This is a genomic window from Pseudoduganella sp. OTU4001 (assembly GCF_038440195.1).
GTDB lineage: Bacteria > Pseudomonadota > Gammaproteobacteria > Burkholderiales > Burkholderiaceae_D > Rugamonas.
Map to the genome: position 1 here is coordinate 1 of NZ_JASATG010000006.1, position 56,900 is coordinate 56,900.

Here is a 56,900-nt window from a genome sequence, read left to right on the forward strand (position 1 = left end):
GGGTTGGCGGCCGGGGACGGCAGCAGGCAGACGTCAGCGGCGGCGCCGACGGCGTTGGGGACAGGGACGGCAGGCGCCGCGGGCAGGTTCATCATGCTCAAGTTCCGGTTACAGCGTCGCCGCTGTCGAGGGCATAGGCCAGCCAGCCCTCTCTGTTATGGGTTAAATCGACAATGTGCTGGCCCATCTCGGCGGCGGCGCCATCGACTTTCGCCACTGCCGCGAGGTGCAGCTCCTGCAGCGCCGCCAGCGCTGCGCGCTCGGCCGGCGTCCACGTTCCCTGCGCTGCCAGCTGGGGCAGGGAGGAGGCCATCAAAGTGTTAATCGCCGCCAGCGCCGTCCAGTCACTGGCAGCGGTGGCGGCGCTCAGCTGCTGCGCCAGTTGCAGCAGCGTGCGATGCCTATCCATGTTTTTCGTGTACTCCCTGCCAGCCGGCGCGGATGGTGGTCAGCAAGCCCACCACTTCGTCGATCACGGCAGGGTCCATATCCACGCCGGCCCGGTACAGGCGGGCCGCACAGTAATCGTACAGTTTGCCCAGGTTGGCCACCACCTCGCCGCCCTGCTCGAAATCGAGCGAGCTGGCGAGGCCGTTGATGATCTGGGTGCACTTGTCCAGGCTGACAGCTTTCTGTTCGTAGCGCTTGCCCACGATATGGCCGCGGGCGCGCGCCAGTTCTTCCAGCAGGCCATCGGTCAGCACCAGCACCAGTTCGACTGGCGTGGCGCGGGCCGTCTGGGATTCCAGGTTGGTGGCGTGGTAACTGCCGTAGGCGTCGTGATTCATTGCTTAATGCTTTCAGGTAGACGATTTGCTGAACAGCGCGTCGAACATGCTCGTCGTGCCGCTCATTTGCGATTGCAGGCTTTGCAGCTGCGTGAACTGCGCCAGGTAACGCTTGTAGGCGGTGTCGTACTGGGTTTCCAGCAGGGCCTGGCGGGTGGCCAGGGTCGCTTGCAGGCGCGCGTTGCTGTCCTTGCGGCTGGCCAGCTGGCCGGTGCCGGCCTTGGTCCAGCTGTTGACCAGTTTGTCCAGGTCGCCCAGCACGCCGCCCGGCGCCACGCCGGTGGTCTTGCCGAAGATATCGTTCAGCGCTTCCGGGTTGGCGCTAATCGCCTTGTTGAGGCGCTTGGTGTCGAGCGACAGGGTGCCGTCGCGCTGCGCCGATACGCCGAAGGTGACCAGGCTCTGGCCGCCGGTTTCGGTGCGCAGCACCTGCTGCATGCGCGCTTTCAGCGCGGCCAGGCCGGCGTCGTTGGCGTAGATGCCGGCGGCTTTGCCGCTGGCCGGGTCGCCGGCGGCCGACACTTCCTTGAAGGTGGCGATCAGCTTGTTCCAGGAATCGACAAAACTCTGCACATTGGCGGCGGTGCCGGCATCGTCGCGGCCCACGGTCAGGGTCACCGGATTTTCCAGCGCCGCCTGGGCCTTGGTGAAGGTCATGCTGACGCCATCGATCAGCTTGAAGGTATTGGTGGCTTGCTCGATGCGGTTGGTCGGGTCGCCGCCCTGGGCGCCGATCCACACCACGGCGTTCTTGGCCGTCTGCAGCACCACCTGGTTGGCATTGTCGAGCGAGGCGGCCAGGCCGGCATCGGTCAGCTGGCTGGTGTCGATCCCGGTCACGGCATTGTCGGCGCCGCTCTGGGTGGAGGTCAGCACCAGGCGGGTCTGGCCGTTCACCGACATGGTGGAGGCGGTGACGCGCGAATTATTGGCCGCGTCGATATTGATGGCGGCAGCGATTTCCTTGGCGGTCAGCACATTGTCGTGGTTGCTGTCCGCATTGGCCAGGGTCACGGTGAAGTTGCTGCCGTCGGCCAGGGTCACCACCAGGCTGCCCGGATTGGCGGCCGAGGTGTCGGCGATGCCGTTGTACGAGATCTGGCCCGCAGTGGCCAGTTGTTCAACATAGAACTGGTAAGTGCCCGGCGCCGCCGACGCATCGGCCGTGGCCGTGCCGATATCGGCACTGAAGGTTGCCTTGTTCGCAATAACCGAGCTCTGGCTGCTGAGCGAAGACAGCGCGCTGCGGAAGCTCGTCATCGCACTGCTCAGCTTGGTCAGCGCCGCGGCCACAGCCGTCGCGCTGGTAGTTTGGGCGGTCAGGATATTCTGACGGCCTTCCACGGAGAGCTGGGCCAGGTTGGTGGCGGTGCTCTTGGGGTCGAAAGTAGGTGCGGTAGTTGCCATTTTCTCGTGCTCCGAGGAAATTTAAATGAAGTGTACCAAGGTATCAGGCGACCAAAGTAGTGACTTCATGAAATATTCCGTTGCAGCGCTCATTTATGCCCGCGGTACCACAATTGCGTTGCCAATTCGTCATGCTGCTTGCGTTCCTGCGAGCGTTGCGCCGTGACGGCCGCATGCTGGTGCTTTTCCAGCACCTGGCCCAGCACTTCGCGCTTGACATAGGCGGCCGTCAGCGCGCGCTGCGACACGGCCATGTCGGCCTCATGCATGGACAGGTTCAGTTTCTGGTGCGCCGCCATCTCCATCACCCCCTGCTTGTAATCGCCGCAGTTGAGCGCCAGGGCCATCGGCAGCTTGCCCGAAGCGCCGCTGCTCTCGTACAGGCTGGTGAGCTTGTCGAGCGTCTTCTGGTGGCGCTCGCGCAGCTGTTCCTTGGCGGCCAGGTCGGACTGCAGCTTTTCCACTTCGGTGTTGCGCAACTCGACCAGGGTCGACAGGCTGCGGATGGTGTGCTTGGAGTTCATGCCATCAGTCTTTCAAGTTGAGCGACGCATGCGCTGTAAGGGGCCGGTTCCTTGGTCCCCTGGCAGAGGAATTCTTCGATATGCGGGTGCAGGTTGACTGCCTTGTCGGTCACCGGGTCGGCGCCGGGCACGTAGGCGCCGAGCGGGATCAGGTCGCGCACCCGCTCGTGGCGCGCCATCGAGGCCTTCAGCGCGCGCGCCGCCAGCATGTGCTCGCGCGTGATGACGTGGTTCATGCAGCGGCTGATGGACGCCGCGATATTGATGGCCGGGTAGTGGCCGCGCTCGGCCAGTTCGCGCGTCAGCACGATGTGGCCGTCCAGGATCGCCCGCGCGGTATCGACCACCGGGTCCTGCTGGTCGTCGCCTTCGGCCAGCACGGTGTAGATGGCGCTCATGCTGCCGTGCTGGTTTTCGCCGTTGCCGGCCGATTCGACCAGCTGCGGCAGGGCGGAGAACACGGACGGCGGATAGCCCTTGGTGGCAGGCGGCTCGCCGAGCGCCAGCGCCACTTCGCGCAGCGCCATGGCGTAGCGGGTCAGCGAGTCGACCAGCAGCAGCACGTTCTTGCCCTGGTCGCGGTAATGGGCGGCGATCGAATGGCACAGTTCGGTGGCCATGATGCGCATCAGCGGCGATTCGTCGGCCGGCGCGATCACCAGCACGGCCTTGCGCAAGCCTTCCGGGCCCAGTGACATTTCGACGAATTCGCGCACCTCGCGCGAGCGTTCGCCGATCAGGCCGACCACCACCACGTCGGCCACGGTCTGGCGCGTGATCAGGCCCAGCAGCACGGACTTGCCGACGCCGGAGCCGGCCATCAGGCCGACCCGCTGGCCCTGGCCCAGGGTCAGCATGGAATTGATGGCGCGCACGCCCACGTCGAGTGCTTCGGTGACCGGTTTTTTCTTCAGCGGGTTGATGCGCGGCGGCTGCGCTTCGAGCGGGTGTTCGCCTTCCAGCTTGCCCAGGCCGTCGATCGGTTCGCCCAGGCCGTTGACCATGCGCCCCAGCCAGCCTTTGCCGATCTGCAGGCTGACCTTGTCGGGCGACGGCAGCACGCGCGCGCCGGTGGTCAGGCCGATGGCTTTTTTGAACGGCATCAGGAACGACAGTTTTTCGCGGAATCCCACCACCTGCGCATCGAGCCATTCGCCATCCACGGTCTCGATCTGGCAACGTTGGCCGGTATGCAATTTACAGCCCGCCGCCTCCAGCAGCAGGCCGGACGCGCCCACCAGCCGCCCGGTCGGGGTGGCCAGCGGAACGTCGTCGAGTTCCAGCTTGCGCAGTGCGTCTGCAATCATTCTTCGCTCTCAGCATCGTCGCCGCCATCGGCAGCCTGTAACTGATTATCGACCTGTTCCATGACAGCAGCAAGACGCTGGTGGCAGCCGGCATCGACTTCGTTGTCGCCGGCACGAATCCGGCATTCGCCGACGTCGAGGCGGGCGTCGCCGATCAGGTTCCAGCGCTTGGCGCGCTTGGGATCGACTTCCATGATGCGTTTGACTTCTTCCGGATTAAGGAAGACATCGATTTCTTCGCGGGTCGGCGGCATCGAGGCCAGGGTCTCGTCGACCAGGGCCATGATCTGTACCGGCTGCAGGGCCAGCTCGGCGCGGATCACATTGCGCGCCACTTTCGCCACCAGGTCCACCACTTCCTTGCGCTGCGCCGCGCGGTAGTCGGCGCGCAGCTTCTTCAGCGACTTCAGCATGCCGTCCACCGGACGCGCCAGGTGGTCGAAGCCGACCAGGGTCTCCTGGCGGCCTTCCTCGCGGCCCAGCTCGATGCCTTGCTGGCGGCCGGCTTCGAAGCCGTCTTCCTGGCCGCGCTGCAGGCCGATTTCGTAGCCGTCGCGCTGGCCTTGCTCGAAGCCTTCGCTGACCGAGGCCTGCCATTGGGCGGCATCGGCCATCTGGCCCTGCGGCTTACCGTTGTGGCCGTGCTGATGCACGTACTGCTGCAGGGGCGGGAAGCGGTAGGGACGGAATTGCTTCATCACTCGACCACCGTTTCGGCGAACAGCTGCACCTCGACTTCGCCGGCGTCGGCCAGCGCCTTGACGGTGGCCATGATTTCCTGGCGAGTCGCTTCGATACGCGACATCGGCACCGGACCGGCGCGCCGCATCATGTCTTCGAACGCCTGCGCCTGGCGCTTCGGCATGGTCTTCAGCACCGCATCGCGGATGGCCGGCTCGGCGCCCTTGAGCGCGATCGCCCACTGCTCCAGTGGCACTTCCTCGATGATGCGGGTGAGGGTGACTTCGGTCTGGGTCGACAGGATCAGGAAGTCATACATCGACATTTCGATCTGCGCCACCACGTCCGGATCATGGGCCCGCAGCAGCTCGACGATCTGGGCGCGGTTGCCCGGCAGGCGGTTCAGGATCTCGGCCACCTGGCGCACGCCTTCCACGCTGGTCGATTGCGAATCGAAGGAGGACAGGCAGCGGTTCACCAGCTCTTCCAGTTCCAGCAGCAGGTCGCGGTCGATCTCGTCCAGGCGCGCCATGTTCAGCAGCACCAGGTCGCGCCCTTCCAGCGGCAGCGCATCGAGGATCTGGCCGGCCAGCGCCGGCGGCAGGAAGGCCAGGAACACCGCCTGCATCTGCACGTGCTCGTTGGAGATGAAGTCGGCCAGCCACTTCGGCGAAGCCCACTGCAGGCGCGCCATCTTCGGCCGCAGCTCGTCGCCGTAAATGCTGTTCAGCACGGTGTTCGCGATATCGCCGCCCAGCGCCAGGTCCAGCGAGCGCTTGAGGAAGGAACGCGACGCGCCGTGCACGCCGGACTGCTGGCGGTAGTCGTCGAAGAAGGTCTGCATGGCGGTCTTGACCGCCTCGACCTTGATGCCGCTCATGCGCGACATGACCTGGGTCACTTCCAGCAACTCTTCGCGCGACAGGCAGCGCAGCACCGCCGCCGCCGGCTCTTCGCCGATCGACAGCAGCACGATGGCGGCTTGCTCGACCGGGCTCAGGCTGTGCTCGGCATCCTGCTCGAGATTATTGTTGGTGTCGGCCATTTTTCTGCATCCATTGTTTGACGACTTCGGCTACGCGTTCCGGCTCTTTCTCGGCCAGGACCTTCAGGTGATCGACCATCACGTCCACTGGCGAACCCGGTGGCGGCAAATCGTAGTTTTCCAGCAGCGGCACCATCGGCATCTGGCTGCCTTCCAGCGCACCGGCGGCGCCGGTCTTGCTGCTGCCGACGGCCGGGGTTTCCGGCGACGCCAGCGCGGCGGCTGATGCGCCTGGCGCGCCCGGCACCGGCGTGGCGGTACCCGGGATCGGGGTCGCTTCGGCCTGGGCGGAGCGCGCCGCGCCGGCCAGGGCAGGCTTGGCGGCCACCGGGGCCGGCGGCGCAAAGCGGCCGGTAATCAGGCGCAGCAGTGGACGCGCCAGCAGCAGGTAGCCCAGGATCAGCGCTACCGCATAGCCCAGCCAGTTGACCGAGTCGACCACCGTGTCGCGTTCCTGCCACCATGGGGTCTCGGCCGCCTTGGCCGGGAAGTTCATGGCGCTCACCACCAGCTTGTCGCCGCGTTCCTCGTTGATGCCGAGGCCGTTGCGCAGCACCTTGTCGATATTGGCGATCTCGGCGTTGGTCCAGCCGGTCTTGGGGAAGGGCGCGGCGGCATGCGCCAGCACCACCGCCACGTTCTGGCGCACCAGGCGGCCGCGCGCCTTGCGGGTCTGGGTGATGCTGCGGTCGTAAGCGTACTGGCGGGTGGTCGCGTTCTTGCGCGCCGTGCCTTCGCCGGGCGCACCGCCTTGCGCACCGGCCGCGGCATCGGCCGCTTGCTGCTGCGGCGGACGGTTGGACAGGGTGCCCGGCACGCCCATGGCGATGCGGTTGCGGTCCTGCTCTTCGCGCATGGCCTCGCTGGTGACTTTCGGATCGGCGCCGTACTTCTCGACCGTCTCTTCGACCTTGTCGTTGTCGACATCGGCCGTCACGCTGACGCGGAAATTATTGTCGCCGACGATAGGGCCCAGCAGGCCCTTGATGTTGGCGCGGATTTCATCCTGGCTGCGCTTGGCGTTCTCGTTGCCGGCGGTGGAAGCGTCGAACGGTTCGCTCAGGTCGACGTGCGACGACAGCAGGTTGCCCGACTGGTCGACCAGGCTGACGCGCGCCGGGCTCAGCGAAGCAACGCTGCCCGACACCATGTTGACGATGGCGGCGATATGTTCCGGCGCCAGGGTGCGGCCCGGCTTGGTGGCCACGACCACCGATGCGGAGGATTTTTCGCCATCGCTGGCGACGAAGGAGGTGGACTTGGCGATCGACAGGTGCACGCGCGCATGCGAGATCGCATCCAGCGTCATGATCGACTGCGCCAGCTCGCCTTCCAGGCCGCGGCGGAAGCGTACGTCCTGCACGAATTGCGACACCCCCAGCGGGTCGTTCTTGTCCATCAGTTCCAGGCCGGCCGGCAGCTGGGCGGTCACGCCTTTCGCCGCCAGCATCATGCGCACCTGGCCCAGTTTGCCTTCCGGTACCAGCACCTGGCCGGTCTCCGGATGGATGCGGTAGGAAATTTTCTCCGCATCGAGCACGTTCATCATGTCGGCGGTGGCGACTTTTTCGCGCTGGCCGAACACCGGCTTGTAGCCGCTCTGGTCCTTCCACAGGACCATCAGCACCAGCGCCGTCAGGCCGATCGCCAGCAGCAGCAAGGGATACAGGTTTTTCAGTACGGCGGGCGGTACGGCTGGCGCCGCGGCGCCGCGCCAGCGTCCCATGGCGGACTTGATATTTGCAATCACGTCTGGTCTTTCGAAAGAGGCGAAGATAGGTGCAGCTTATCGGCTTACAGCGGAAGCTTGATCAATTCGTCGACGGCGCCCATCACTTTGTTGCGTACCTGCATCAACATCTGGAAGGAAAGGGAGGCTTCCTGGCTGGCCAGCATGGCGCCGACCAGGTCGTCGCTGCGGCCGGCATCGACGTCGGCCATTTTCTGGCCGGCCTCGACGTCCTGCGCGTTGACGCCGGCGATGGCGTCCTGCATGGTCTGGGCGAAGGAGAAGGTGTTGTTGTTGTGCGGCTGGCCGGCAAAGTTGGCGGCGGGCGCGATGGCGTGGGCCTGCTGCACCAGCCCGGATGCTGCGTTGTTGAGTGCCGCCAGATCGGCCTTGATCAGGCCCGCGAATTCATTTGCCATAGAACACCTCAGTTTGGTTGCGCCACCGCTTGCACATCGTTACCATTGGTACATCAGGCTTAGCTCCAGGCTAAGCCCTGAAATGTTAAATCGTGCTGCAAGGCAAGAAGGATAGTAACCCGATTTCGCTCTCGTAACAACCGCTTACAAATTGCAAAACTTCTTATAAATCATGCATTAAGCTTCGTTTATTCAAAGCTTCCTTGTGATTCTTGCATCAACTTAGCTTACCTGCTGGCAACTTTTCTGTAAAGTCTTTTGCGCCAGCGTGTAACTTGATTCATGGCAATACCGAGGGATTTCGGTTATTCTACGCTTCCGAGATCATCCTGAGCGGATTACTTTGCGATACGATGTGATGCAGATGGATGGCCAACCATGAATACCACACAAAGCACTGTGCATTACGAAGTTCTTGACCCTTGCTTGCTGGGACGGCCGGTACACCGGCTGCCCGTGTTCGCCGCGCAGCTGCGCGAAGACCTGGCCCAGGCCATGCGCCTGAATGTGCACCGCCGTTACTGGGGTACTTTCCAGGTGGACGATGTCGCATTCAGCCGTCTCGACGGCAACGAAGCGCGCCAGCGCTGGCTCGGGTTTGCCGCGCCCGCAGGCCAGATTGCCTTCGCCATGGAGCGCAAGGTTTTGCTGAGCGTATTGAATTTCCGCTATGGCCGGGCTGCCAAGCCCAGCAGCTCTACTGCCGTGCTTGATCCGGCCGTGGACGAGCAGGCGGTACGCGTGACCGCCACCGAAGAACGTCTGGCCGTGGTGCTGGGACAACAGTTGGCCGGCACTTTGGCCGCGCGCATTGAAAGCAACCTGCCAGCGGGCAGCCGCGATGCAGGTGAAGATGAAAGCGTCAAGCCGGGCGCTGCGGCACAGCCCGGCAAGGGCAGCTGGGTCATTACCGTCAGCCTGAGCGACGGCGATTTGCAGGGCAAGGTCTGGTTCGCGCTCGATAAGCAAGTGATGGGCAATGTGCTGCATGGCTTGCTGCCCGAGCGCGACACCGGTACCAAGAGCAACAAGAATCCAGGGCCGCTGGCGGCGCGGCTCCAGGTTGGCCTGAACGGCCGGCTGGTTTCCAAGGAAACCACGCTGGGCGCCATGTTCGACCTGCGTGTGGGCGATGTGATTCCCATCAGCCTGCACAGGGCAGACGTCATGCTCGAAGACTCCCGCCTGTTTACAGCTGCGGTAACTGAGCACAAGGGCAAACTCTGCTTAACCAATTTCGAAGATATCGAATGAATATGATGAATGTGAACCCGAACGGGACCACCGACGCTCTGCTGGACGACATGTCGGAGGAAATGATCATCGACCAGGTGTCGCAGGAGCTGGGTGAGGTACCCGCCCCGCGCGGCGCTGGCCGCCGCGACCTGCCGGCCATGATGCGCAAGATCCCGGTGACGCTGACGCTGGAAGTGGGCTCGGCGCGCCTGTCGCTGCAGGACCTGATGCAAATCGGTCCGGACAGCGTGGTGGAGCTGGACATGCTGGCCGGTGAACCGCTGACCATCAAGGTCAACGGCACGGCCATCGGCCGCGCGGAAGTGGTGGTCGCCGGTGAAAACTACGGCCTGAAGGTCATCGATCTGGACGGGTTGAATCTCGACATGATGGCGCCATGACCTTGCGCCGCCTGATGCCCGGCCTTGCGGCCGGGGCAGTGCTGCTATGCGCCTGCGCGCCTGCGTGGGCCCAGGATTTGCTGGCCGGGGTAGTGCCCGGCGCCAAGACCGAGCTCTCGGTCAAGATGCAGATCCTGATCATCATGACCCTGCTGGGCCTGCTGCCCATCATGGTCATGATGATGACCAGCTTTACCCGCTTCGTGATCGTGCTGACCCTGCTGCGTTCGGCGCTTGGCCTGCAGCAAGGCCTGCCCAACCGCATCATCACCGGTGTGGCCCTGATCCTGACCTTGCTGGTGATGCGTCCGATTGGCGACACCATCTGGCGCGACGCCTTCGTGCCGTATGACCAGGACAAGATTGGCTTGCAGGATGCGCTGAAGATCGCGGAAAAGCCGATCTCGCGCTTCATGCTGGCCCAGACCAGCAAGGCTTCCCTGAAACAGATCGCCGGCCTGGCGGGCGAAGCCAATGTGGCGCTGCCGGCCGACCACAGTTTTACCGTCAAGCTGGCGGCCTTCGTGCTGTCGGAACTGAAGACCGCGTTCCAGATCGGCTGCCTGCTGTTCATTCCCTTCCTGATCATCGACCTGGTGGTATCGTCGGTGCTGATGGCGATGGGTATGATGATGCTGTCGCCGCTGGTGATTTCGCTGCCGTTCAAGCTGCTGCTGTTCGTGCTGGTGGACGGCTGGACCCTGACCGTCAATACGCTCGTGACGAGCATACAGGCCTATTAGATGCTGACCCCTGACGTGGCCGTCGACCTGGTGGTCGAAGCCCTGCACATCGTAATGATCCTGGTCATGGTGCTGGTGGTGCCAGGCCTGGTCGCGGGCTTGCTGGTGGCGCTGGTGCAGGCGGCAACCCAGATCAACGAGCAGACGCTGAGCTTCCTGCCGCGCCTGCTGGTCACCCTGCTGGCGATTATCCTGACGGGACGCTGGATGTCCGGCTACCTGATGGATTATTGCGTCTCCATTTTCCAACGCGCCGCCACCCTGGTCGGCTAGCGAGCCATGGAACAGGTCCTGGCAAACCTCCTGGTCTGGCTGACCGCCATCTGGTGGCCCTTTGTGCGCTGCATGGCCATGCTGAGCGCGGCGCCGGTGCTGGGCGAGATGCTGGTACCGGTCACCATCCGCATCCTGATTTCGCTGGTGCTGGCGATCGTCATGCTGCCGCTGACCGACGGCCAGGTGGCGCAAGGCATCGACCCGATTTCGGTGCAGGGCGTGGCCGTCACCATCGAACAGGCGGTAATCGGCTTCGTGATCGGCCTGGCCTTCCATTTCGCGATGTCGGTGATCTCGCTGCTTGGCTACCTGGTGTCGAGCCAGGTGGGCTTTTCGATGGCGGTGATGAACGACCCCACCAACGGCACCATGTCGGATGTGGTGTCGGCCCTGCTGTCGATGCTGGCCATTGTGGTGTTTTTCTCGATCGACGGCCACCTGGTGCTGGCCGGCGTGATCGGCCAGAGCTTCAAGGCCTGGCCGCTGGGCGGCGGCTTCCATCCGCTGCTGCTGCAAACGGTGGCCTGGAACGTGGCCTGGATCTTCTCGGCGGCCATGCTGCTGGCGATTCCCGTCGTGTTCTCGGCCCTGGTGGTGCAGATCGGCTTCGGTTTCCTGAACCGCGTGGCGCCCACGCTCAACCTGTTTGCGCTGGGCTTCTCCGTGATCACCATCTTCGGCCTGATGATGCTGGGCCAGGTGGTGCGTTTCATCCCGCAGCATTACATCCGCATGTCGAACCGCGTGCTCGACATGATCCAGCAGCAGATGGTGCCCCATGGCTGACGACAGCGCCGGCGATAAGTCAGAAAAGGCTTCACAGCAGAAGCTGCGCAAGTCGCGCCAGGAAGGCCAGGTGGTGCGTTCGCGCGACCTGGCGACGGCGATCGGCATCCTGGTCTCGCTCAAGCTGTTCGTCTACATGCTGCCGTCCTACCTGATGGATTTCCGCGAAATCTTCCACCAGTCGTTCGCACCGCTGGAAGGCGAGGGCGCACTGGACAACGTGATGAGCACCGTCTGGCTCAGCTCCGCGCTGCTGCTGGTGAAAATGCTGCTGCCGCTGTTCGTGGTGCCGCTCTTCATTGTGCTGGGCGCCATGGTGCCGGGCGGCTGGGTGATGAGTTCCAAGAACCTTGAACCCAAGCTGGAACGCTTCAATCCCGTGACCAACCTGGGCCGCCTGTTCACCAAGCGCCACGGTTTTGAGCTGGCGATCTCGATCGGCAAGGCCGCCGTGCTGGGCTGGGTGCTGGTCCATGTCGGCACCAGCAGCGTCAACGAATACACCCGCCTGCAGGGCCTGGGCCTGAACGAAGCCATGATTTCCGGCGCCAGCCTGATGCTGGACGGCGTGATGGGCATGGTCTCCGTGTTCATCATCTTCGCCATCATCGACGTACCGGCCCAGGCCTACTTCTACGCCGAGCAGCAGAAGATGACCAAGCAGGAGCTGAAGGAAGAATACAAGTCGCAGGAAGGCCGGCCGGAAGTACGCCAGCGCATCCGCCAGCTGCAGCGCGCCCTGGCCGAACGCGCCGCGCGCAAGGTGGTGCCGGGCGCCGACGTGGTGATCGTCAATCCGGAGCACTATGCGGTGGCCCTGAAATACGACGACAAGCGCGCCGAAGCGCCGTTCGTGCTGGCCAAGGGCGTCGACGAGATGGCGCTCTACATCCGCAAGCTGGCGCAAGAGAACGGCGTCGACGTATTATCCCTGCCGCCATTGGCGCGCGCCATTTACAATACGAGCCAGGTCAACCAGCAGATTCCGGTGCAGTTGTACCAGGCGGTGTCCATGGTCCTGCACTATGTGCTGCAGCTGCGGGCGTTCCGTGAAGGACGCCGGCCGTCGCAGCCCAATCCGCTGGAAACGGCGCAGGTACCAGTTCCAACTTCGATGAGTGAGGCAGCAACCACATGAATTTCCTGAAGGCTCTGTTCGCGGAAGCGGGTCGCCACAAGATCGCCACGCCGGCATTCCTGCTGGCGATCCTGGCGATGATCATCCTGCCATTGCCGCCGATCCTGCTGGACGTCCTGTTCACCTTCAATATCGTGCTGGCGCTGATCGTGATCCTGGTCAGCGTGAACGCCAAGCGGCCGCTCGACTTCTCGGTGTTCCCGACGGTGATCCTGGCCACCACCCTGATGCGGCTGACGCTGAACGTCGCCTCGACCCGCGTGGTGCTGCTGCACGGCCATGAAGGCACCCATGCCGCCGGCCGCGTGATCGAAGCGTTCGGCCAGGTGGTCATCGGCGGCAACTTCGTGGTCGGCCTGGTGGTGTTCGTGATCCTGATGATCATCAACTTCGCCGTGGTGACCAAGGGCGCCGAGCGTATTTCCGAAGTGTCCGCGCGCTTCACCCTGGACGCCTTGCCGGGCAAGCAGATGGCGATCGACGCCGACCTGAATGCAGGCCTGATCAACCAGGAAAAAGCCACCTTGCGCCGCAAGGAAGTCGCCACCGAAGCGGACTTCTACGGCGCCATGGACGGCGCCGCCAAGTTCGTGCGCGGCGACGCGGTCGCCTCGATCCTGATCCTGATCATCAATATTGTCGGCGGTGTCGCCATCGGTACCCTGATGCAGGACATGAGCTTTGGCGACGCCTTCCGCCAGTTCGCCCTGCTGACCATTGGTGACGGCCTGGTGGCCCAGATCCCGGCGCTGCTGCTGTCGGCCGCCGCCGCGATCATCGTTACCCGTATTTCCGATTCCGACGCCAGCGACTTCGAAGCGCAGGTCGGCCAGCAGCTGCTGGCATCGCCGAACGTGCTGTTCAGCGCCGCCGCCGTGATGGTGATCCTCGGCCTGGTGCCGGGCATGCCGTGGGTGATGTTCCTCACCTTCGCCGCAGTGATAGGCTACGTCGCCTACCGCATGCGCGAACGGCAGGCGCACCCGGTCGCCGACAACAACCTGGCCGCCATCGAAGCCGCCCTGCGCGAAGAGAAGGTGCCCGAGCTGGAATGGCAATCGCTGCCCGTGGTGCAGCCGCTGCAGGTTTCGCTGGGCTACAAGCTGGTCGGCCTGATCGACAAGGCGCATGGCGAAGTGCTGACCAAGCGCCTGCGCGGCGTGCGCCAAAGCCTGTCCGAATCGATGGGCATGGTGCTGCCGCAGATCTATGTGCGCGACGACCTGGGGCTGAAGCCGACCCAGTACGCCGTGATCCTGGGCGGCTCGTCGATCGCCCAGTCCGAAGTCTTTGCCGACCGCCTGATGGCGATTCCCTCGCCGACGGTGTACGGCCAGGTGGACGGCATCCCGGGCGTCGAGCCCGCGTATGGCATGCCGGTGACCTGGATCGAAACCAAGGACAAGGCGCACGCGCTGGGCCTGGGCTACCAGGTGGTGGAAGCGCCAAGCGCGATTGCCACCCACGTGTCCAAGCTGGTGCGCGAATACCTGCCCGAGCTGTTCCGCCACGAAGACGTCGCCGCCCTGATGGAGCGCCTGACCGCGCTGTCGCCCAAGCTGGCCGGTTCCCTGGACAAGGCCCTGACGCACACCCAGCTGCTGCGCGTATTCCGCGTGCTGCTGCAGGAAGGCGTCTCGCTGAAGGACATCGTACCGATCGCCACCACGCTGCTCGATTCCTCCGAAACCACCAAAGACCCGATCCTGCTGGCCGCCGAAGTGCGCTGCGCGCTGCGGCGCCAGATCGTTTCCAGCCTGTTTGGCCAAAAGACCGAGATGCTGGCCTTCAACCTTGGTGGCGAGCTGGAAAACATGCTGCTTGGCTCCCTGAACCAGGCGCGCCAGAGCGGCAAGGTTGTGCTGGACAACTACCCGATCGACCCGCACCTGCTGGCGCAGCTGCAGGTGAACATGCCGGTCGCCCGCGAGCAGATGAAGCAGCAAGCCACGCCACCACTGCTGCTGGTGCTGCCGCAGATCCGACCGTTGCTGGCGCGCTACGCCCGCCTGTTCGCCCCCGGCCTGCACGTGCTGTCCTACAACGAAGTCCCCGAGAACCGCGAAGTCTCCATTATCGGCACCGTCGGCTAAAGTCGCACGGCTAAAGTCGGGGTCATGTCTGACATTCGGACATATTGCCACGAAGCTAGTTAATTCGATGTCTCAGAGAATGTAAGGTAAAGGTGAAACCGTGTCCAAGACAGACCTGCCGCTTGGGATCGATTTTTCGAAGCTGACGCCCATCGAGCATATGTTCGGGGATGATTTTGAGGAAACCCAGCAACTGGCGGCGCTGTTCGAGGAGGCTGAGCTGTATCTCGCGTCGTTCGCCGGGTGTGAAGCCATCAAGCGCGCCTATTTCGGCCTTGGTGTGTCCGATTTTATCGGCATCTTCCTGTTCGAGTTTCTGCCCAAGGATGAATCGAAGGAGCGCTTCCTGTGGGTCGTTACGGGCGATGTCCCATCCGCCTGCCTGGCCGCCGATACGTGCCCCGATCCCACCAGCGCATTGCGCGCCTATATCGAGCATGCGCGCGGCATGTGCAATGTGCGCAGTGTGACCTTGCTCGAAACGGTGGTGCTGAAACACTACACTCAGGACTCGGCCTGAACCCGGTATAGCCAGCTGAAGACGAAACTTGCCGCCAGCGCGCCGGCCAGTTGCGCCGCCACATAGCCTGTCACGTCCTGTAGCCGGATGCCGGCCACGGTGCCGCTTGCCGCGCGGGCGAGCGTGAGCGCTGGATTGGCGAAGGAGCTGGAAGCGGTGAACCAATATGCCGACATGATGTACACCGCCACCGCAAACGGTGTCGCGGCCGGCCGGTAGCGGGTGCAGCCGATGATCACGCCAATCAGGCCAAACGTGGCTATGAACTCGCTCCACCAGAACGCTGCGCCGGTGCGCGCCAGCGTTGAGGCGGCGAATACCGGCTCGCCGAACATGGCATGCGCCGCGGCCACGCCGGCGAAGGCGCCCAGCACTTGCGCCGCCATGTATTGCGCTGCTGCGCGCCAGCGCATGCTGCCTTGCCACGCTTCGGACAAGGTGACGGCGGGATTGAAGTGGGCGCCCGAGATGGCGCTGAACGCGAGGATCAGGGCCAGCAGGCCGGTTGCGGAGGCCATGGCATTGGCCAGCAGGGCGAGGGCGGCGTGGCCTCCCGCCAGGCGGCCGGCCATGATGCCGGAGCCGACCACCACGGCCAGCAGCAATGCGCTGCCAAGCGCTTCAGCTGCCAGCCGGCGCGATAGCGTCATGCCTGTGCACGTACCGCGTCCACCGCGTCGAGAATCGCTTCGCCGGTGGCTGGCGCGCGCAGCGGCGGGTTGACGCGGTACTCGCCGACCGAGGCAATCGCGTCGCGGATCGCCAGGAACACCGAGAATGGCAGCAGCAGCGGCGGCTCGCCGACCGCCTTGGAGCGGTGGATGCTGTCGAACGGGTTGCGGTTCTTGAACAGGCGTACGTTGAAGTTCTCCGGGCAGTCGGACACGCCGGGGATCTTGTAGGTCGATGGCGCGTGCGTCATCAGCTTGCCGTTCTGGTTCCACCACAATTCCTCGGTGGTCAGCCAGCCCATGCCCTGGATGAAGGCGCCTTCCACCTGGCCGACGTCGATGGCCGGGTTGAGCGAGTTGCCGGCGTCGTACAGGCAGTCGGCTTGCAGCAGCTTCCATTCGCCGGTCAGGGTGTCGACAATCACTTCCGACACCGAGGCGCCGTAAGCGTAGTAGCCGAACGGGTTGCCGCTCATGGTCTCGCGGTCCCAGCTCAGGCCCGGCGTGGCGTAGAAGCCGTCGGACCAGAGCTGCACACGCGCCAGGTAGGCTTTCTGCACCAGATCGGCGAAGGTGACCACGGTTTCGCCTGCGTACACTGTGCCGTTGGCCAGCACGACTTCCTCGGCGCTGACGCCAAAGCTGCGCGCGGCAAATTCCACCAGCCGGCGGCGCAGCGTGGCGGCGGCGTCCTGCGCGGCCTTGCCGTTCAGGTCCGCGCCGGTGGAGGCTGCGGTGGCGGAGGTGTTGGCGACCTTGCTGGTATCGGTGGCCGACGCGCGCACCAGTGCCAGCGGGATGCCCAGTTCATGCGCCACCACCTGGCATACCTTGGTGTTGATGCCCTGGCCCATTTCGGTGCCGCCGTGGTTCACCAGAACCGAGCCGTCGGTGTAAATGTGCACCAGCGCGCCGGCCTGGTTGAAGTGGGTGACGTTGAAGGCGATGCCGAACTTGACCGGCGTCAGCGCCAGGCCCTTCTTCAGCACCGGGCTGCTATCGTTGAAGGCGCGGATGGCGTCGCGGCGGGCGCGGTAGGCGGATTCATTCTCCAGTTGCGCCACCAGTTCGTGGATGACGTTGTCCTTCACCTTCTGGCCGTACTGCGTGACGTTGCGGCCTTCTTCGTCGTTGCGGCCGTAGAAGTTGATCTTGCGTACGTCCAGCGCGTCCTTGCCGAGGTTGCGCGCGATCTCGTCGACGATGTATTCGATGGCGATGGCGCCCTGCGGGCCGCCGAAGCCGCGGAAGGCGGTGTTGGACTGGGTATTGGTCTTGCCCGCCATGGCGCGGATATCGCAGTCCGACAGGTAGTAGGTATTGTCGAAGTGGCAGATGGCGCGGGTGGCGACCGGCGCCGACAGGTCGGCCGAGAAGCCGGCGCGCGACACCATCTGGACCTTGGCGGCGGTGATCTGGCCCTGGTTGTCGTAACCGATCTCGTACTCGTAGTAGAAGCAGTGGCGCTTGCCGGTCACCATCATGTCGTCGTCGCGGTCGGCGCGCAGCTTGACGGGGCGTTTCAGGCGGGCGGCGCTGACAGCGGCGCAGGCAGCCCACAAAGCGGACTGCGATTCCTTGCCGCCGAAGCCACCGCCCATGCGGCGGCATTCCACCACCACGGCGTGCGAAGGGTAGTGCAGGGCGTGCGAAACCACGTGCTGCATTTCGGTCGGGTGCTGGGTCGAGCAGTAGACGTGCATGCCGTTGCCTTCCTTCGGCACGGCGTAGGAGATCTGGCCTTCCAGGTAGAACTGTTCCTGGCCGCCGACGTGCAGGCTGCCTTTCAGGATGTTGGGCGAGCGTTCGAAAGCGGCTTGTGCGTCGCCGCGCGTCAGCCGCATTGGCGGTACGACATACGATTCGGCGGCGCGTGCGGCTTGCGGCGTCAGGATGGCTGGCAGCTCTTCGTACTGGATGTCGGCCTTGCGCGCGGCGTGGCGGGCGTGGTCGTGGGTGTCGGCGACGACGATGAAGACTGGCTGGCCGACGTATTCCACCTTCTGCTCGGCCAGGATCGGGTCGTCGTGGATGATCGGGCCGCAGTCGTTGGTGCCGGGGATGTCCTTGTAGGTGTAGACCGCCACTACGCCCGGCATGGCGCGCACCGGCTCCAGGTTCAGCGACAGGATGCGGGCGTGCGCCTTGGTCGACAGGCCCAGTGCGGCGTGCAGCGTGCCTTGCGCCTCCGGGATGTCGTCGGTGTAGACGGCTTCGCCCAGCACGTGCAGGATCGCGGATTCATGCGGGTGGCTCTGGCCGACTTCGGCCCAGCCCTTGGCGGCGCCGATGGTCATGAACGGTTCGGACTTGCTGTTCATGCAGCGGCTCCTTCCTTGTATGCGTAAGCGTTGACGTAGGTGTTGGATACCGCGCCTTCCGGCCGGCTCTCCAGCCAGAAGCGGCGCAGCAGGTTCTGCGCGGTGCGCATGCGGTAGTTGGCGGAGGCGCGCATATCGGTCAGCGGGGTGTAGTCGCGTGCCAGGGCTTCCATGCCGGCCAGCAGGGTGTTTTCGTTCCATGGCTGGCCGTTGATGGCCGCTTCGGCCTGCGCCGCGCGGCGCGAAGTGGCGGCCATGCCGCCGTAGGCGACGCGGGCGTTGTGCACCACGCCGCCATCCAGTTCAATCGAGAAGGCGGCGCAGACGGCGGAGATGTCCTGGTCGTAGCGCTTGGCCAGCTTGTAGGTGCGGAAGTGCTGGCCGGCTTTCGGCGCCGGGATGCGTACGGCTTCGACGAATTCGCCGGGCAGCCAGTCCTTCTTCATGTAATCGAGGTAGAAGTCCTGCAGCAGCAGGACGCGCTGGCCCTTGTCGGAGCGCAGCACGATCTCGGCGCCGAGCACGATCATCCACGGCGCGGAATCGCCGATCGGCGAGCCGTTGGCGACGCTGCCGCCCAGGGTGCCGGTGCTGCGGATCGGCTGGGAGGCGAAGCGCTGCCACAGCTCGTGCAGCGAATCGTTCGGATAGAGTTCGAGCACCGCGCGATAGGCATCGTCCAGCGAGACAGCGGCGCCGATTTCCAGCTTGCCGTCGACAGTAGCGATGCGGTGCAGCTCCTGCACCTGGCGCGTGTAGATCACGTCGCCCAGGTTGCGCATCTGCTTGGTCACCCACAGGCCGACGTCGGTGGAGCCGGCCAGGATGGTGGCGGCCGGCTTGGCGGCGCGCAGGGCGGTCATTTCATCCAGCGTACGCGGGGCGTGGAAGGTCTGGCCATCGTGGGTGTAGCTGAACATGCTGTCTCGTTGCAGGCCTTGCAGGGTGGCCTTCAGCGCTGCGCGGTCGAAGTCCACCGCCGGCAGCTCGCCCATGCGGACGGCTGCGTCGATAATCGGGCGGTAACCCGTGCAGCGGCACAGGTTACCGGATAATGTCTCATCGATCGTTTTGCGGCAGGGCGGTTTGGCGCTGCCTTCCTGTTTCAGGTACAGGCTCCACAAGGACATGGCGAAGCCCGGGGTACAGAAGCCGCATTGGGAGCCGTGGCATTCCACCAGCGCTTCCTGGACAGGATGCAGGCCGCCGTCCGGCTGCTTCAGGTCTTCCACCGTGAAGACTGCCTTGCCGTCCAGCGTCGGCAGGAACTGGATGCACGAATTGACGTTGCGCAGTTCCAGTTCGCCGTCCACCAGCGAGCCGATCACCACGGTGCAGGCGCCGCAATCTCCTTCGGCGCAGCCTTCCTTGGTGCCGGTACAGTGCAAGTCTTCCCGCAGGTGTTGCAACAGGGTGCGGGTTGGGGCGGCGGAATCGACTTCCTGCACGCGCCCCTGGTAGAAGAAACGAATCGGTTGGGACATCTTTACTACTCCTTACTTCAACCTGGGATGTAGATCAATTTGAACAGGAACACGCCAGCGACACACCAGATCATGGCGCTGACTTCTTTGTATTTCCCGGTCAGGAGTTTCAGACCGGCGTAGCTGATGAAGCCCAGCGCCAGGCCGTTTGCGATCGAGTAGGTGAACGGCATGACCAGCGCGGTGACCACGGCAGGCACGCTTTCGGTGGTCTCGGCCCAGTTCACCTCGGCCAGTTCGCGCAGCATCAGGCAGGCCACGAAGAACAGGGCAGGGGCGGTGGCGTAAGCCGGTACCACGCCGGCCAGCGGCGCGATGAACAGGGCTGCCAGGAACAGGCAGGCCACGGTGACTGCGGTCAGGCCGGTACGGCCGCCAGCTTGCACGCCAGCCGCGCTTTCGATGAAGGCGGTGGTGCTGGAGGTGCCCATCACGGAACCAGCGATGATGGCGCCGGAATCGGCCAGCAGGGCCTTGTTCATATTCTTTGGCAGCTTGCCGTCCTTCATCAGGCCGGCGCGCTGGGCCACGCCCATCAGGGTGCCGGTGGCGTCGAACAGTTCGACCAGGAAGAACACCATCACCACGGTGAACAGGCCGTGCGACACGGCGCCGACGATGTCCAGTTCCAGCGCGGTTGGCGAAATCGAAGGTGGGGCGGAGACGATGCCGTGGAACTCATTGCCGCCGAAGAAGAAGCTCAGCACGGTCACGGTCATGATGCCGATCAGCAGGGCGCCGGTAACGCGCAGGCGGTCCAGTGCGACGATGACCAGGAAGCCGACAATCGCCAGGATTGGCGCTGGCTTGTGCAGGTCGCCCATGGTGACGAAAGTGGCTGGGCTGGATACCACGATGCCCGAGTTCTTCAGCGAGATCAGCGCCAGGAACAGGCCGACGCCAGCCGGGATGGCGATGCGCAGCGAGGCCGGAATCGCGTTCATGATCTGCTCGCGGATGCGCAGCAGGCTGACGATCATGAAGCAGCAGCCCGAGATGAACACCGCGCCCAGTGCGGCTTGCCAGGGGAAGCCCATGCCTTGCACCACGCCGTAGGCGAAGTAGGCATTCAGGCCCATGCCCGGCGCCAGGCCGATAGGGAAGTTGGCATACAGGCCCATGATCAGGGTGCCGACGGCGGCTGCCACGCAGGTGGCCACGAATACCGAGTCTTTCGGCATGCCTGCGTCGCCCAGGATGGATGGATTGACGAAGATGATGTACGCCATCGTCAGGAAGGTGGTAATGCCTGCCAAGACTTCGGTGCGCACGTTGGTGCCGTGCTCACTGAGCTTGAAGTAGTTTTCAAGGAATTGCATTTTGGTTGTCTCCGTTTAGTTTTTTTCGCCCGAAATTCCGCATCTCCGTGCAGACAAATATGGCGTCTCGCGCTGCTTAAGTATCAATATCGTCTATGGCCTCCCTTTCAGCTTATATGCTGCTGCATATCTGCTATCTCGCTTCCGCTATAGTCGGCGCGAAACTGGCGCAGGAAGGAGAGCAGGATGCGCGCCGACAGATCGGCATCGTCATCGGTCATGGTTTCCAGCGGGTTGTGGCTGATGCCGCCGTTGCCGCAACGGGTGAACAGCATCGCCACGTCGGTGATGCGCGACATCAGCATGGCGTCGTGGCCGGCGCCTGAGGCCAGTTCGAAAGGCGGGATGCCGTGGCGTTCGACGGCTGCCGCCAGCTGCTCCATCAGCCACGGCGCGCAAGGGGCGCAATCGGCGGCGACGGTCTGTTCGACTTCGGCCGTGATGTGGCGTGCCTGGCACACTTTTTCGATGTGGGCCATGATGTCGGCCACCGCGGCATCGCGCGCGGCGTTGTTGGCGGCGCGGATATCCAGCGACAGGGTGCAGGCGCCGGGAATTACATTGGTGGAGCCGTTCGGCACCTGCAACTGGCCGACGGTGCCGACCAGCGAAGAATCCTGGTCCTGCGAGCAGCGCTGTTCGACGTAGAGGATGATCTCCGCGGCGGCGGCGGCGGCGTCCTTACGCATCGGCATCGGCGTGGTGCCGGCATGGCTGGCGACGCCTTTCAGGTTCACCAGATAGCGCTTGCTGCCGGCGATGGAGGTCACCACGCCGACCGGCAGGCCGTGATCCAGCAGCACCGGGCCCTGTTCGATGTGCACTTCCACAAAGCCGAGCAAGTCGGCGGGGTCGCGCGCGATGGCCGCGATGCTGTTCACGTCCTGGCCTGCTTCGGTCAGCACTTCGCGCAGCGATACGCCGTCGCGGTCGCGCAGCTCCAGCAGGTTGGGATTGAACTGGCCGATCACGGCGCTGCTGCCGAGGAAGGTGCTCTTGAAGCGCACGCCTTCCTCTTCGGCGAAGCCAATCACCTCAAAGTGGAAGGGCAGGGTTTCGCCATTCTCGTGCAGGTGCTTGACCACGGCGATGGCGGTCAGGATGCCCTGGCGGCCGTCGTACTTGCCGCCGTTGCGCACCGTGTCGTAGTGCGAGCCGGTGAGCAGGGTTTTCGCCTGCGGATCGGTGGACAGGTAGCGGCCCACCACGTTGCCCACTGCGTCGATATGGGCGTGCATGCCGGCCTCGCGCATCCACTGCGCCAGCTGCACGGCGGTCTTGCGGTGGGTCGGGGTCATGTAGGTGCAGGTCAGGCCCTGTTCATCCTCGCTCCAGGCGCCGATCTGCTCGGCCCAGTCCATGATGTCGCGGCCCATATGCGGCACGTATTGCAGCACCGCGTTCAGGCGCATTTCGGCGATACGGTGGATCTGGCGCAGCGCCTCGCGGTGCTCGTCTTCCACCTGGTTGCGCAGACGGCGGCGGAAAGCAGCGATGATGGCCTGGCGCGACAGGCCTTTGCCGTCGCCGCCTTTCACCGCCAGGATGAAGGGGAAACCGAATTTGTTGTTGTAGGAAGCGTTCAGCTCCTGCAGCGCCGCGAATTCCTCCGGCGTGCACAGGTTCAGGCCTGCCTTTGATTGCTCGCCGGTGGATTCAGGCGTCAGCTCGCCCGCCACGGCAGCCTTGCCGGCCAGCTCCGGGTGGGCGCGGATCAGGCCCAGTTGCTCGTCGTAAGTGGCGCGCGTGACCACCTTCTGCAGCCCCAGTTTCAGCTCGTCGATGGTGCGGAAAGGGCGCTGCGCGGCGGCGCGTTGTGGAATCCAGGGCGAATGCTCGTACAGGCCGTGCAGGATCTCGGCGAAGGTGTCGGCGTCGCAGTTGTTCAGTTGCTTAAGGCTCGTCATCGTGCATCGGGCCGCCACTAAGGGCGGCCCGCTCCGTGTTGGGTGTTCTGGGGAATGGCGAATTGATATTAGATGCCTGGCGCCCGTGAGATATAACGCCATGCTGATATGTGCTATTTCAACATCAGCCGCGCGGCAGCGCTGACCTGGGCGCGCAGCCATTTGTGCTCAGTGGCATGGTGGGCGCGTTCGTGCCACAGCTGGTAGAAACTGAGGGGAGGGAAGTCCAGCGGCACCTTGTAGGACTTCAAACCGAGCAGGTTTTCGTAGAAGCTGGCGAATTGCTTGCCTGACGTCAACACCAAGTCGGTCTGCTGGACGATGTAGGGCAGCATGCGGAAGTGTGCCGATTCCACAACAATATTGCGCTCCATATTCTTCTCGGCGAGGAAAGAATCGATATTGCCGTGGTAGCCGGGCAGGATTTGCGCCGGGCCGACATGCGGCAGCATCAGGTATTCCTCGGGCGTCATGCCGTCTTTCGCCGTGCGGCGCGCATAGGCGCTGTTGGCGCGCATCAGGCACACGATGGGGTCGTCGAACAGTTTGGAGATGTGCAGGTGCTGGGGCGGTTCGTCCCAATTCCCGACCACCAGATCCAATTCGCCATCCGACAGCAGGCGCACGTAATCGACGTCCGGCACCAGGGAATGGATCACCAGCCGGCTCTTGGGCGATTCGCGGCGCAGGCGGGCAATCACCTCGGTGAAGAACTGGGTATTCATATAGTCCGGCGCGGCGAGATGGAAGGTGCGCGCCTGTTCAGCCGGGACGAAGGCGGTTTTCGGACTGAACAGGGCTTCCGCCTCGTCCAGGATGCGCTTGGCGGTCTTCAGCAGGCTCTCGCCGTGTTGCGTCGGCACCATACCGCGCCCGCCGCGCACCAGCAGCGGATCGCCCGTCAGCTCGCGCAACTTGCGCAAGGAACCCGAGATCGAGGGCTGCGGCTGGTTGAGTTTAAGGGCCACGCGTGACACGTTTTTCTCCACCAGCAGCAGGTAGAGGATGCGAATCAGGTGGATATCGAGGTGTTCTGGCAGTCTGGACATCATCGTCTCCGAATACGGCTTATCTGAATTTATGGATGACAGGTTCGCACCTTCCGGGCTGCGAAACTATATGTTTTCAGCTATGCGAGTTATATAAATTTCGAAAGATCTCCCGCGCCAGCAACCGATATCGTTTCACCACGTTTCGTTCAACCTTAAATGGATAAAAAACATGGAGACTTTATTCGGACCTTATGGGGTGGAGTGGCTCAACCTGCTGGTACGCTGGCTGCACCTGATAACCGGCATCGCCTGGATCGGCGCTTCCTTCTACTTTGTCTGGCTGGACAACTCGATCCGTCCACCGAAGCCGGGCAGCCCGCTGGCCAAGAAAGGCGTGATGGGCGAGCTGTGGGCCGTGCACGGTGGCGGCTTCTATAACCCGCAAAAATACCTGGTCGCCCCGGCCGAACTGCCGGAAGACCTGCACTGGTTCAAATGGGAGGCGTATGCCACCTGGATCAGCGGCTTTGCCATGCTGTTCATCGTCTACTACTTCAATGCCTCGGCGATGATGATCGACAAGAGCGTGGCCGACCTGACCTCGGCGCAAGCCATTGGCGTTGGCCTGGGTACGCTGCTGGGCGGCTGGCTGGTGTACGACACCCTGTGCAAGACCAGGCTGGCCGAAAAGCCTGCGGTGCTGGGCGTGGTGATGTTTGTGCTGATCGTGGCGGCGGCTTATGTGCTGACCCATACGCTGAGCGGCCGCGCTGCTTACATCCACGTGGGCGCCATGATCGGCACCATGATGGTGGGTAATGTGCTGTTCGTGATTATCCCCGGCCAGCGCAAGCTGGTGGAAGCGATGGAGCGCGGCGAATCGCCGGACCCGATCTACGGCAAGCGCGCCAAGGTGCGTTCGGTGCACAACAACTACTTCACGCTGCCTGTCCTGCTGATCATGATCAGCAACCACTATGCGATGACCTATAGCCACGCTTACAGCTGGCTGGTGCTGGCGGCGATCATGGCTGCCGGTGTGCTGATCCGCCACTTCTTCAACCTGCGCCATGCGGGCAAGGTGTCGCCGGCGTATCCGATTGCTGGTGTGGCGTTGTTGGCGGCCGTCGCTGTGGCCATTGCTCCAGCGCCGCGTAAAGCCGTGGCTGCACCGGCGGTGGCCGCCGCGACTGCGGACGCCGACGGCCACGGCGCGCCCGGCGCCAGCCTCGCGACGGTGCAGCAAGTCGTCACACAGCGCTGCGCATCTTGCCACTCCGCCGCCCCGACGCAAGCGGGTTTCGCATCAGCCCCGGGCGGCGTGATGCTCGATACCCCCGAGCAGGTGAAACAGCACGCCGCCAAGATCTACCAGCGCGCGGTGCAGAACAAGGACATGCCCCTGGCAAACATGACCCATATGACTGACGACGAGCGCCAGATGATCGGCGCATGGTTCGAAGCCAGCGCGAATTTATAAGGAACTGAAATGAGCAAAGTAACTATCGACGGCTTCAACCTGACTGCCGAAGACGTATTGGCCGTCGCCCGCGACAACGCCAAGGTCGAACTGTCCGCCACCTCGCGCGCCGCGCTGAAAGAGAGCCGCGACTACATCGAATCCACCTGGATGCATGATGAAGCGCCGATGATGTACAGCTTCAACACCGGCGTCGGCCTGCTGAAGGACACCCGCATCAAGGTCGAACACATCGAGCTGTTCCAGACGCAGCTGATCAAAGCCCACAGCGGCGGCATCGGCGAACCGTTCTCGGAAGAGGTGAGCCGCGCCACCATGCTGCTGCGCGCCAACGCCTTCGCCAGCAACTACTCCGCGCCGCGCGTGGAAGTGGTGGACCGCCTGCTGGCCTTCATCAACGCCGGCATCCACCCGATCATGCCGCAGAAGGGTTCCGTCGGCGCATCGGGCGACCTGGCGCCGCTGGCCTACCTTGCCGCCGCCGTAGCAGGCTTCGACGAAGCGGAAGTGATGTACAAGGGCCAGCGCATGCCGGCCGCCGAAGCGATCACCAAAGCCGAAATCGGCCCGGTCAAGTTCGACCTGAAGGCGAAAGACGCCTCCGCCCTGATCAACGGCTGCACCGCCTCGCTGGCCGTGGCCGTGCTGGCCGCCAAGGATGCACGCGACCTGTTGACCGACGCCTGCCTGTCGCTCGGCCTGACGCTGGAGGCAATGCGCGCCGAGATGTCCGCTTTCGACCCACGCATCCAGCAAGCGCGCCCGCACCCAGGCCAGATCAAGACGGCCGCCGTGGTGCGCAAGCTGCTGAAAGGCTCCACCCGCACCACGCACGAAGCACGCGCCGTGCAATTCCCCGACGAGCTGCGCCGCACCGACATCCCATACACCCCGCGCATCCAGGACGTGTACTCGCTGCGCTGCACCCCGCAGGTGTACGGCCCGGTGTTCGATGCGCTGGATTACATCGACAACATCGTCAAGAACGAGATCAACTCCGCCACCGACAACCCGCTGATCTTCGGCAAGGACGGCGGCGGTTTCGAGATCATCTCCGGTGGAAACTTCCACGGCCAGTACCTGGCGCAGGCGATGGACCTGCTGGCGATGGCGATCACCGACCTGGGCAGCATCTGCGAACGCCGCGTCGCCCGCCTGATCGACCCGACCTTGTCGTGGGGCCTGCCGCGCAACCTGATGTCCGGCCTGCGCGGCGTGAACACCGGCTACCCGGTGGTGCAATGCTCGCTCAGTTCCCTGGTGATGGAAAACCGCACCCTGTCGATGCCCGGCAGCGTCGACTCGATCCCATCGAAAGGCAATAGCGAAGACCACATCTCCAACTCCACCTGGTGCGCCCGCAAGGCCCACACCGTGGTGCAGAACACCCAGTACATCGTGGGCGTGGAGATGCTGCTGGCCGCACAAGCGCTGACCATGACCGAGGCGCTGCTGCCAGGCTTCCAGCTCGGCGAAGGCACCCAGGCCGCATACGACGAAATCCGCAAGCAGATCCCCGCCTGCCTGGAAGGCGACCGCTGGTTCCACAACGACATCCAGGTCGCCCACAGCTTCGTCACCAGCGGCTCGGTGCGCGAGGCTGTGGTAGCAAAGGTCGGCGACTTCGTATGACTACTCGTTTGATAGTAATGAGTGGGATGGGTGATGATTTATACTGGGCGCGCAAGTACCACTCACCCACCGGGGACATCAGGCCAGCATGTTGCGCGCATTCTTTTCAATTGCATTGGCATGCCTTGGCGTACCTGGTGCGGCTGAAGAGCTCAACATCTACCTGATGGAAGTCCCGCCGCTCACCATGAATGCGCCCGACCGCAAGGGCGTGGTGGGCGATACGGTGCTGGAGGCCATGCGCCGCGCCGGCTACCAGCCTAACCTGATCATCGTGCCCAGCAATCGCGCCCTGTCGGTGGTGGGCAGCCCCGAGGTGCGGGATACGCTGATCATCCCGCTCGCCAGGCTTGCTGAGCGCGAGCAGCGCTTTACCTGGATTTCGCCCATCGTCAAAGTGAACCGGGCTTTCTTCACGCTGGACCGCACCGTCAATTCCTTTGACGATGCCCGCAAAGGGCTGGCCAGTATCGGCGTTTCGCGCGGCACGGCGGGAGTCAATTTGCTGCTGGACGCCGGCATCCCGAGCAGCCAGATATACGAAATCAACCAGGGCGAGAATGGCTTCCGCATGCTGTTGGCACGCCGCATTGACGCCTGGTTTGGACCCATGGCGGAAGGGCGCACCCTGCGCAAGCTGGTGGACGGCGAGGAAAAGATCGCGGTCGGCGCACCCCTGGCGCCGACTTACAACTACCTCGGTTGCTCCAAAGCGTGCAACAACGCGATTGTCGGGCGCCTGTCCGACGCGCTGGCCGCGATGGAGAAAGACGGCACTACCAGGACCATCATGCGGAAATACGGCGCGCTGGATTAAGTTGCGCTGTCCTGCTTTCGAATCCGGGCCAAGGCTCGATCGAGCGCATTGGCGAAGTTCTGGCGATCTGCCTGGCTGAACGCAGCCGGGCCGCCGGTATCGACACCGCTTCCTCGCAGCTCCTCCATAAAGGCGCGCATGGTCAGTTGCTGGGCAATCGTGTCCTTGGTATACCACTCTCCGCGCGGATTGAGCGGCAAACCATTTTTCTCCAGGACCTGGGCGGCGAGGGGAATGTCGCCGGTCACGACGATGTCCCCCGGACTGACGCGCGCAACGATCTCAGCATCGGCCTGATCAGCGCCCGCAGGAACCTGGAGTGCACGGATAAACCGCGAGCCAGGAACCCGGATCAATTGATTTGCGACCAGCGTCACATCCAGCTGCAGGCGTTCGGCAACCCGGAACAGGATGTCTTTAATAACCGCAGGGCAAGCATCGGCGTCGACCCAAATTTGCATAGAAGAGCGAGGGGAAAAGTCCCCATTGTAACCAAAACCGGCTTTTTAGCGCGCGGCCTCGGCAAGCTTGGATGCCAGCTGGTTATGGCGTTCGATGACCAGGGGGAGGTCGATGGTTTGCAGGATGCCGTCCTTTACCACGACCTGGCCATTGATAATGCTGTAGTTCACATTGGCCGGGGTGCAGAACACTAGCGCGGCCACCGGGTCATGCAGGGCGCCGGCGAAGGCGATCTGGTCCAGCTTGAACATGACGATGTCGGCCGACATGCCGGGTTTGAGCGCGCCAATATCGTCGCGGTTCAGCACCTTGGCGCCGCCCAGCGTGGCAAGTTCCAGTGCCTGGCGGGCAGTCATCGCGTCCGGTCCAAAGCCGACGCGCTGCAGCAGCATGGCCTGGCGCGCTTCGCCCAGCATGTGTGCGCCGTCGTTGGAGGCGCTGCCGTCCACCCCCAGGCCGACCGGCACGCCGGCATCGACCATCTTGCGGATCGGGGCGATGCCGGAGGCGAGGCGCATATTCGAGCATGGGCAGTGTGCGACGCCGGTGCCGGTGCGGGCGAACATGTAGACACCGTCGTCGTCCAACTGCACGCAGTGGGCGTGCCAGACGTCGTGGCCAACCCAGCCGCAGTCTTCGGCGTATTCGGCCGGCGTCATATTGAATTTCTCGCGGCTGTAGGCGATGTCGTTGACGTTTTCCGCCAAATGGGTGTGCAGGGATACGCCGTAGCTGCGCGCCAGCGTCGCGGCCTCTTTCATCAGGTCGCGCGAGACGGAGAAGGGCGAGCAGGGCGCCACCACAATGCGCTGCATGGCGTGTCGCTCGGCGTTGTGGTAGGTCTCGATCAGGCGCTGCGTGTCGCGCAAAATGGCCTTTTCGTCCTCCACCACGCGGTCAGGCGGCAGGCCGCCTTTTGACTGGCCAACGCTCATCGAGCCGCGCGCGGCGTGGAAGCGCATGCCGATCTTGGCGGCGGCTTCGATACTGTCATCGAGCTTGCAGTCGTTGGGGTAAATGTAAAGGTGGTCGCTGCTGGTGGTGCAGCCGGACAGGATCAGCTCCGACATCGCGGTCAACGTGGAGACGTGCACCATCTCGGCGTTCAGGTTGGCCCAGATCGGGTACAGGTTGGTCAGCCAGTTGAATAGTTCGCCATCCTGCGCAGCGGGGATCACGCGCGTCAGGCTTTGGTACATGTGGTGGTGGGTGTTGACCAGGCCTGGAATCACCACGTGGCCGGCGGCGTCGATCACTTCATCCGCCGCCGCTGGCAGTTCGGCAGTGGGGCCGACTTGTTCGATCACGTTGCCGCGCACGAAGATGGCGCCGTTGTCGATTTCGCGGCGCTGTTCGTCCATGGTGACTACAACGCGCGCATTCTTGATCAGGAGGGTTTTGGTCATTTTAAACTCCAAATGATTAAACACTGCGGAAACAATGCGCGCGGCACTGCGGAAACAATGTTGGTTTATGAGGTCAGCCGGCTTTTCGGATCAGCATAGGCTGGGGAACGTCCTCTTCTTCTTCGTCATCGTGCACGGCTACCGGGCGGTCCGGTAACACGAGGTTCAGTACGACGGCCATGATAGCCGCAGTCGAGATGCCCGAGCCGAAAATCTCATGCACGAAAGGCGGCAGCTTGGACAGCAGCTCCGGCCGCACCGAAACGGCCAGGCCGCAACCGATTGAGACGGCAATCAGCAGGCCGGTACGCTTGTCATGTTCAACGTTGGATAGCATTTGCACGCCCGCCGCAATGATCATGGCAAACATCATCAGGCCAGCGCCACCCAGCACTGGTTGCGGAATGGTGACGACGACTGCGCCCAGCACGGGGAACAGGCCTGCGGCCGCCAGCATCACGCCAGTCAGCGCCACCACATAGCGGCTTGCGACGCCGGTCAGCGAAATCACGCCGACGTTTTGCGCGAAAGTCGACACTGGCGGCGCACCCAGCACGGAAACAAAGGCGGAGCCCAGGCCGTCGCACAGCACGCCGCGGCACAGCAGCTTGCCCTTCATCTTGGTATTGGTGGCGGAACCGAGCGCCATGAAGGTGCCGGTGGTTTCGACAATCGTCACGACGTAGGCCAACGACATGGCGAGGATGCCGCTGATCGGGAAGGTCATGCCGAACGACATGGGTTGCGGAACGGCGAAGACTGCTGCTTTCTGCACGGTGGAGAAGTCCACCAGCCCCAGACCGAGGCAGGCGCAATATCCGATGATGATGCCAATCACGACGGCGGCAGCGGAAATGATGCCTTTGCCGAACTGCACCAGCACAATCACGGTGGCCAGCACGAACAGGGCGATGCCGAGGTTGATCGGGTCGCCATAGGTGGCGCCCGCGCCTTTGCCGCCAGCGGCCCAGTCGACTGCGACCGGCACCAGCGACAGGCCGATCATGGTCACGACAACCGCCGTCACCTGGTGCGGGAACAGCTTGCGGATCTGTGGCATGAAGAAGCTGCCGAGGATCATGATGGCGGAACCGGCCAGCGAGGAGCCGAGTATCCCCGGCACGCCATGCTCGAAACCGATGCTGATGGCTGCGCCGACGAAGGCGAAGCTGGTGCCCATCACGCAAGGCAGGCGGATGCCGACCGGGCCGACGCCAATGCATTGAATGGCGGTGACGATGCCGGAACCAAGCAAGGCAGCGTTGACAAGGGCGACGATCTGGTCGGCGGGAAGCTTCAGGACTGCGCCGACCACGAGAGGGACGGCGATGATGCCGCCAAGTGCAGCCAACATGTGCTGGGCGGCGAGGAGGGCGGTGGTTATTGGTGGCGGACGGTCGTCCACTTTGTATAGCAGGTTGTTCATGGTGTCTCCGTTTTAGGATTTATGTTCTGAACTACTTGTTCCGGTGCTATCCGGCGGCCGGCCGCGAAGCCGGCACCTGCGATTTAGAAGTGGTATTCCGCGCGGATCATCGGTGTCTTGGCAGTGCTGCCCGGGATGTTATGCGGATTCCCGAATTTGTTGCGCCAGTATTGATATTCCACGCCAACCTTGAAGGTGTTCGGCTTGGCGCCCACGTGCGGGCTGACGTCGTACATGATCTGCGCGTCGATATTCACCTCGGGCGAAGTCCTGCCGCCGAATTCGTCCTTGCCCTTCTCGCCGATCCAGTTGGCATAGCCCTCGAAACTGAAGCCGGAACCGAGCGGGATGCCCCAGGCGGCGTTCAGCATGGCATGCGTGTCGTAGGAATAGCGCTTGGAGATACCGAGCGGCTGGTTGCTTTCCCATAGCGCGAGCAGGCTGACGTTCAGGAAGCCCGGCACGTCGAGCATCAGGGTAGGGCCGGCTACCACCATGCGCTTGCGCGAGTTGTAGCTGTCGTCGTTCTTGGTGTTCCAGTCGAAACCCGCGGTCAGGCCTACACCGCGTACTGGACCAAATTTGAAGTTTTTGCCGCTTACCTTGCCCAGGTCCAGCGTGTGGCGGTACAACAGGTAGGCCTCGTGGGCGTTGTTGTCCGTGCTGTCCGAGCGCAGGAAATCGAGGCTGAAGTAGTTGCCGCCGTACTTGTAGCCGTCGGCATAAGTCCAGCTCAGGATCTGTTTGTTGATGTCTTTCGGATTGAACGGCTCCGCGTATTTGGAACCGACGCGGTAGCCGATGGCGGTGTCGCTCCAGTCGGCGGCACTGGCTTGCTGTGCGCCCATCGTCAGGCCCAGGACAGCGATGGTGCCGGCTGCCGCGACGCGTAATGCTTGCTGCATGATGTCTCCTGTATTTTTTGATATGGAGTCCCGATTATGTCCGTCAAGCTCATGGTTGATATTCATCGGCGTGTATATGTCGCGCGGGCCAGCCCTATAAGATCGCCTTACCACTTAAGGAGACACTATGGGCAAACTGAGTACACACGTCCTGGACATCACCCAGGGCAAACCCGGCGCGGGCGTCAAGGTAAAACTGTTCCGCGTGGACGGCGACGAGAAGACGCTGCTGAAAACCACCGTCACCAACCTGGACGGCCGCTGCGAACAGCCTCTATTGGCTGGCGACGAAGTAAAGCGCGGCAAATATGAGCTGGTGTTCGCGGCCGGCGATTATTTCGCCGGCCAGGGCGTCCAGCTGCCGGAGCCGCGCTTTGTTGATGAAGTGATCATCGCCTTCGGCATCGCCGACCCGGCGGCAAACTATCACGTACCAATCGTGGTTTCGCCATGGGCTTACTCCACGTACCGGGGAAGCTAAGCCATGCAGCTGGAAACGAAAGCATTCCGCGCCAGTATCTTGCATTTCACTGGCGATCCGGCTGTCACCGACAAGGCTTACGCATGGCATGAAGACGGCCTGCTGGTGTTGCAGGATGGCCGTATCCAGGCGGCAGGCGACTATGCGCAGCTGAAGGACACGCTGCCTGCGGGTACCCAGGTGCGCGATTACCGCGGCAAGATCATCATGCCGGGCTTTATCGACACCCACATCCACTACCCGCAGACGGACATGATCGCCTCGCCGGCGCCGGGCCTGCTGCCGTGGCTGGACACCTATACCTTCCCGACCGAACGCCAGTTCAAGGACCCGGTGCACGCGCGCGGCGTGGCGGATTTCTTCGTGAAAGAGCTGCTGCGTTGCGGCACCACCACAGCGATGGTGTACTGCACCGTGCATCCGGAGTCGGTTGACGCCTTCTTCGGCGCGGCGCAGGCGTATAACCTGCGCATGGCGGCGGGCAAGGTGATGATGGACCGGCATTGCCCGGACTTCCTGCAGGACACGGCCGAAAGCGGGGCGCGCGAAAGCGAAGAACTGATCCAGCGCTGGCATAAACAGGGACGTAACATGTATGCGCTGACGCCGCGCTTTGCACCGACCTCCACCGAGGCGCAGCTGCAATTGTGCGGCGAACTGGCGCGCGCCTACCCCGATACTTTCGTGCAGACCCACGTGGCGGAAAATACCGATGAAGTGGCATGGGTGCGGGAGCTGTTCCCGGCCGCGCGCAGCTACCTGGATGTGTATGACCAGCTTGGCCTGTTGCGTCCACGCTCCATGTACGCGCACTGCATCTGGCTGGATAACGAAGACCGCGCGCGCATGGCGGCCACCGGCGCCGCCGTATCGATGTGCGCCACCTCCAACCTGTTCCTCGGCAGCGGCCTGTTCGACTTCGCCGCCGCTGACCGGCAGCATGTGGCGCTGTCACTGGCCACCGACGTTGGCGGCGGCACATCCTTCTCCATGCTGCAAACCATGAACGAGACCTACAAAGTCGCGCGCATGGGCGGCACCTACTTGCCGGCGTTGCGCATGTTCTACCTGGCCACGCTGGGTGGCGCACGCAGCATGCAACTGGAAGGCGTGGTCGGCAATTTCGTCCCCGGCGCCGAAGCCGACTTTATCGTCGTCGACCCGAAAGCGACGCCGCTGCTGGAGCGCCGCAGCACCCGCTGCAACAGCCTGGAAGAGCAACTCTTCGCCCTGGCCCTGCTAGGCGACGATCGCGCGATTTCCGCAACCTACGCCGCCGGCAAGCAAGTCCACCAGCGCGGCGAATAAACCGGTGCGTCGGCCGTTACGGCCGGCGCATCTCACAGCCTGTAGCCCGAAGACAGGATCGTTGCTTTGCCGGCGGATGATTTCAGATACCTGAGTAGAGCCAGGGCAGCCATGTTGCCCCTTCCTTTCGAGAGTAGGACCGCATCCTGGCGAAGAGGGGCATATAGTTCGGGAGGGACTTTCCAGACTGAGCCATCGTTGACCCTACCGCTGGCGATGAGCTGTGACAATCCGACGAAGCCCAGTTCCGATGATCCTGTCGCGATAAGAGCATAAGCGTCGGACACACTCCCGCCAATGACAAATTTGGGCGTCAAGGCTTGGGTCAGTCCAAGTGCCTTCAATGTTTCCGATGCAGCCCGGCCGTATGGCGCCATCCTGGGGTTGGCTATAGCGAGTCGCGCGAAATTCCCGGTCTTGAGCACCTGGCCGTTAGCGTCTACGAAATTGGGTTTGGCGCTCCACAGGACCAGGATGCCGATGGCATAGGTGAAACGGCTGCCTGGCACCGCGAAGCCCTCGGTTTCGAGCCTGGCTGGCGTCTCATCGTCGCCCGCAATCAGGACGTCGAATTGGGCGCCATTCTTGATCTCGTTGTAAAACTGCCCCGTCGCCCCGGCGGTTTGCAATACCTTATGGCCGGTACTTTTCTCGAATTCCGCTGCAATCTTTTTCATGGCCCCGGCGAAGTTGGCCGCCACTGCGACACGTACTTCTTCTGCCAGCGATGTTGAGGGGAGCCCAAATAACGCGGCAAATGCAATACACCAAACAACCGCTCGCATATCCTGACCTATCAGTTATTCCCTCTTCACTGGATGATAAAACCAAACTGTTGGAAAAAACAGGCGGCGGCTGGCGTCAGCAGACATGCTAAACTTGCAACTTTATTGTTGTTGTCAGGTTTATACGCGATTCATCCCAAGCGGCGGCGACATGCCCCGCCTGCCAAACCGCCCTGCAGGGCGCCTTCTGTTCCGGATGCGGCCAGTCAGCGAAGCTCCATCCACCCAGCGCGGGCGAATTTATCCACGAGTTTATCGGCCACTACGTCGCATTAGAGGGGCGACTTTGGCGCCAGGAGCTGAGTACGGCTCCGGTTGCTGCAAGCAGGGTGGTTGCGACCTACACTGCGGATCTGGGCGCATTTACCGGCTCGATGGAGGTCGCTGAAGATGGTAAGAGAAAATTCGGTGTCAGGTTCAATCTGGAGGCGCTGCATCAGGCATTGAGTCCCATCCGGAATGCGGTCTCCTTCGGCCCACAGTCTGCTGAAGACCGGATGACGAAGTTCAAGAACCTGGATGAGAGCGAAAACATGTCCTATGTGTTCGCTATCATGCTGGCGCAGATTCCGCTGCCCGCCGGCGCACTGTTGCGCGCCTTGTTCATTGTCGCCGCATACCTATACGCGACGATCTGCGCGATGCAGTTGGTCCTGGTACTGTCGGAGGCCTGATCTATCATCGTGGCGCGAACCGGGCTGCACTAAAAAAAGACGCCGGTTGGAGGACCGGCGTTAAAAGAGAAAGACGATACGGTGTTACTTATTGCGGCCAAATCTCCGCGAGGCGCAGCAGGTTGGTGCTGCCGGGCTGGCCGAATGGTGTGCCGGCGGCGATGGCGATGTGGTCGCCGGGTTGGACGAATCCTTCGCGCAGGGCGGTGCGGCAGGCTGCGGCCACCATTTCATCGACGCTGTTCACGTCCTTGCTGACGGTGCTGTGCACGCCCCAGGCCAGCGCCAGGCGGCGCGCGGTTTCGGGTTTAGGGGTGATGCTGACGATCGGCGCCATGGGGCGCTCGCGGGCGGTGCGCAGGCTGCTGTGGCCGGAGGTGGTGTAGGCCACCATGGCTTTGGCGCCCATGATGCGCGCGGCGTCACGCATGGCGGCGCTGATGGCGTCGCCCTTGTTCGGCAGCGGCGCCTGGTGCTGGGCTTCGATCATGGCCGGATACAGCGGGTCGCGTTCAACCTCGGAGATGATGCGGTTCATGATCGAGACGGCCTGCACCGGGTACGCGCCGCTGGCCGATTCAGCGGACAGCATGACCGCATCCGCCCCTTCGTAGACGGCGTTGGCGACGTCGGATGCTTCGGCGCGTGTCGGTACCGGGGCGCTGACCATGGATTCCAGCATCTGGGTTGCGACGACGACCGGCTTGCCGTGCTTGCGGCACAGGCGCACGATGCGTTTCTGTACGCCGGGCACGCGCTCGGGCGGCAGCTCGACGCCCAGGTCACCGCGCGCCACCATGATGGCGTCTGACACGCGTACGATTTCTTCCAGCCGGTCCAGGGCGGCGGGCTTTTCCAGCTTGGAGAGCACCCCGGCGCGGCCGGCTACCAGCTCCTTAGCCTGCTCCACGTCTTCGGGCAACTGTACGAAGGAGAGGGCGATCCAGTCGACGCCGAGGCTCAACGCGAATTCAAGGTCGGTCTTGTCCTTGGCGGTCAGGGCGGGGATCGGCAGCACTGCGTCAGGCACGTTCACGCCTTTGCGGTCGGACAGCACGCCGCCATTCACCACGCGGGTGCGGATGGTGCCGGTGTCGCTGGCCAGCACTTCAAGGCGGATGCGGCCATCGTCCAGCAGCAGCGATTGGCCGGCGCTGACGGCGGCGAACAGCTCGGGGTGCGGCAGGCAGACGCGCGCAACGCTGCCAGGCGTAGGCGCCTGGTCCAGCTGGAACTCGTCGCCTTCGCGCAGCGTGACTTTGCCGCCGTCGAACTGGCCGATGCGCAGCTTGGGGCCTTGCAGGTCGGCCAGGATGGCGATCGGGCGGCCCAGCTCGCGTTCGATCGAGCGCACGATGCCGTAGCGGGCCTCGTGGTCGGCGTGGCTGCCGTGGCTGAAGTTGAAGCGGAACACGTCTGCGCCGGCTTCGAACAGCGCCTTGATGGTGGCGTAATCGGAGCTGGCCGGGCCCAGGGTTGCTACGATTTTGGCTTTGCGTTCTCGACGCATGGGGGTCTCTCTTTTTTATTGGATCAGGATGGCGCGGAAGTCGTTGACGTTGGTACGGGTCGGGCCGCTCACCACCAGGTCGTCGAGCGCGCTGAAGAAGCTATAGGCGTCGTTGTTGGCCAGCAGGTGCTTGCCGTTCACGCCCTTCGCGGCGGCACGGGCCAGCGAGTCGGGACCATATACGGCGCCGGCGTTGTCTTCCGAGCCGTCGATGCCGTCGGTGTCGCAGGCGATGGCATGCACATCGGCGGCGCCTTCCATCGCCAGCGCGAAGCTGAGCAGGAATTCGACGTTGCGGCCGCCACGGCCATTGCCGCGCACCGTCACGGTGGTTTCGCCCCCGGACAGGATCACGCAGGGACGGGCGAACGGCTGGCCGCGTGTCAGCACCTGGCGCGCCATCGCGGCGTGCATCAGGCCGATATCGCGTGCTTCGCCTTCGATGCCGTCGGACAGGATGTAAGGCGTGATGCCGAGCGAACGGGCTTTGGCGGCGGCTGCCTCCAGCGCGTGCTGCGCGGTGGCGATCACGTGGTGGGTGTGGCCGTCGAAGCGGACGTCACCGGGCTTGGGCGTCTCGCTGGCGGCCGACTCCAGGTGGGCGCGCACGCTTGGCGGCACGGCAATGTCGTACTTGCGCAGGATGGCCAGCGCTTCGGCGCTGGTGGTGGCATCGGGCAGGGTGGGGCCGCTGGCGATCACGCGCGGGTCGTCGCCCGGCACGTCGGAAATCAGCAGGGTGACCACGCGCGCCTTGCCGCAGGCCAGCGCCAGGCGGCCGCCCTTGATGGCCGACAGATGCTTGCGTACGCAATTCATTTCGCCGATGGCGGCGCCGGACTTCAGCAGGGCCTTGTTCAGCGCCTGCTTCTCAGCCAGGGTGATACCTTCGGCGGGCAGGGCCAGCAAGGCCGAACCGCCGCCGGAAATCAGGCACAGGACCAGGTCATTCTCGGTCAGGCCGGCAACCATCTCCAGCATGCGCGCGGCAGCCTTCTGTCCCGCGTCGTCCGGCACTGGATGTGACGCTTCGACCACTTCTATGTGTTTCGTTTCGGCGCCGTGGCCGTATCGCGTCACTACCAGGCCGGACAGCGGGCCGGTCCAGCTGCGTTCCACAGCTTGTGCCATTGCGGCCGCACCTTTACCCGCGCCGATGACAAGGGTCCTGCCGTCCGCGGGTGGCAGCGGCAGGAAGTCCTGCACCAGGTTGCGCGGGTGCACCGCGCCAACTGCTGCGTCGTAAAGGTCCAGCAGGAGCTGGCGGGGTGCGGTTGCGGTCATGATGCTTAGCCTTGTGCGATCTTGTGGTTGGACATCAGCTCGATAGCCTGGCACAGCGCGGAGTGGTCCAGGCCGGACAAACCGTTGGCGGCGCAGGCGTTCATCAGCTCCTGGGTGGCGGAGGTGTTCGGCAGCGATACGCCGAGCGCCTTGGCGCCTTGCAGGGCCAGGTTCAGGTCCTTCTGGTGCAGGGCGATGCGGAAGCCCGGGTTGAAGGTGCGCTTCACCATGCGTTCGCCGTGCACCTCCAGGATGCGCGAGGAGGCGAAACCGCCCATCAGCGCTTCACGCACCTTGGCCGGATCGGCGCCGGCCTTGGAGGCAAACAGCAGCGCTTCCGCTACGGCCTGGATATTCAGCGCCACGATGATCTGGTTGGCCACCTTGGTGGTCTGGCCGTCGCCGTTGCCGCCCACCAAAGTGATGTTCTTGCCCATCAGCTCAAACAGCGGCTTGACGGTATCGAATGCTTCCTGCGGGCCGCCCACCATGATGGTCAGCGAGGCCGCCTTGGCGCCCACTTCGCCGCCGGAGACCGGGGCGTCCAGGTAGGCGCAGCTCTTCTTGTTGATCTTCTTCGCAAACTCCTTGGTGGCGATCGGCGAAATGGAACTCATGTCAACCACGATCTTGCCGGCGCTCAGGCCGGCGGCGATGCCGTCTTCCGCGAACAGCACTTCCTCCACCTGCGGCGTGTCCGGCACCATCAGGAAGATGATGTCGGCGCGCTTGGCCACTTCCATGGCGGAGGTGCAGACGGTGGCGCCTCCTTCGACCAGGTTGGCCGGCGGGTTCTTCACGTCGTGCAGGTACAGTTTGTGGCCCGCTGCCTGCAGGTGTCCTGCCATTGGGCCGCCCATGATGCCAAGGCCGATGAATCCGAGTTTTTGCATGATGTGTCTCCTCTAGTTATTGCGCGTCGCGCCAGCCCAGGCCTGCTTCGGTGCCGGCTTTTGGTTTGTATTCGCAGCCCACCCAGCCCTCGTAGCCAATCTCGTCGAGGAAGTTGAGCAGGAAGCCGTAATTGATTTCCCCGGTGCCCGGTTCGAAGCGGCCCGGATTGTCGGCCAGCTGGATATGCCTGATCACCGACAGGTTGTTCTTGATGGTGTTCGCCAGCTCGCCTTCCATGCGCTGCATGTGGTAGATGTCGTACTGCAGGAACAGGTTGTCCGAACCCACGGCGTCGATCAGTTCCAGGCCCTGGCGGGTGCCGGACAGGAAGAAGCCGGGGATGTCGAAGGTGTTGATCGGCTCAATCAGCAGCGGGATGCCGGCCAGCTTCAGCGAGGCTGCCGCGAACTGCAGGTTGCGCACCAGTGTGTTGCGCGCCACGCGGGTTTCGACGCCAGCCGGCTGGATGCCGACCAGGCAGTTGATGCGCTGGGTGCCCAGCACCTTGGCGTACTTCAGCGCGGTCTCGACGCCTTGCTCGAATTCGTCCACGCGGTCCGGATAGCAGGCGATCCCGCGCTCACCGCCGGCCCAGTTGCCAGCCGGGAGGTTGTGCAGCACCATTTCCAGCTGGTGCTGCTGTAGTTGCTCCTGCACCTGCTGCGGCTCGAAGTCGTAAGGGAACAGGAATTCCACGCCCTTGAAGCCATTGCGCGCGGCGGCGCCGAAGCGTTCCAGGAAAGGCTGCTCGTTGAACAGCATGGTCAGGTTGGCAGCGTATTTAGGCATTGCGGTCGTCCTCAGGCTACGTCGATGATGTCGTTGAATTCGTTGATGGCATTGATTTCGGTGCCCATGGCGATATTGGTCACGCGCTCCAGGATCACTTCCACCACCACCGGCACGCTGTGCTTGGCCATCAGCTCGCGCGCCTGTTCGAAGGCGGGGATGATGTCGTCCGGCTTATGCACGCGGATCGCCTTGCAGCCCAGGCCTTCCACCACGGCTACGTGGTCCACGCCGTAGCCATTCAGTTCCGGCGCATTCACGTTCTCGAAGGACAGCTGCACGCAGAAGTCCATGTCGAAGCCGCGCTGCGACTGGCGGATCAGGCCCAGGTAGGAGTTATTCACCAGGACGTGGATGTAAGGCAGCTTGAATTGCGCGCCCACGGCCAGTTCTTCGATCAGGAACTGGAAGTCGTAGTCGCCGGAAATCGCCACGATGTCGGTGGTCGGGTCGGAGGCGCGCACACCCAGCGCGGCCGGGATAGTCCAGCCCAGCGGGCCGGCCTGGCCGCAGTTGATCCAGTTGCGCGGCTGGTAGACGTGCAGGAACTGCGCGGCGGCGATCTGCGACAGGCCGATGGCGGACACGTAGCGCGTATTGCGGCCGAAGTACTTGTTCATCTCCTCGTACACGCGCAGCGGCTTGACCGGCACATTGTCGTAGTCGGTCTTGCGCAGCATGGTGCGCTTGCGGTTCTGGCACTGGGCCACCCAGCCGGTGCGGTCGCGCAGCTTGCCGGCGGCCTTCCACTCTTTCGCCACTTCGATGAACAGTTCCAGCGCATAGCCGGCGTCGGACACGATGCCCAGGTCGGGGCCGAACACGCGGCCGATCTGGGTTGGCTCGATATCCACGTGCACAAAGGTGCGGCCTTCGGTGAACACGTCGACCGAGCCGGTGTGGCGGTTGGCCCAGCGGTTGCCGATGCCGATGATGAAGTCGGAGGCCAGCACGGTGGCGTTACCGTAGCGGTGGCTGGTCTGCAGGCCGGCCATGCCCGCCATCAGCGGGTGGTCGTCGGGAATGGTGCCCCAGCCCATCAGGGTCGGGATCACCGGTACGTTGACGATCTCGGCGAATTCCTGCAGCAGGGTGGATGCGTTGGCGTTGATGATGCCGCCGCCAGCAGTGATCAGCGGGTGCTCGGACTCATTCATCATCTCCAGCGCCTTTTCTACCTGGGCGCGCGAGGCGCGCGGCTTGAACGCTTCCAGCGGGGTGTAGGTCTCCGGGTCGAATTCGATCTGCGCCATCATCACGTCGAACGGCAGGTCGATCAGCACCGGGCCCGGGCGGCCGGAGCGCATCAGGTGGAAGGCTTGCTGGAATACGCGCGGCACCTGGGCTGGTTCCAGCACGGTGGTCGCCATCTTGGTGACCGGTTTGGCGATGGACGAGATGTCCACGGCCTGGAAATCTTCCTTGTGCAGGCGGGCGCGCGGCGCCTGGCCGGTAATGCACAGGATAGGGATGGAGTCGGCTTGGGCGGAGTACAGGCCGGTGATCATGTCGGTGCCGGCCGGACCCGAGGTGCCGATGCAGACGCCGATATTGCCCGGAGCGGCGCGGGTATAGCCCTCGGCCATGTGGGAAGCGCCTTCGACGTGGCGGCCCAGGATGTGCTTGATCTTGCCAACCTTTTTCAATGCAGCGTACAGCGGATTGATGGCAGCGCCGGGCACGCCGAACGCGACCGTAATGCCTTCTTTCTGCAAGACGTGGACAGCTGCTTCAGCTGCGGTCATCTTGGCCATGGTGATCTCCTGATGGGTTTGTTATCGATGTTTTGTATGCTATCGGCGTTCGCTTTCCCTGATAAGACGACAAAAAATCGTTTCATTCGATACTCTGTGTATGGAATAATCTGAAGCCATGGATAAACTCAAACAAATCGAGGCCTTTGTGGCGGTGGCGGAGAAGGGCAGCCTGGCGCGCGCGGCGCTGGAAATGCATATCACGCCTGTCATGCTGGGGCGCCGCATCGACGCGCTGGAGAAGCGCCTGGGCGTGAAATTGATGCACCGCACCACGCGCCACCAGACGCTGACGGAGCAGGGCAATATGTTCCTGGAGGACTGCCGCAAACTGCTCTCTGATATGGACGTCGCCGAGCGCAATGTTTCGGAAGGGCGGCACAAGGCCACCGGCCACCTGATCGTGTCCGCCCCGGCCTCATTCGGGCGTCAGCATGTTGCACCGCACGCGCCGGGCTTCTTGGCGGCGAATCCGGACGTGCAGCTGTCCTTCAACCTGACCGACCAGGTGATCGATTTAGTACGCGAAGGCTATGATCTGGGCATCCGCATCGGCGGTGTGATCGACCCCAGTTTCGTGGCGGTGCGGCTGGCGAAGAACCGCCGCGTTGTATGCGGCACACCGGAATACTTCGAACGGCATGGCATTCCCCGCACACTGGACGACCTGGCCAACCACAACTGCCTGGCCTTCAACCTGCAGGGCGGGCAGCAGCGCGGCTGGTATTTCCAGCAGGGCGGCAAGCCGGTCACGGTGAAAGTGCAGGGCAACCTGGATTGCAACGACGGCGAACTATTGCACCGCTGGGCATGCGAGGGTTTGGGACTGGCGTGGCGTTCGACCTGGGAGATCCAGGCCCAGCTGGCGGAGGGCAGCCTGATTACGGTGCTCGATGATTTTGCGCTGCCGGATTACGACATCATGGCGGTCTACCTGCAGCAAAGGCATTTGCCGGCCAAGATCCGTTTCTTTATCGACGAGCTGAAGGCAATCTACAATGAGCCCGGCTACTGGACTAGGCCAACAACGCCTCTTCGGGCAAGCGCGGCTGCGACAGGAAGACCGCCACTTCCGCCATCGCCTTGAAGATGGCGGTGCTGAGCAGTGCGATCTGGGTGCGGGTCGGTTCGTTATCGAGCGGATTGACCGGCGACAGCTCGCGCATCAGGCGCGCGCGCACGATCTGCAGGCCGCAGCGGCCGATGATGGTGGCGATCTGCGGCAGCAGCTCGCGCATCTGCTGCATCGCCTCGTTGCCGGGGGCGCCGATTTCCAGCACCACGCCCAGGTCGGCCGGTTCCATCTGCACCACCACCTTGCCCAAGTCGGGCAGGGTCATTTCCAGCCGCACTGCGACACGTGGACGGCGGCGGCGCTGGTCGGGACCTTCCTGGCCCGGATCGCGCGCTACCACGCGCAAGGTCAGCTTCTCGGCGCCCCAGGCGTAGACGGCGAAGCGCCAGGCATCGAGCTCGGACACCATGCCGTGGAAGGCGCGGTTGTCGCGCAGCACGGGCGGCGGCGGGTCGGCCATGAACAGGCTGGCCGGCAGCTGGCGGCCTTCCTGCTGTTGGTACAGCGCAGCGCGCTGTTCGCTATAGGTGCGCACCATCACTTGCCAGGAGGCGGCCAGCATATTGGTGTCGGGGGTATGCCAGACCAGCTGGCGCAGGGGGAACAGCTGGTTGGGCTGCATCGACAGCGACTCGTGCGCCAGCATGGCGCCACCAGCAGCGGCAGCCGCAGCGGCAGCCTTGGCGGTACTGCCGCGCTGCGCTCCTTCCATCGCTTCGATCAGCGCGCCAACGGCAGCGGGTAGGCCGCTTTGCATGGCGAAGTCGGCGCTGTCGCCAGGAGGCTGGGCGACCGGCGGCACTGGCTGGGCGTGCACCTGGCCAGGCGTTTCGCGGACCTGGCGATCGTGGATGTTCAGGGCCGGATTGGAAGGGGTGATGCGGTCGATTGCCATAAAAACAAATAGTAATACGGCGGTATAAAAAAAGCCAACCGCGCACGGTTGGCTTTTCAGTGCGCTTTATGCGATTACTGCAGCAGGGACAGGACCAGGGAGGACTGGCTGTTGGACTGCTTCAGCATTGCGGTGCCAGCTTGCAGCAGCATCTGCGATGCGGTCATGTTGGCCGATTCAGTCGCGAAGTCGGTGTCCATGATGCGGCCAGTTGCGTTCTTGGTGTTGGTCGAGATGTTGGACAAGTTGTTGTAGACGTGGTCCAGACGGTTCGATACCGCACCCAGCTTGGAACGCAGCGCGCCGACGTCGTCGATCGCGGTGGTCAGTGCGTCGATGGCGGTGTTGGCAACGGCGGCGCTGGTGTTCAGCTCGGCGCCAGCTGCGGCACCCACACCGGTGTCCACGAAGCCGACTGCGGCGGCCGCGATGGAGCCGCTTGCGGTGGTCAGTTCGCCGGTAAAGTCACCGGTCATGGTTTCGCTGTCGGCAGCGCCGATCTGGAAGGTCAGGGCGGTGGTCAGCTTGCCGGCGGCGCTGTTAAACAGTTCGGTGCCACCAAACTTGGTGTTGGCGAAGATGTTCGACAGTTCGTCGGTCAGGGTGTCGAATTCCTTCTGCATTGCGTCGCGGTCGTCCTGGGTCGAGGAGTCGTCCGCCGCCTGAGTTGCCAGGTCTTTCATGCGGTTCAGGATGGACGTCACTTCGTCCAGCGCACCTTCAGCGGTCTGCATCAGGGAGATCGAGTTCTGGGTGTTGCGCATTGCAACGGACATACCGCTGGTTTGCACTTTCAGACGGGTCGCGATCTGCAGGCCAGCAGCGTCATCCATTGCCGAGTTAATGCGGAAGCCAGTGCTCAGGCGGGTCATCGACGTCGACAGATGATTCTGCGTGCGGGAGATCGAGTTCTGGGCGGACAGTGCCGCATTGTTGGTGTGAAGGCTCAGCATTTAAAACTCCTGTTGGGGTAGGTTCGTTCGTACAGAGAAGCTGCAATCTCTGCGCTCTCAGAAGTACAGGACGACCGTTTAGATGCGGACATTAAATTCCATGGAGAAATTTTTTGAATTTTTTTTCCATTCCATGAAAAAAGCGGCCCGCAGGCCGCTTTTCTTGTGTTTGCTGCAATAGAAATGCAACTTACATATTAGGATAGTTCGGGCCGCCGCCGCCTTCGGGGGTGATCCAGACGATGTTCTGGGTCGGGTCCTTGATATCGCAAGTCTTGCAATGCACGCAATTCTGCGCATTGATCTGCAGGCGGTCCTGGCCTTCGTCGGTCTTGACGAATTCATACACGCCAGCCGGGCAGTAGCGCGATTCCGGACCGGCGTACTTGGCCAGGTTGATGCCGACCGGGACCGAGTCGTCTTTCAGCGTCAGGTGGATCGGCTGGTCTTCGGCGTGGTTGGTATTCGAGATGAATACCGACGACAGGCGGTCGAAGGTCAGCTTGCCATCCGGCTTGGGATAGGTGATCGGCGCGAACTCGGATGCCGGGCGCAGGCAGGCATGGTCCGGGGTCGAGTGGTGCAGGGTCCATGGCGCTTTGCCGCGGAACACGATCTGGTCGATGCCGGTCATCAGCGAACCGATGTACAGGCCTTTCTTCAGCCATGGCTTGACGTTGCGCGCCACGTGCAGCTCTTCGTGCAGCCAGGACTGCTCGAAGGCGGCCGGGTAGCTGGCCAGTTCGTCGGCAGCGCGGCCGGCGCCCAGCGCTTCCACCACCGATTCAGCGGCCAGCATGCCGGACTTGATCGCCGCGTGCGAACCCTTGATACGGCTCATGTTCAGGAAACCGGCGTCGCAGCCGATCAGCGCGCCGCCCGGGAACACCAGCTTCGGCAGCGATTGCAGGCCGCCGGCGGTAATCGCGCGGGCGCCGTAGGAGATGCGCTTGCCGCCTTCGAAGAAGGTGCGGATTTCCGGGTGGGTCTTGTAACGCTGGAATTCTTCGTAAGGCGACAGGTATGGGTTCTCGTAATCCAGGCCCACCACGTAGCCGACCATGACCTGGTTGTTTTCCAGGTGGTACAGGAAGGAGCCGCCGTAAGTCTTGGTGTCCAGCGGCCAGCCGGTGGTGTGGATCACCAGGCCAGGCTGGTGCTTGGCCGGGTCGATTTCCCACAGTTCCTTGATGCCGATGCCGTAGGACTGGGGATCCTTGCCCTTGTTCAGGTCGAACTTGGCCATCAGCTGCTTGCCCAGGTGGCCGCGCGCGCCTTCGGCGAACAGGGTGTACTTGCCGTGCAGTTCCATGCCCAGCTGGAAGTCAGGACCTGGCTCGCCGTCGCGCTTGACGCCCATATTGCCGGTGGCCACGCCCTTGACGGAGCCGTCGTCGTTGTACAGCACTTCCGCGCCGGTGAAGCCAGGGAAGATTTCCACGCCCAGGGCTTCGGCCTGCTGGCCCAGCCAGCGCACCACATTGCCCAGCGAAATCACGTAGTTGCCGTGGTTTTCAAAGCACTTCGGCAGCAGGAAATTCGGGGTCTTATAAGCTTTGGTTTCGGTCAGGAACAGTACGCGGTCTTCGGTGACCTCGGTGTTCAGGGGCGCGCCCAGCTCTTTCCAGTTAGGGATCAGCTCGGTCAGCGCGCGCGGATCCATCACGGCGCCGGACAGGATATGGGCGCCCAGCTCGCCGCCTTTTTCCAGCACCACCACGGAAGTGTCCGGGTTCAGCTGTTTGATCTTGATCGCTGCCGACAGGCCAGCAGGGCCGCCGCCAACGATTACAACGTCGTACTCCATTGCCTCGCGCGGGCCGTACTGTTCTACAAGGTTGCTCATAGTGTTTTTATAAGAATGATGAAAATTTGATGCTGGAAATAGAACGAGTGTGCTCTTTTTTCCTTGGGATTGCAACGGTGGCGCCATTGTGAGGGCTATTATTAGTGCTGGCAATCTAATAAGCCGGTTTTTTGTGTCATGATGGCGAAACAGAATCACAAGGAGTAGTCGGTGGGGATCGAAGTAAACTTTGAGGGCAAAATTGCCCTGATCACGGGCGCTTCCAGCGGGCTCGGTGCACGTTTTGCCAAGGTGCTGGCCAAGGCCGGCTGCCAGGTGGTGCTGGCCTCGCGCCGGATCGAACGCCTGAAGGAACTACGCGCCGAAATCGAAGCCGATGGTGGCGCCGCCCATGTCGTCACGCTGGACGTGACCGACTTCGCCAGCATCAAATCCGCCATCGCCCACGCCGAGACCGAAGCGGGGCCGATCGATATCCTGGTGAATAATTCCGGTGTATCAATGACGCAACGTTTGCTTGACGTGTCGCCCGATGATTATGACTTTGTCATGGATTGCAACCTGCGCGGCGCCTTCTTCGTGGCGCAGGAAACGGCCAAGCGCATGATCGCGCGCTCCAAGGGCGACCCGCGCAAGCAGCACCGCATCATCAATATCGCTTCCGTGGCCGGTTTGCGCGTGCTGCCGCAGATCGGGGTGTACTGCATGAGCAAGGCCGGCGTGGTGCATATGACCAAGTCGATGGCGGTCGAGTGGGGCAAGTACGGCATCAATACCAATGCCATCTGCCCGGGCTACATCACCACCGAGATCAATGAGGATTACTTCGCCAGCGACCAGGGCAAGAAGCTGATCGACATGCTGCCGCGCAAACGCGCCGGCAAGCCCGAAGACCTGGACGGCCTGCTGCTCCTGCTGGCGGGCGACGAGGCGCACTTCATCAACGGGGCAATCATTTCGGCCGATGACGGCATGATGGCGGGCTGACGACGCCGCAGGAGCGCGATGCGATCCTTATTCCAACTGCTGTTGGTTTGGCTGGTGGCGGCAATGCCGTCGCTGGCGCTGGGTCAGCAGCGCATTGTCCTGAACGAGCAAGAGGCGGCCTGGCTGCGCGCCCATCCCACGGTGACCATCGCCCTCGATGACACCAACCCACCCATGAATTTCCGGACCGCGGAAGGCGACTTCCGCGGCCTCGGCATCGATTACACCGACCTGGTGGCGCGTATCGCCGGCCTCAAGGTGCGCTATGTCGGCGCACCCTGGAATGAGACCTTGCGGCGCGCCATGGCGCATGAGGTCGACGCCGTGATGGGGGCGCGTTTCCGCGAAGAGCGGCGGGTGGCGCTCGAATTCACCACTCCCTATATGCAGATCCCGATCGGCATGGCCACGCGCAAGGCGTTCAAGCCGGTGCGCACGCTGGCCGACTTTGCCGGTTCGCGCGTGGCCATCATCAAGGGCACGGTGCGCATCCCGCTGCTGCGCGAGAAATGCCCGGCCTGCCAGATCGTCGAGGTGGACTCGCCGCTGGCCGGCATCAAGCTGGTGGCCGAAGGCGGCGCCGACGCATTCTTCGACGACGTGCCGGTGGTGCAGAATGCCATCGAGATCGGGCTCTACAGCGATTTCAAGGTGGCGCTGTATTTCTATAACCAGGCCGGCGAAGTGCGCTATGGCGTCAATAACCAGATGCCGGAGCTGCTGTCCATCCTGAACAAGGCGGTCGGCGCCATCAGCCAGCAGGAGCACGAGGCGATCCGCCAGCGCTGGCTGCGCCTGTCGGACACGGCGCCGGTGCAGCGCGAGCTGGCGCTGACGGAAGAGGAACATGCCTGGCTGGCGGCGCATCCGGTGATCCGGGTGGCGGCTTCCATTAACCGGCCGCCGGTCGAACTGTTGCGGCCCGACAGCCCCGAACTGCAGGGCATCAGCGCCGAATACCTGCGCCGCTTCGAGCAAATGCTGAACGTGCGTTTCGACGTGGCGTTGCATGAAAGCGAACTGGATCGCTTGCGCGCCGTGGCGGAGGGGCGGGCCGACCTGGTCAGCGCCATTGCGCCGCGCCAGACACGGGCCGGCCTGCTGTTCACCCGACATTACGTGAGTTCGCCAATCGTGCTGTTCGCCCGCCTGGACAGCGCCTATGTGCGCGACCCGAGCGGCCTGGCCGGGCGTCCGGTGGCGGTCCTGAAGGGATCGCGCGTGGGCGAGGCCTTTGCCCAGCGCTGGCCGGAAGTACGCCAGGTGGATGTGGTGTCGGCGGCGGACGGCCTGCGTTATCTGCGCGAGGGCAAGGTGGATGCCTACGTCGGCTCCCTGCTGACCACCGGCAGTTCCTTGGCGGAAAGCGGCTCGACCGATATCCGCGTGGTCGGCGAAACCGGCTTGAACTTCGATGCCACCTTCGGCGTGCGCGGCGACTGGCCGCAGCTGGTCAGCATCCTGGACAAGGCGATGGCGGCCATCCCGGCCAGCGAGCGCGACGCCATCAAGCAGAAGTGGGTGTCGGTGCAATACCGCACCGGCAACGATTACACGGCGGCCCTCAAGTGGCTGGCGCTGGCGCTGGTGCTGGGCGCGCTGTTCATCATCCAGCTGCAAATCATGGTCAAGCGCCGCACGCGCCAGTTGCGCCAGAGCGAGCAGCGCTACCGCAGCCTGGTGGAACATGCGCCGGAGGCCATCGTGGTGTGCGATGCGGCCAGCGATACCGTGCTGGACCTGAACAGTAACGCGCAGCGCCTGTTTGGCCGCAGCCAGGCCGAGCTGGCCGGCAGCGACCTGAAACGACTGTTTGCACCGACCCAGCCGGACGCCATGCCGGCCGTGGAGACCTACCAGGCGGCCAAGGCGGCCGCGCTGCAGGGCGGCAGCCAGGCGCTGGAGCGCAGTGTGCAGCGGCCGGATGGCAGCGTGGTGCCGTGCGAAGTGCTGCTGGCGCGGCTGGATGCCGACCGCGCGCCGCAGCTGCGGGTGAGCTTCTTTGACATTACCGAGCGCAAGCGCAGCGAGGCGGAGCTGTTCAAATACCAGACCCAGCTGGAAGAGCTGGTATCGGCCCGTACCACCCAGCTGGAAGAGGCGCTGCAGCGCACCGAGTCGGCCAACCAGGCCAAGGGCGTGTTCCTGTCGAATATGAGCCATGAGATCCGCACGCCGATGAACGCCATCCTCGGCTATACCCAGCTGATGCGGCGCATGCCGGACGTGCCGGCGCCGCTGCGCAAGCAGATCGAGGTGATCGACCGCAGCGGCGAACACCTGCTGGGCCTGATCAACGATGTGCTGGAAATGTCGAAAATCGAAGCCGGCCGCGTGCTGCTGCAGTTGCAGACCCTGCACCTGCCGGGCGTGGTCAGCGATGTGGAGGAAATGCTGCGCGCGCGGGCGCAGGAGAAGGGCCTGCGTTTCGAGGTCGCCATCGGCGCCGGGCTGGACGAACCGCTGCTGGGCGATCCGACCAAGCTGCGCCAGGTGCTGGCCAACACCATTGGCAATGCCATCAAGTTCACCGAGCGCGGCGGGGTCGCGGTGCGCGCCGCGCTGCGCAGCACGCCGGGCGCCCAGGTGGCGGTTCGGATCGATATTACCGACACGGGGCCGGGTATTGCCGAGCAGGACCGCGAGCTGGTGTTTGCCGCGTTCGAACAGTCGGCGGCGGGACGGCGCAAGGGCGGCACCGGCCTCGGCATGACAATCAGCCGCCAGTATGCCCGCATGATGGGCGGCGACCTCACCATCGACACCGAGCTGGGGCGCGGCACCACGGTGCACTTCGACTTCATCCTGGCGCGCGCCGGGGAGGGCGGCCAGCCGGGTGTGGCGCCGCATGCCCACCTGATGGGGCGCGTCACCGGCTTGGCGGGCAGTTCGATGCGGCCGAATATCCTGGTGGTGGACGATGTGGCATCCAACCGCGACGTGGTGCGGCTGATGCTGGAGGCGGTTGGGCTGGATGCCGTGCGCGAGGCTGACAGCGGGCTGGCTGCGGTCGAGCTGCTGCGCGACTGGCGTCCGGACCTGGTGCTGATGGATCGCCGCATGCCGGACATGGACGGCTACCAGGCCTGCGCGGCCATCGCACGTGCGCTGCCAGGGCACCCGGTCAAGTACGTGATGGTGACGGCCAGTGCCTTTACCGATGAGCGGCAGGAACTGGCTGCGCAGGCGATCGACGGCTACCTGACCAAGCCGCTGCGCGAACAGGCCCTGTATGATGAAATCCAGCGTGTGCTGCCGCAGGTACAGTACACCTATGAGGAGCAGGCGCCCGAAGCAGAACCGGCGGACGAAACGCAGGCCGCAGGCGCCGCCTTGCCGCTGAAACAGGAACTGGCCGTGCTGCCGGCGGCTTTGCGCCAGCAATTGGCCGAGCTGGTGGTCATGTGCGACGCGCGCGGCTTTGTCGCGCTGTGCGAGGAGGCGGTGCGGCCGCTTAGCCCCGTCCTCGAAACCCGCCTGGTGGAAATGTGCGAAGCCTACGCCTTCCGCCAGTTGCACGAGCTGCTGCGCGACGACGCGCAGAAGGTCGAGTGAAGCGTCCCGCGCTCGCCATGCTGGCCGCGCTGTGCGCCGTGGCGCCGCCCGTCTGGGCGCAGGCCCAGTCCGGCCCGCAAATCTACGGCACGGCCGACCTCTTCCTGACCCGCATCGCCCCCGGCGAGCGCCCGGTGCAGACCCGCGCCGACTCCAGCGCCTTGCTGGCTTCGCGCGTCGGCATCCGTGGCCGCGAGGACCTGGGCAGCGGCATGGCGGCCACCTATACGCTGGAAGCCGGCCTGAACGGCGACGACGGCGCCCAGGTCGACAGCAACCGCCTGTTCAACCGCCAGGCCTGGGTCGGCCTGGCCGGCGCCTGGGGCGAGTTTCGCCTGGGCCGCCAGAACACGCCGCAATTCCTGATGAATGGCCGCTTCGACGCCTTCACCAGCGGCACCCAGGCCTCCGGCTGGAACAATATGACCAGCGCCCCGCCGCGCGCCGATGCCGGCATCGGCTGGATTTCACCCACCTGGCAGGGCGTACGCCTGCAAGTGCTGACCGGACGCGGCGCCCTGGGGGGCGCCCCGGTCCAGCCCCAGGTGGCCGACCGCCGCCACCTGCAGCTGGCCGCCGAGGCCGAGCGCGGCGCCTGCTTCGCCGGCGTCAACTACCAGCGCACCGGTTCCGGCGCGGTGCCGGCCATCCGCCGCACCTTCCTGGGCGCCAATTGCGCGGTGAACGGGCAGTGGCGCTTATTCCTTGTGGCGGGCCGCGAGCAAAGCAATGTCCCGGGCGCGCTGGATGTGCGGGTCGCCTCGCTGAGCGCGCTGTACCAGCCGAGCGCCTGGGATGCCTGGTCCTTCGGCTGGACCCAGGCCGACGACCGCCTGGACGGCGCCGGCCACGGCAACGCCCAGCAGCAGGGCCTGATGTACCGCCGTTTTGTATCGAAACGCACCACGCTGTACGCCACCGCCTCGCGCCTGCGGCAGGAAGACCAGCGCAACGGCTTCACGCTGGGCGGGGCCGGGGTGGTGTCAGCCGCCGCGCGGCCGATGTCCGAGCCGGGTGGCACGATCCGCGCCGTGCAAGCCGGCATCCTGCATAACTTTTAACGGGTAACGCCCACCAGCTTGTGCACCAGTTCGGTGGCATTGGCAGCATTGAATTTACGCATCAACCGGGCCCGGTGCATTTCCACCGTGCGCGGCGAAAGACCGGTGTCGCGGGCGATCAGCTTGCTGGTCTTGCCCTCCACCAGCAAGGCGGCGATTTCGCGCTCGCGCGGGGTCAGCGGCGCCGATACCGGGCGCTGTTCGGAAACGTCCTCGAAGGTCCAGATGCCGGCGCCCAGCGGCTGGGCCGGATCGAGGGCGCGCCCGGTCACATGGCACCAGAACAGCTCACCGCTGGCGCGGCGCATGATGCGCTCATCGGAATAGCGGCCTTTGGCGTTCATGATGGGGATGATGCGGTCGCCGGTGCGCAGGTATTCGTCCTGGGTCGGGTACAGCACCTGGAACGATTGCCCATCCAGCTGGCCCGGGGCGTAGCCGAACATGGCGCCCAGGGCGTCGTTGCAAGCCTGGATCACCCGGTTGTCGGAAACGCACATGCCCACCGGGGCGAGCTGGAAGATGGAAGCGTAGTCGATGGGCATTGCGGTATTTCTACGGTATTGATGTTTGGGCGGGCGTATTCTATCCTCAAAAGCCTTCAAGCCATATTGGCCATACAAGCAAGGAGACATGATGAACAAGATTTACCCGGATGCCAAGGCCGCCCTGGCCGGCATCGTGGCCGACGGCCAAACCATCGCCGTCGGCGGTTTCGGCCTGTGCGGCATCCCCGAGGCCCTGATTGCCGCCTTGCGCGATTCCGGCGCCACCGGCCTGACCGCCATTTCCAACAACGCCGGCGTGGACGGCTTCGGCCTCGGCCAGCTGCTGGAAACCCGCCAGATCAAGAAAATGATCTCCTCCTACGTGGGCGAGAACAAGGAATTCGCGCGCCAGTTCCTGGCCGGCGAGCTGGAACTGGAATTCACCCCGCAAGGCACCCTGGCTGAGAAGCTGCGTGCCGGCGGCGCGGGCATCCCGGCCTTCTTCACCAAGACCGGCGTCGGCACCATTGTGGCCGACGGCAAGGAAATCCGCGAATTCGACGGCGAACAATACGTCATGGAGCGCTCGCTGGTAGCCGACGTATCCCTGGTCAAGGCCTGGAAGGCCGACAAGTCGGGCAACCTGGTGTTCCGCAAGACTTCCCGCAACTTCAACCCGAACGTGGCGGCCGCCGGCAAGATCTGCGTGGTGGAAGTGGAGGAAATCGTGGAAGTCGGCGCCATCGATCCGGACGCCGTGCACCTGCCGGGCATCTACGTGAACCGCATCGTGCTGAACGCCACCCCGGAAAAACGCATTGAACAGCGCACCGTGCGTGCCAACTAAGGAGACAAGAACATGGCATGGACCCGTGATGAAATGGCCGCGCGCGCGGCAAAAGAGCTGCAGGACGGCTTCTATGTGAACCTGGGCATCGGCCTGCCGACCCTGGTGGCCAACTATGTGCCGCAGGATATCGAAGTGTTCCTGCAGTCGGAAAACGGCCTGCTGGGCATCGGCCCGTTCCCGACCGAGGCGGAAGTGGACGCCGACCTGATCAACGCCGGCAAGCAGACCGTGACGGCACTGCCGGGCGCGGCCTACTTCAGCTCGGCTGACTCCTTCGCCATGATCCGTGGCGGCAAGATCAACCTGGCGATCCTGGGCGCGATGCAGGTGTCCGAGAAGGGCGACCTGGCCAACTGGATGATCCCTGGCAAGATGGTCAAGGGCATGGGCGGCGCCATGGACCTGGTGGCCGGCGTGAAAAAGGTCGTGGTGCTGATGGAGCACGTGGCCACCGCCAAGGATGGCTCGACTTCGCACAAGCTGCTGAAGAAGTGCGACCTGCCGCTGACCGGCGTGGGCGTGGTCGATATGGTCATCACCGACCTGGGTGTAATGGAAATCACCCCGACCGGCGTGCGCGTGACCGAACTGGCGCCGGGCGTGACCCGCGAAGAGATCAGCGCCGCATCGGGCGTGGAGCTGTCGTTCGCTTAAACCGCCTCCGCAGATGAAGCAAGGGCACGCCGTGGCGTGCCCTTTTTGTTTTACTGGCCCTTCACGTAAGTGTATTTACGCTTGCGGGTCGATTTCAGCTTGACCGGCGGTGGCGAGGAATCGATGGCGGACGGCTTGTTGCCCGAGCCGATCACCACAGAGCGGTTGCGGTAGCTGCCATCATCCAGCCGCACCGGCACGCCGGTTGCCAGCACCGGCGATGGCGGCAGGCCGCCGCCGGAGAACACCGACGAACGGTTGCCGCCGCAGGTGGACTCGTCGCCGACCGCGCCGGAGGCGTTGAACAGGTTGACGATATAGCCGCGCGCCTCGCCCAGGGCGGTGGCGCAGCTCTGGGCATTGCCGACTATCGGGCGGTTGGTGCTGAACATGACGTTGCCGCTGACGATCAGGGCCGACGTCACCACCTGTTCACCCTTGGCCAGGTCCATGAACCAGCCCTTGCTGCTGCCGTTTGGCAGCGCATTCGGCGAATTGCAGTCGGTCGGCGCGGTGGAGTCGGTCAGCACGGTATCGAGGTTGACACCGGCCGCGTCGGTGGCGGGCTTCAGGCTCAGGTTGTCCAGCGCCACGTAGAAGCGGTTCTTCACCGATTCGAACGGGTACTGCCACGACAGCGGGTGCTCGCGATCGCCGCTGCCCAGGGCGATATAGACATAGCCTTTGCTGTACAGCAGCGCCGGGTTGAACATGAATTTGCGCGGGCTGCTGGCCTCATTGGTATAGGCCACCCGGTACATTTGCCAGTCGACGGGCGCCAGGGCGGTCTTGGTGGTCGGACCGTTGATGAAGTCGATACGGTAGATATTGCCGCCCAGGTCGGCGGCATAGGCGTAGTCCGGCATGCCGTCGCCATCGATATCAACCATCGAAATGTCGCCCGCCACGCTGCGCTTGGTCTGGAAGCTGGCCAGCTTGGCGCCGGTGGCGGCATTGAGCACGTAGATGTAGCCGCCTTTGCCGGCGGTGCAGGTTGGCGCGCCGGTATTGGCGTCCTCGCAGTTGTCGTAGCCGCCGCCCATCACCAGCACCGGTACCGATTGCGAATAGCCCTTGATAAAGGCCGCCGAAGGGGTGGACCAGGTCTGGCCCAGGCCTTCCATGCCCGTGGTGCAGCCGCTGTCGTTGCCCAGGTTAGGGCAGCCGACCGCCCACATCATGCGCGGCGAAGTCGGATTGGTCACGTCCAGGCCGTACACCATGCGGCCGCCACGGCGCATGGTCGGGAACACCCACACCGCAGTGTTGTCGGCGTTCTGGTAAATGCCGGCGGAGCCGTCGAAAAAGTAGTCCTTCTGGGTACCGACCGCCGCCACGTCGCCCGGGCCGGCGACGTTCGGATAGTTCACCAGCGGGGTCTGGTCTTTCAGGCGCTGCAGGCGGCTGAAGAATTCCGGCGCGATGAAGGCCCACAGTTCCTTGCCGGTTTCGGCTTCCACGGCTCGGAAATAGCCGTCATTGGCGCCGTAATAGACCACCACCCCGCGCGTGCCGCCGTAGTTGATGGGAAGCGGACGCGAGTGGATCACGTCGCCGTGGATCGACGGGCGGGTCTTGGTGGTGTCGCCGGTATTGCGCTCGTTATTGACGTCGGCGCCCTTGATGAAGTTCACCAGGTCGGCCGACAGGCCGCTATTGGCGGTGTTGAAGTCGACCAGGGTGCTGCCGCCTACCGTGCGGGTCAGCAGCGTGCGGTTGACCGCGTAGCTCGGCGTAGTCGTGGTGGTGGTCGGGTTGTTACCGTTGCGCAGCACTTGCGCCACCGCGCCTTTTTCCACCAGCGGGCCATCCGGCAGATCGGAATAGGCGTCCTTGCCGGCGCAGGCGCCAGCCGGGTCGGGGTTGATGCCGAGGTCTTTCCAGTAGGGGCCGTTGTCGCTGGTCCACCAGCTGGCCGCGCAGTCGGTCACGAAGCCGGTATTGTTGTTGACCGCCAGCGAGCCGTTGACGTCGCCCAGGCTGATCTCGGAACCTTGCACCACCAGCTGGTAGCGCTTGAGGTTGCCGAACCAGCGCGGCTTGGCGTCCGGATCCGGGCGGAACATACCGATGAAGACCTGGTTCTGGTTCTGCGAACGGTTGGTGGCGTTCACCGGCAGCGAGGTCGAGGCAAAGGTCGAGTTCACCGCCAGCACCTCGCCGATGATCTGGTTAAGCGCATCGACAATCGCCTGCTTGTTCTTGGCCGCAAAGTACTTGCCGCCGCCCACCTTGGCCATGCTCAGCATGAGCTTGGTGTGCTCGATGTTCTGCTGCGCGTTGTAGACGTCGACGGTATAGAACACCACTTTGGACTTCATGGTGCTGTTCGGGATCGGCACGCCCTTGTCGTGCAGGAAGCGCGCCCATTCGTCGGCATTGAAGGGGTTGTTGTCGACCGTGGTGCCGGTGGTGGCGACGTTGGTGGTGATGGTGTTGGTGCCGTTGATGGCGTACGAGGCCTGGCCGGCCGGGCAGGTCATGCTGCCGTCGTTCAGCGCCGAACCGATCGTGCAGCCATCGGTATAGGCGGAGCAATTGGTCGGCCATGGCGCAACGTTCAGGGCCGCAGCGGCGGCGGTCGGGCTGGCGTAGCAGATCGGGGTCTGGCCGATGTTGGTGGTGACCTTTTGCGTGGTGGTCGAGAAGTTCGGCAGGCCCAGCTGGTTGGCATTGCCGCCCAGCGCCCGCAGCTGGGCGGTGTTGGCGGCGTCATCCTTGGTCGGGCCGCTCTGGTCCGGGTTGGTGACGAAGATGACGATGGTCTTGGCGCAGCTGGCGTCATCGCTCAGCGGCGATTTGAAGGTCGCGTAGCGGCTGGTGTAGCCATTGGCATCGGCGCGCGCGGCCGGGGTGGCGTTCGGCGAATAGCCGTTCAGCCCGCCCAGGTAGTTGTAGATGTCATACATCAGGTTGCCGTACATGGTGCCGGAATTGCGTTTCTCCGAGGGCGACGTGATGTTGTTGTTGATGGTGTCGAGATGGGTGCCGAAGGCGGCCTTGGCGGTGCTGGTCATCGGCTGCACGTGGAAGCGTACGTAGCCGCCATTGTCGTTGGCATTGCCGTCGGTGACGAACTCAAACAGGCCGACGTTGACTTTATCGTTCAGGCCCGCGATCGCGAGCTTGATTGCCTGCACTTCAGACTGGCCCTGGGCGTCGCCGCCGGGCCACTTTTGTG

Annotated in this window: 50 protein-coding genes (1 of these 50 running past the window's edge); 20 read left to right on the forward strand and 30 right to left on the reverse strand. The window is 63.7% G+C overall.

Annotated features, from left to right (window positions below):
* Positions 1-97 precede the first annotated feature (97 nt).
* The 9 genes from AAHE99_RS07390 to AAHE99_RS07430 form a co-directional block, all read right to left on the reverse strand.
* Entirely contained in the window at positions 98-409 is a 312-nt protein-coding gene (locus AAHE99_RS07390) for a hypothetical protein (RefSeq protein ID WP_342116049.1), read from the reverse strand.
* A complete protein-coding gene (fliS, locus tag AAHE99_RS07395) occupies positions 402-788 on the reverse strand; it encodes a flagellar export chaperone FliS (RefSeq protein ID WP_342116051.1) in 387 nt (128 codons plus the stop codon). The genes AAHE99_RS07390 and fliS overlap by 8 nt, the downstream gene beginning before the upstream one ends.
* A 12-nt stretch (positions 789-800) precedes the next feature.
* Positions 801-2,195, reverse strand: coding sequence for a flagellar filament capping protein FliD (gene fliD / locus AAHE99_RS07400; RefSeq protein WP_342116053.1), 1,395 nt, complete (start codon positions 2,193-2,195; stop codon positions 801-803).
* Between the two features lie 89 nt (positions 2,196-2,284).
* Positions 2,285-2,719: a flagellar export protein FliJ gene (gene fliJ / locus AAHE99_RS07405; protein ID WP_342116054.1), complete on the reverse strand. Its 435-nt coding sequence runs from the start codon at positions 2,717-2,719 to the stop codon at positions 2,285-2,287.
* Positions 2,716-4,026 (reverse strand): flagellar protein export ATPase FliI, encoded by a 1,311-nt coding sequence (fliI, locus tag AAHE99_RS07410; RefSeq protein WP_342116055.1) that lies wholly within the window; start codon positions 4,024-4,026, stop codon positions 2,716-2,718. The genes fliJ and fliI overlap by 4 nt, the downstream gene beginning before the upstream one ends.
* Complete coding sequence (gene fliH / locus AAHE99_RS07415; protein ID WP_342116057.1) at positions 4,023-4,724, reverse strand: flagellar assembly protein FliH; 702 nt, start codon at positions 4,722-4,724, stop codon at positions 4,023-4,025. The genes fliI and fliH overlap by 4 nt, the downstream gene beginning before the upstream one ends.
* Positions 4,724-5,752, reverse strand: coding sequence for a flagellar motor switch protein FliG (locus AAHE99_RS07420; protein WP_342116058.1), 1,029 nt, complete (start codon positions 5,750-5,752; stop codon positions 4,724-4,726). The genes fliH and AAHE99_RS07420 overlap by 1 nt, the downstream gene beginning before the upstream one ends.
* Positions 5,733-7,478 carry a flagellar basal-body MS-ring/collar protein FliF gene (fliF, locus tag AAHE99_RS07425; protein ID WP_446728907.1) on the reverse strand — a complete coding sequence of 582 codons (1,746 nt, stop codon included), beginning with the start codon at positions 7,476-7,478 and terminating at the stop codon, positions 5,733-5,735. Before fliF ends, AAHE99_RS07420 begins: the two co-directional genes overlap by 20 nt.
* 68 nt (positions 7,479-7,546) lie before the next feature.
* A complete protein-coding gene (locus AAHE99_RS07430; RefSeq protein WP_342116063.1) occupies positions 7,547-7,900 on the reverse strand; it encodes a flagellar hook-basal body complex protein FliE in 354 nt (117 codons plus the stop codon).
* A gap of 378 nt (positions 7,901-8,278) precedes the next feature.
* Here AAHE99_RS07430 and AAHE99_RS07435 point away from each other — a divergent pair, with 378 nt between their 5' ends.
* From AAHE99_RS07435 to AAHE99_RS07470, 8 genes are all read left to right on the forward strand, one after another.
* Positions 8,279-9,154, forward strand: a complete 876-nt coding sequence (locus AAHE99_RS07435) for a FliM/FliN family flagellar motor switch protein (RefSeq protein ID WP_342116065.1) — start codon at positions 8,279-8,281, stop codon at positions 9,152-9,154.
* Between the two features lie 5 nt (positions 9,155-9,159).
* The gene (locus AAHE99_RS07440; RefSeq protein ID WP_446728908.1) at positions 9,160-9,537 is read left to right on the forward strand and encodes a FliM/FliN family flagellar motor switch protein; all 378 of its coding nucleotides are present in this window, start codon (positions 9,160-9,162) and stop codon (positions 9,535-9,537) included.
* Positions 9,534-10,280 carry a flagellar type III secretion system pore protein FliP gene (fliP, locus tag AAHE99_RS07445; RefSeq protein ID WP_446728902.1) on the forward strand — a complete coding sequence of 249 codons (747 nt, stop codon included), beginning with the start codon at positions 9,534-9,536 and terminating at the stop codon, positions 10,278-10,280. The genes AAHE99_RS07440 and fliP overlap by 4 nt, the downstream gene beginning before the upstream one ends.
* Positions 10,281-10,553, forward strand: coding sequence for a flagellar biosynthesis protein FliQ (gene fliQ / locus AAHE99_RS07450; RefSeq protein WP_028101175.1), 273 nt, complete (start codon positions 10,281-10,283; stop codon positions 10,551-10,553).
* 6 nt (positions 10,554-10,559) lie between these two features.
* Complete coding sequence (locus AAHE99_RS07455) at positions 10,560-11,342, forward strand: flagellar biosynthetic protein FliR (RefSeq protein WP_342116068.1); 783 nt, start codon at positions 10,560-10,562, stop codon at positions 11,340-11,342.
* Positions 11,335-12,480 carry a flagellar type III secretion system protein FlhB gene (flhB, locus tag AAHE99_RS07460; protein ID WP_342116071.1) on the forward strand — a complete coding sequence of 382 codons (1,146 nt, stop codon included), beginning with the start codon at positions 11,335-11,337 and terminating at the stop codon, positions 12,478-12,480. The genes AAHE99_RS07455 and flhB overlap by 8 nt, the downstream gene beginning before the upstream one ends.
* Positions 12,477-14,573, forward strand: a complete 2,097-nt coding sequence (locus tag AAHE99_RS07465; RefSeq protein WP_342116073.1) for a flagellar biosynthesis protein FlhA — start codon at positions 12,477-12,479, stop codon at positions 14,571-14,573. The genes flhB and AAHE99_RS07465 overlap by 4 nt, the downstream gene beginning before the upstream one ends.
* 100 nt (positions 14,574-14,673) lie before the next feature.
* Entirely contained in the window at positions 14,674-15,093 is a 420-nt protein-coding gene (locus AAHE99_RS07470; protein ID WP_342116075.1) for a hypothetical protein, read from the forward strand.
* Here the strand turns inward: AAHE99_RS07470 and AAHE99_RS07475 are convergent.
* The 6 genes from AAHE99_RS07475 to AAHE99_RS07500 all read right to left on the reverse strand — a co-directional run bounded on the left by AAHE99_RS07475 (position 15,078) and on the right by AAHE99_RS07500 (position 23,844).
* Entirely contained in the window at positions 15,078-15,743 is a 666-nt protein-coding gene (locus tag AAHE99_RS07475) for an aquaporin (protein WP_342116076.1), read from the reverse strand. The two genes, AAHE99_RS07470 and AAHE99_RS07475, sit on opposite strands and share 16 nt — an antisense overlap.
* A complete protein-coding gene (xdhB, locus tag AAHE99_RS07480) occupies positions 15,740-18,085 on the reverse strand; it encodes a xanthine dehydrogenase molybdopterin binding subunit (RefSeq protein WP_342116078.1) in 2,346 nt (781 codons plus the stop codon). Before xdhB ends, AAHE99_RS07475 begins: the two co-directional genes overlap by 4 nt.
* Positions 18,082-19,569 carry a xanthine dehydrogenase small subunit gene (gene xdhA, locus AAHE99_RS07485; protein ID WP_342116079.1) on the reverse strand — a complete coding sequence of 496 codons (1,488 nt, stop codon included), beginning with the start codon at positions 19,567-19,569 and terminating at the stop codon, positions 18,082-18,084. Before xdhA ends, xdhB begins: the two co-directional genes overlap by 4 nt.
* 17 nt (positions 19,570-19,586) lie before the next feature.
* A complete protein-coding gene (locus AAHE99_RS07490) occupies positions 19,587-20,888 on the reverse strand; it encodes an NCS2 family permease (RefSeq protein ID WP_342116081.1) in 1,302 nt (433 codons plus the stop codon).
* 107 nt (positions 20,889-20,995) lie between these two features.
* A complete protein-coding gene (locus AAHE99_RS07495; RefSeq protein ID WP_342116083.1) occupies positions 20,996-22,795 on the reverse strand; it encodes an allantoate amidohydrolase in 1,800 nt (599 codons plus the stop codon).
* A 113-nt stretch (positions 22,796-22,908) separates the two neighbouring features.
* On the reverse strand, positions 22,909-23,844 hold the full coding sequence (locus AAHE99_RS07500) for a LysR family transcriptional regulator (RefSeq protein ID WP_342116085.1): 936 nt from the start codon (positions 23,842-23,844) through the stop codon (positions 22,909-22,911).
* A gap of 172 nt (positions 23,845-24,016) precedes the next feature.
* Between AAHE99_RS07500 and AAHE99_RS07505 the strand changes: the two genes are divergently transcribed.
* The 3 genes from AAHE99_RS07505 to AAHE99_RS07515 all read left to right on the forward strand — a co-directional run bounded on the left by AAHE99_RS07505 (position 24,017) and on the right by AAHE99_RS07515 (position 27,716).
* Positions 24,017-25,267 (forward strand): urate hydroxylase PuuD, encoded by a 1,251-nt coding sequence (locus tag AAHE99_RS07505; RefSeq protein WP_342116087.1) that lies wholly within the window; start codon positions 24,017-24,019, stop codon positions 25,265-25,267.
* A gap of 9 nt (positions 25,268-25,276) precedes the next feature.
* The gene (locus tag AAHE99_RS07510; protein WP_342116089.1) at positions 25,277-26,899 is read left to right on the forward strand and encodes an HAL/PAL/TAL family ammonia-lyase; all 1,623 of its coding nucleotides are present in this window, start codon (positions 25,277-25,279) and stop codon (positions 26,897-26,899) included.
* An 88-nt stretch (positions 26,900-26,987) separates the two neighbouring features.
* Positions 26,988-27,716, forward strand: a complete 729-nt coding sequence (locus tag AAHE99_RS07515; protein ID WP_342116092.1) for a substrate-binding periplasmic protein — start codon at positions 26,988-26,990, stop codon at positions 27,714-27,716.
* On the opposite strand, the gene AAHE99_RS07520 is transcribed toward AAHE99_RS07515, so the two are convergent.
* The 4 genes from AAHE99_RS07520 to AAHE99_RS07535 all read right to left on the reverse strand — a co-directional run bounded on the left by AAHE99_RS07520 (position 27,713) and on the right by AAHE99_RS07535 (position 31,915).
* Positions 27,713-28,177: a YaiI/YqxD family protein gene (locus AAHE99_RS07520; protein ID WP_342116093.1), complete on the reverse strand. Its 465-nt coding sequence runs from the start codon at positions 28,175-28,177 to the stop codon at positions 27,713-27,715. The two genes, AAHE99_RS07515 and AAHE99_RS07520, sit on opposite strands and share 4 nt — an antisense overlap.
* A gap of 45 nt (positions 28,178-28,222) precedes the next feature.
* Positions 28,223-29,584, reverse strand: coding sequence for an 8-oxoguanine deaminase (locus AAHE99_RS07525; RefSeq protein ID WP_342116095.1), 1,362 nt, complete (start codon positions 29,582-29,584; stop codon positions 28,223-28,225).
* 73 nt (positions 29,585-29,657) lie between these two features.
* Entirely contained in the window at positions 29,658-31,010 is a 1,353-nt protein-coding gene (locus tag AAHE99_RS07530) for a uracil-xanthine permease family protein (RefSeq protein ID WP_342116097.1), read from the reverse strand.
* A gap of 83 nt (positions 31,011-31,093) precedes the next feature.
* Complete coding sequence (locus AAHE99_RS07535) at positions 31,094-31,915, reverse strand: outer envelope protein (RefSeq protein ID WP_446728903.1); 822 nt, start codon at positions 31,913-31,915, stop codon at positions 31,094-31,096.
* Between the two features lie 127 nt (positions 31,916-32,042).
* Between AAHE99_RS07535 and uraH the strand changes: the two genes are divergently transcribed.
* Both uraH and guaD read left to right on the forward strand, forming a co-directional pair.
* A complete protein-coding gene (gene uraH, locus AAHE99_RS07540) occupies positions 32,043-32,396 on the forward strand; it encodes a hydroxyisourate hydrolase (protein ID WP_342116099.1) in 354 nt (117 codons plus the stop codon).
* A gap of 3 nt (positions 32,397-32,399) precedes the next feature.
* Positions 32,400-33,704: a guanine deaminase gene (guaD, locus tag AAHE99_RS07545; protein ID WP_342116100.1), complete on the forward strand. Its 1,305-nt coding sequence runs from the start codon at positions 32,400-32,402 to the stop codon at positions 33,702-33,704.
* A gap of 32 nt (positions 33,705-33,736) precedes the next feature.
* On the opposite strand, the gene modA is transcribed toward guaD, so the two are convergent.
* Positions 33,737-34,489: a molybdate ABC transporter substrate-binding protein gene (modA, locus tag AAHE99_RS07550; RefSeq protein WP_342116102.1), complete on the reverse strand. Its 753-nt coding sequence runs from the start codon at positions 34,487-34,489 to the stop codon at positions 33,737-33,739.
* A 329-nt stretch (positions 34,490-34,818) separates the two neighbouring features.
* Between modA and AAHE99_RS07555 the strand changes: the two genes are divergently transcribed.
* Complete coding sequence (locus tag AAHE99_RS07555) at positions 34,819-35,163, forward strand: hypothetical protein (RefSeq protein WP_342116105.1); 345 nt, start codon at positions 34,819-34,821, stop codon at positions 35,161-35,163.
* Between the two features lie 88 nt (positions 35,164-35,251).
* On the opposite strand, the gene pyk is transcribed toward AAHE99_RS07555, so the two are convergent.
* Genes pyk through gcl form a run of 5 tightly spaced genes read right to left on the reverse strand, consistent with a single transcriptional unit; the run spans position 35,252 to position 41,394 of the window.
* Positions 35,252-36,673, reverse strand: coding sequence for a pyruvate kinase (pyk, locus tag AAHE99_RS07560; RefSeq protein WP_342116108.1), 1,422 nt, complete (start codon positions 36,671-36,673; stop codon positions 35,252-35,254).
* 15 nt (positions 36,674-36,688) lie between these two features.
* Positions 36,689-37,957: a glycerate kinase type-2 family protein gene (locus AAHE99_RS07565; protein ID WP_342116110.1), complete on the reverse strand. Its 1,269-nt coding sequence runs from the start codon at positions 37,955-37,957 to the stop codon at positions 36,689-36,691.
* A 5-nt stretch (positions 37,958-37,962) separates the two neighbouring features.
* A complete protein-coding gene (gene glxR, locus AAHE99_RS07570) occupies positions 37,963-38,850 on the reverse strand; it encodes a 2-hydroxy-3-oxopropionate reductase (protein WP_342116112.1) in 888 nt (295 codons plus the stop codon).
* A 16-nt stretch (positions 38,851-38,866) separates the two neighbouring features.
* Positions 38,867-39,640, reverse strand: a complete 774-nt coding sequence (hyi, locus tag AAHE99_RS07575; protein WP_342116115.1) for a hydroxypyruvate isomerase — start codon at positions 39,638-39,640, stop codon at positions 38,867-38,869.
* 11 nt (positions 39,641-39,651) lie between these two features.
* Positions 39,652-41,394, reverse strand: a complete 1,743-nt coding sequence (gene gcl / locus AAHE99_RS07580) for a glyoxylate carboligase (protein WP_342116117.1) — start codon at positions 41,392-41,394, stop codon at positions 39,652-39,654.
* A 118-nt stretch (positions 41,395-41,512) separates the two neighbouring features.
* Here gcl and AAHE99_RS07585 point away from each other — a divergent pair, with 118 nt between their 5' ends.
* Positions 41,513-42,481: a LysR family transcriptional regulator gene (locus AAHE99_RS07585; protein ID WP_342116119.1), complete on the forward strand. Its 969-nt coding sequence runs from the start codon at positions 41,513-41,515 to the stop codon at positions 42,479-42,481.
* On the opposite strand, the gene AAHE99_RS07590 is transcribed toward AAHE99_RS07585, so the two are convergent.
* From AAHE99_RS07590 to AAHE99_RS07600, 3 genes are all read right to left on the reverse strand, one after another.
* On the reverse strand, positions 42,411-43,364 hold the full coding sequence (locus AAHE99_RS07590) for a hypothetical protein (RefSeq protein WP_342116120.1): 954 nt from the start codon (positions 43,362-43,364) through the stop codon (positions 42,411-42,413). The two genes, AAHE99_RS07585 and AAHE99_RS07590, sit on opposite strands and share 71 nt — an antisense overlap.
* Before the next feature lie 74 nt (positions 43,365-43,438).
* Positions 43,439-44,317 (reverse strand): flagellin N-terminal helical domain-containing protein, encoded by an 879-nt coding sequence (locus AAHE99_RS07595; protein ID WP_342116122.1) that lies wholly within the window; start codon positions 44,315-44,317, stop codon positions 43,439-43,441.
* Positions 44,318-44,507: 190 nt separating this feature from the next.
* Positions 44,508-46,124 (reverse strand): electron transfer flavoprotein-ubiquinone oxidoreductase, encoded by a 1,617-nt coding sequence (locus tag AAHE99_RS07600; protein ID WP_342116438.1) that lies wholly within the window; start codon positions 46,122-46,124, stop codon positions 44,508-44,510.
* A gap of 210 nt (positions 46,125-46,334) precedes the next feature.
* On the opposite strand from AAHE99_RS07600, the gene AAHE99_RS07605 reads away from it, so the two are divergent.
* From AAHE99_RS07605 to AAHE99_RS07615, 3 genes are read left to right on the forward strand one after another with little or no spacing between them, the layout of a single operon-like run.
* Positions 46,335-47,111 (forward strand): SDR family oxidoreductase, encoded by a 777-nt coding sequence (locus AAHE99_RS07605; RefSeq protein WP_342116125.1) that lies wholly within the window; start codon positions 46,335-46,337, stop codon positions 47,109-47,111.
* Between the two features lie 18 nt (positions 47,112-47,129).
* Entirely contained in the window at positions 47,130-50,666 is a 3,537-nt protein-coding gene (locus AAHE99_RS07610) for a transporter substrate-binding domain-containing protein (protein WP_342116128.1), read from the forward strand.
* Positions 50,663-51,727, forward strand: coding sequence for a porin (locus tag AAHE99_RS07615; protein ID WP_342116131.1), 1,065 nt, complete (start codon positions 50,663-50,665; stop codon positions 51,725-51,727). The genes AAHE99_RS07610 and AAHE99_RS07615 overlap by 4 nt, the downstream gene beginning before the upstream one ends.
* Here AAHE99_RS07615 and AAHE99_RS07620 read toward each other — a convergent pair.
* A complete protein-coding gene (locus AAHE99_RS07620) occupies positions 51,724-52,272 on the reverse strand; it encodes a PAS and helix-turn-helix domain-containing protein (protein WP_342116132.1) in 549 nt (182 codons plus the stop codon). The genes AAHE99_RS07615 and AAHE99_RS07620 overlap by 4 nt on opposite strands.
* A gap of 91 nt (positions 52,273-52,363) precedes the next feature.
* Here AAHE99_RS07620 and AAHE99_RS07625 point away from each other — a divergent pair, with 91 nt between their 5' ends.
* Positions 52,364-53,062, forward strand: coding sequence for a CoA transferase subunit A (locus AAHE99_RS07625; protein ID WP_161027876.1), 699 nt, complete (start codon positions 52,364-52,366; stop codon positions 53,060-53,062).
* Positions 53,063-53,074: 12 nt separating this feature from the next.
* On the forward strand, positions 53,075-53,719 hold the full coding sequence (locus AAHE99_RS07630; RefSeq protein WP_342116134.1) for a CoA transferase subunit B: 645 nt from the start codon (positions 53,075-53,077) through the stop codon (positions 53,717-53,719).
* Positions 53,720-53,769: 50 nt separating this feature from the next.
* Here AAHE99_RS07630 and AAHE99_RS07635 read toward each other — a convergent pair whose 3' ends face one another.
* Positions 53,770-56,900: the 3' portion of a pilus assembly protein gene (locus tag AAHE99_RS07635; RefSeq protein ID WP_342116135.1), read on the reverse strand. It continues 175 nt past the right edge of the window; 3,131 of the gene's 3,306 nt are visible here — the last part of the coding sequence; its start codon lies beyond the right edge, outside the window — the gene reads right to left on this strand; the stop codon is at positions 53,770-53,772.

What these genes read in the sequence shown, in the direction of transcription:
- AAHE99_RS07390 (WP_342116049.1), bottom strand. Translation starts at nt 409, where the DNA reads ATGGATAGGCATCGCACGCTGCTGCAACTGGCGCAGCAGCTGAGCGCC.
- fliS (WP_342116051.1), bottom strand. Translation starts at nt 788, where the DNA reads ATGAATCACGACGCCTACGGCAGTTACCACGCCACCAACCTGGAATCC.
- fliD (WP_342116053.1), bottom strand. Translation starts at nt 2,195, where the DNA reads ATGGCAACTACCGCACCTACTTTCGACCCCAAGAGCACCGCCACCAAC.
- fliJ (WP_342116054.1), bottom strand. Translation starts at nt 2,719, where the DNA reads ATGAACTCCAAGCACACCATCCGCAGCCTGTCGACCCTGGTCGAGTTG.
- fliI (WP_342116055.1), bottom strand. Translation starts at nt 4,026, where the DNA reads ATGATTGCAGACGCACTGCGCAAGCTGGAACTCGACGACGTTCCGCTG.
- fliH (WP_342116057.1), bottom strand. Translation starts at nt 4,724, where the DNA reads ATGAAGCAATTCCGTCCCTACCGCTTCCCGCCCCTGCAGCAGTACGTG.
- AAHE99_RS07420 (WP_342116058.1), bottom strand. Translation starts at nt 5,752, where the DNA reads ATGGCCGACACCAACAATAATCTCGAGCAGGATGCCGAGCACAGCCTG.
- fliF (WP_446728907.1), bottom strand. Translation starts at nt 7,478, where the DNA reads ATGGGACGCTGGCGCGGCGCCGCGGCGCCAGCCGTACCGCCCGCCGTA.
- AAHE99_RS07430 (WP_342116063.1), bottom strand. Translation starts at nt 7,900, where the DNA reads ATGGCAAATGAATTCGCGGGCCTGATCAAGGCCGATCTGGCGGCACTC.
- AAHE99_RS07435 (WP_342116065.1), top strand. Translation starts at nt 8,279, where the DNA reads ATGAATACCACACAAAGCACTGTGCATTACGAAGTTCTTGACCCTTGC.
- AAHE99_RS07440 (WP_446728908.1), top strand. Translation starts at nt 9,160, where the DNA reads ATGAATGTGAACCCGAACGGGACCACCGACGCTCTGCTGGACGACATG.
- fliP (WP_446728902.1), top strand. Translation starts at nt 9,534, where the DNA reads ATGACCTTGCGCCGCCTGATGCCCGGCCTTGCGGCCGGGGCAGTGCTG.
- fliQ (WP_028101175.1), top strand. Translation starts at nt 10,281, where the DNA reads ATGCTGACCCCTGACGTGGCCGTCGACCTGGTGGTCGAAGCCCTGCAC.
- AAHE99_RS07455 (WP_342116068.1), top strand. Translation starts at nt 10,560, where the DNA reads ATGGAACAGGTCCTGGCAAACCTCCTGGTCTGGCTGACCGCCATCTGG.
- flhB (WP_342116071.1), top strand. Translation starts at nt 11,335, where the DNA reads ATGGCTGACGACAGCGCCGGCGATAAGTCAGAAAAGGCTTCACAGCAG.
- AAHE99_RS07465 (WP_342116073.1), top strand. Translation starts at nt 12,477, where the DNA reads ATGAATTTCCTGAAGGCTCTGTTCGCGGAAGCGGGTCGCCACAAGATC.
- AAHE99_RS07475 (WP_342116076.1), bottom strand. Translation starts at nt 15,743, where the DNA reads ATGACGCTATCGCGCCGGCTGGCAGCTGAAGCGCTTGGCAGCGCATTG.
- xdhB (WP_342116078.1), bottom strand. Translation starts at nt 18,085, where the DNA reads ATGAACAGCAAGTCCGAACCGTTCATGACCATCGGCGCCGCCAAGGGC.
- xdhA (WP_342116079.1), bottom strand. Translation starts at nt 19,569, where the DNA reads ATGTCCCAACCGATTCGTTTCTTCTACCAGGGGCGCGTGCAGGAAGTC.
- AAHE99_RS07490 (WP_342116081.1), bottom strand. Translation starts at nt 20,888, where the DNA reads ATGCAATTCCTTGAAAACTACTTCAAGCTCAGTGAGCACGGCACCAAC.
- AAHE99_RS07495 (WP_342116083.1), bottom strand. Translation starts at nt 22,795, where the DNA reads ATGACGAGCCTTAAGCAACTGAACAACTGCGACGCCGACACCTTCGCC.
- AAHE99_RS07500 (WP_342116085.1), bottom strand. Translation starts at nt 23,844, where the DNA reads ATGTCCAGACTGCCAGAACACCTCGATATCCACCTGATTCGCATCCTC.
- AAHE99_RS07505 (WP_342116087.1), top strand. Translation starts at nt 24,017, where the DNA reads ATGGAGACTTTATTCGGACCTTATGGGGTGGAGTGGCTCAACCTGCTG.
- AAHE99_RS07510 (WP_342116089.1), top strand. Translation starts at nt 25,277, where the DNA reads ATGAGCAAAGTAACTATCGACGGCTTCAACCTGACTGCCGAAGACGTA.
- AAHE99_RS07515 (WP_342116092.1), top strand. Translation starts at nt 26,988, where the DNA reads ATGTTGCGCGCATTCTTTTCAATTGCATTGGCATGCCTTGGCGTACCT.
- AAHE99_RS07520 (WP_342116093.1), bottom strand. Translation starts at nt 28,177, where the DNA reads ATGCAAATTTGGGTCGACGCCGATGCTTGCCCTGCGGTTATTAAAGAC.
- AAHE99_RS07525 (WP_342116095.1), bottom strand. Translation starts at nt 29,584, where the DNA reads ATGACCAAAACCCTCCTGATCAAGAATGCGCGCGTTGTAGTCACCATG.
- AAHE99_RS07530 (WP_342116097.1), bottom strand. Translation starts at nt 31,010, where the DNA reads ATGAACAACCTGCTATACAAAGTGGACGACCGTCCGCCACCAATAACC.
- AAHE99_RS07535 (WP_446728903.1), bottom strand. Translation starts at nt 31,915, where the DNA reads ATGCAGCAAGCATTACGCGTCGCGGCAGCCGGCACCATCGCTGTCCTG.
- uraH (WP_342116099.1), top strand. Translation starts at nt 32,043, where the DNA reads ATGGGCAAACTGAGTACACACGTCCTGGACATCACCCAGGGCAAACCC.
- guaD (WP_342116100.1), top strand. Translation starts at nt 32,400, where the DNA reads ATGCAGCTGGAAACGAAAGCATTCCGCGCCAGTATCTTGCATTTCACT.
- modA (WP_342116102.1), bottom strand. Translation starts at nt 34,489, where the DNA reads ATGCGAGCGGTTGTTTGGTGTATTGCATTTGCCGCGTTATTTGGGCTC.
- pyk (WP_342116108.1), bottom strand. Translation starts at nt 36,673, where the DNA reads ATGCGTCGAGAACGCAAAGCCAAAATCGTAGCAACCCTGGGCCCGGCC.
- AAHE99_RS07565 (WP_342116110.1), bottom strand. Translation starts at nt 37,957, where the DNA reads ATGACCGCAACCGCACCCCGCCAGCTCCTGCTGGACCTTTACGACGCA.
- glxR (WP_342116112.1), bottom strand. Translation starts at nt 38,850, where the DNA reads ATGCAAAAACTCGGATTCATCGGCCTTGGCATCATGGGCGGCCCAATG.
- hyi (WP_342116115.1), bottom strand. Translation starts at nt 39,640, where the DNA reads ATGCCTAAATACGCTGCCAACCTGACCATGCTGTTCAACGAGCAGCCT.
- gcl (WP_342116117.1), bottom strand. Translation starts at nt 41,394, where the DNA reads ATGGCCAAGATGACCGCAGCTGAAGCAGCTGTCCACGTCTTGCAGAAA.
- AAHE99_RS07585 (WP_342116119.1), top strand. Translation starts at nt 41,513, where the DNA reads ATGGATAAACTCAAACAAATCGAGGCCTTTGTGGCGGTGGCGGAGAAG.
- AAHE99_RS07590 (WP_342116120.1), bottom strand. Translation starts at nt 43,364, where the DNA reads ATGGCAATCGACCGCATCACCCCTTCCAATCCGGCCCTGAACATCCAC.
- AAHE99_RS07595 (WP_342116122.1), bottom strand. Translation starts at nt 44,317, where the DNA reads ATGCTGAGCCTTCACACCAACAATGCGGCACTGTCCGCCCAGAACTCG.
- AAHE99_RS07600 (WP_342116438.1), bottom strand. Translation starts at nt 46,124, where the DNA reads ATGGAGTACGACGTTGTAATCGTTGGCGGCGGCCCTGCTGGCCTGTCG.
- AAHE99_RS07610 (WP_342116128.1), top strand. Translation starts at nt 47,130, where the DNA reads ATGCGATCCTTATTCCAACTGCTGTTGGTTTGGCTGGTGGCGGCAATG.
- AAHE99_RS07620 (WP_342116132.1), bottom strand. Translation starts at nt 52,272, where the DNA reads ATGCCCATCGACTACGCTTCCATCTTCCAGCTCGCCCCGGTGGGCATG.
- AAHE99_RS07625 (WP_161027876.1), top strand. Translation starts at nt 52,364, where the DNA reads ATGAACAAGATTTACCCGGATGCCAAGGCCGCCCTGGCCGGCATCGTG.
- AAHE99_RS07630 (WP_342116134.1), top strand. Translation starts at nt 53,075, where the DNA reads ATGGCATGGACCCGTGATGAAATGGCCGCGCGCGCGGCAAAAGAGCTG.